The 47949-nt window shown below is 62.5% G+C and carries 47 protein-coding genes and 1 pseudogene; 29 read left to right on the forward strand and 19 right to left on the reverse strand.

Features of this window, described 5'->3' with window-relative positions; all coding sequences use genetic code 11:
- Positions 1-183 (forward strand): annotated as a pseudogene (locus VFU66_RS04985) (DUF4139 domain-containing protein); the annotation flags it as partial.
- Positions 184-262: 79 nt separating this feature from the next.
- On the forward strand, positions 263-859 hold the full coding sequence (ruvA, locus tag VFU66_RS04990; RefSeq protein ID WP_326445136.1) for a Holliday junction branch migration protein RuvA: 597 nt from the start codon (positions 263-265) through the stop codon (positions 857-859).
- Positions 860-871: 12 nt separating this feature from the next.
- Here ruvA and VFU66_RS04995 read toward each other — a convergent pair whose 3' ends face one another.
- Both VFU66_RS04995 and VFU66_RS05000 read right to left on the reverse strand, forming a co-directional pair.
- Entirely contained in the window at positions 872-1417 is a 546-nt protein-coding gene (locus VFU66_RS04995; RefSeq protein WP_326445137.1) for a methyltransferase family protein, read from the reverse strand.
- A 24-nt stretch (positions 1418-1441) separates the two neighbouring features.
- Complete coding sequence (locus tag VFU66_RS05000) at positions 1442-2134, reverse strand: DUF2461 domain-containing protein (protein ID WP_326445138.1); 693 nt, start codon at positions 2132-2134, stop codon at positions 1442-1444.
- Between the two features lie 62 nt (positions 2135-2196).
- Between VFU66_RS05000 and VFU66_RS05005 the strand changes: the two genes are divergently transcribed.
- Together VFU66_RS05005 and mnmE are read left to right on the forward strand one after the other, a co-directional pair.
- A complete protein-coding gene (locus VFU66_RS05005; RefSeq protein WP_326445139.1) occupies positions 2197-3162 on the forward strand; it encodes an SPFH domain-containing protein in 966 nt (321 codons plus the stop codon).
- 111 nt (positions 3163-3273) lie between these two features.
- Positions 3274-4635, forward strand: a complete 1362-nt coding sequence (gene mnmE / locus VFU66_RS05010; RefSeq protein WP_326445140.1) for a tRNA uridine-5-carboxymethylaminomethyl(34) synthesis GTPase MnmE — start codon at positions 3274-3276, stop codon at positions 4633-4635.
- A 9-nt stretch (positions 4636-4644) separates the two neighbouring features.
- Here mnmE and VFU66_RS05015 read toward each other — a convergent pair whose 3' ends face one another.
- Together VFU66_RS05015 and VFU66_RS05020 are read right to left on the reverse strand one after the other, a co-directional pair.
- Positions 4645-6333 carry a metallopeptidase TldD-related protein gene (locus tag VFU66_RS05015; RefSeq protein ID WP_326445141.1) on the reverse strand — a complete coding sequence of 563 codons (1689 nt, stop codon included), beginning with the start codon at positions 6331-6333 and terminating at the stop codon, positions 4645-4647.
- Positions 6330-8090: a TldD/PmbA family protein gene (locus VFU66_RS05020; RefSeq protein WP_326445142.1), complete on the reverse strand. Its 1761-nt coding sequence runs from the start codon at positions 8088-8090 to the stop codon at positions 6330-6332. The genes VFU66_RS05015 and VFU66_RS05020 overlap by 4 nt, the downstream gene beginning before the upstream one ends.
- A gap of 194 nt (positions 8091-8284) precedes the next feature.
- Here VFU66_RS05020 and VFU66_RS05025 point away from each other — a divergent pair, with 194 nt between their 5' ends.
- Together VFU66_RS05025 and VFU66_RS05030 are read left to right on the forward strand one after the other, a co-directional pair.
- Positions 8285-9607 (forward strand): M48 family metallopeptidase, encoded by a 1323-nt coding sequence (locus tag VFU66_RS05025; RefSeq protein ID WP_326445143.1) that lies wholly within the window; start codon positions 8285-8287, stop codon positions 9605-9607.
- 23 nt (positions 9608-9630) lie between these two features.
- A complete protein-coding gene (locus VFU66_RS05030; RefSeq protein ID WP_326445144.1) occupies positions 9631-9975 on the forward strand; it encodes a histidine triad nucleotide-binding protein in 345 nt (114 codons plus the stop codon).
- A 366-nt stretch (positions 9976-10341) separates the two neighbouring features.
- Here the strand turns inward: VFU66_RS05030 and VFU66_RS05035 are convergent, their stop codons facing one another.
- Positions 10342-11373 (reverse strand): response regulator, encoded by a 1032-nt coding sequence (locus VFU66_RS05035; protein WP_326445145.1) that lies wholly within the window; start codon positions 11371-11373, stop codon positions 10342-10344.
- A 1457-nt stretch (positions 11374-12830) separates the two neighbouring features.
- Between VFU66_RS05035 and VFU66_RS05040 the strand changes: the two genes are divergently transcribed.
- Together VFU66_RS05040 and VFU66_RS05045 are read left to right on the forward strand one after the other, a co-directional pair.
- A complete protein-coding gene (locus VFU66_RS05040; protein WP_326445146.1) occupies positions 12831-13514 on the forward strand; it encodes an OmpH/Skp family outer membrane protein in 684 nt (227 codons plus the stop codon).
- A gap of 55 nt (positions 13515-13569) precedes the next feature.
- Positions 13570-14241, forward strand: a complete 672-nt coding sequence (locus tag VFU66_RS05045; RefSeq protein ID WP_326445147.1) for an OmpH/Skp family outer membrane protein — start codon at positions 13570-13572, stop codon at positions 14239-14241.
- 446 nt (positions 14242-14687) lie between these two features.
- Here the strand turns inward: VFU66_RS05045 and lepA are convergent, their stop codons facing one another.
- The gene (gene lepA / locus VFU66_RS05050; protein WP_326445148.1) at positions 14688-16490 is read right to left on the reverse strand and encodes a translation elongation factor 4; all 1803 of its coding nucleotides are present in this window, start codon (positions 16488-16490) and stop codon (positions 14688-14690) included.
- A gap of 353 nt (positions 16491-16843) precedes the next feature.
- Between lepA and VFU66_RS05055 the strand changes: the two genes are divergently transcribed.
- Both VFU66_RS05055 and VFU66_RS05060 read left to right on the forward strand, forming a co-directional pair.
- Positions 16844-18679, forward strand: coding sequence for a lytic transglycosylase domain-containing protein (locus tag VFU66_RS05055; protein ID WP_326445149.1), 1836 nt, complete (start codon positions 16844-16846; stop codon positions 18677-18679).
- Between the two features lie 158 nt (positions 18680-18837).
- Positions 18838-19470: a hypothetical protein gene (locus tag VFU66_RS05060; RefSeq protein WP_326445150.1), complete on the forward strand. Its 633-nt coding sequence runs from the start codon at positions 18838-18840 to the stop codon at positions 19468-19470.
- Between the two features lie 80 nt (positions 19471-19550).
- Here the strand turns inward: VFU66_RS05060 and VFU66_RS05065 are convergent, their stop codons facing one another.
- From VFU66_RS05065 to VFU66_RS05075, 3 genes are all read right to left on the reverse strand, one after another.
- Positions 19551-20102 carry a peroxiredoxin gene (locus VFU66_RS05065; protein WP_326445151.1) on the reverse strand — a complete coding sequence of 184 codons (552 nt, stop codon included), beginning with the start codon at positions 20100-20102 and terminating at the stop codon, positions 19551-19553.
- A gap of 111 nt (positions 20103-20213) precedes the next feature.
- Complete coding sequence (gene lpxI / locus VFU66_RS05070; RefSeq protein ID WP_326445152.1) at positions 20214-21074, reverse strand: LpxI family protein; 861 nt, start codon at positions 21072-21074, stop codon at positions 20214-20216.
- Between the two features lie 164 nt (positions 21075-21238).
- On the reverse strand, positions 21239-21928 hold the full coding sequence (locus VFU66_RS05075; RefSeq protein WP_326445153.1) for a DUF6624 domain-containing protein: 690 nt from the start codon (positions 21926-21928) through the stop codon (positions 21239-21241).
- A gap of 101 nt (positions 21929-22029) precedes the next feature.
- On the opposite strand from VFU66_RS05075, the gene hscB reads away from it, so the two are divergent.
- A complete protein-coding gene (hscB, locus tag VFU66_RS05080) occupies positions 22030-22647 on the forward strand; it encodes a Fe-S protein assembly co-chaperone HscB (protein WP_326445154.1) in 618 nt (205 codons plus the stop codon).
- Positions 22648-22650: 3 nt separating this feature from the next.
- On the opposite strand, the gene VFU66_RS05085 is transcribed toward hscB, so the two are convergent.
- A complete protein-coding gene (locus VFU66_RS05085) occupies positions 22651-23163 on the reverse strand; it encodes a DinB family protein (RefSeq protein WP_326445155.1) in 513 nt (170 codons plus the stop codon).
- A 3-nt stretch (positions 23164-23166) separates the two neighbouring features.
- Entirely contained in the window at positions 23167-23610 is a 444-nt protein-coding gene (locus VFU66_RS05090; protein ID WP_326445156.1) for a VOC family protein, read from the reverse strand.
- 76 nt (positions 23611-23686) lie between these two features.
- Here VFU66_RS05090 and hscA point away from each other — a divergent pair, with 76 nt between their 5' ends.
- The 3 genes from hscA to iscX are packed head-to-tail and all read left to right on the forward strand — an operon-like array spanning position 23687 to position 26339.
- Positions 23687-25612 (forward strand): Fe-S protein assembly chaperone HscA, encoded by a 1926-nt coding sequence (hscA, locus tag VFU66_RS05095; RefSeq protein WP_326445157.1) that lies wholly within the window; start codon positions 23687-23689, stop codon positions 25610-25612.
- Between the two features lie 33 nt (positions 25613-25645).
- Positions 25646-26074 carry a 2Fe-2S iron-sulfur cluster-binding protein gene (locus VFU66_RS05100; protein ID WP_326445158.1) on the forward strand — a complete coding sequence of 143 codons (429 nt, stop codon included), beginning with the start codon at positions 25646-25648 and terminating at the stop codon, positions 26072-26074.
- A 49-nt stretch (positions 26075-26123) separates the two neighbouring features.
- Positions 26124-26339: a Fe-S cluster assembly protein IscX gene (gene iscX / locus VFU66_RS05105; protein ID WP_414649377.1), complete on the forward strand. Its 216-nt coding sequence runs from the start codon at positions 26124-26126 to the stop codon at positions 26337-26339.
- A 52-nt stretch (positions 26340-26391) separates the two neighbouring features.
- Here the strand turns inward: iscX and VFU66_RS05110 are convergent, their stop codons facing one another.
- Positions 26392-27006, reverse strand: coding sequence for a hypothetical protein (locus VFU66_RS05110; protein WP_326445160.1), 615 nt, complete (start codon positions 27004-27006; stop codon positions 26392-26394).
- Positions 27007-27128: 122 nt separating this feature from the next.
- Here VFU66_RS05110 and VFU66_RS05115 point away from each other — a divergent pair, with 122 nt between their 5' ends.
- From VFU66_RS05115 to VFU66_RS05125, 3 genes are all read left to right on the forward strand, one after another.
- Positions 27129-28259 (forward strand): NADH:flavin oxidoreductase/NADH oxidase, encoded by a 1131-nt coding sequence (locus VFU66_RS05115; protein ID WP_326445161.1) that lies wholly within the window; start codon positions 27129-27131, stop codon positions 28257-28259.
- 115 nt (positions 28260-28374) lie between these two features.
- A complete protein-coding gene (locus VFU66_RS05120; protein ID WP_326445162.1) occupies positions 28375-28899 on the forward strand; it encodes a MerR family transcriptional regulator in 525 nt (174 codons plus the stop codon).
- Positions 28900-29005: 106 nt separating this feature from the next.
- Positions 29006-29281 carry a hypothetical protein gene (locus VFU66_RS05125; protein WP_326445163.1) on the forward strand — a complete coding sequence of 92 codons (276 nt, stop codon included), beginning with the start codon at positions 29006-29008 and terminating at the stop codon, positions 29279-29281.
- 80 nt (positions 29282-29361) lie between these two features.
- Here the strand turns inward: VFU66_RS05125 and VFU66_RS05130 are convergent, their stop codons facing one another.
- The gene (locus tag VFU66_RS05130) at positions 29362-29637 is read right to left on the reverse strand and encodes a LysR family transcriptional regulator (RefSeq protein ID WP_326445164.1); all 276 of its coding nucleotides are present in this window, start codon (positions 29635-29637) and stop codon (positions 29362-29364) included.
- Between the two features lie 125 nt (positions 29638-29762).
- Between VFU66_RS05130 and murJ the strand changes: the two genes are divergently transcribed.
- The 6 genes from murJ to VFU66_RS05160 all read left to right on the forward strand — a co-directional run bounded on the left by murJ (position 29763) and on the right by VFU66_RS05160 (position 36527).
- Positions 29763-31430, forward strand: a complete 1668-nt coding sequence (gene murJ, locus VFU66_RS05135) for a murein biosynthesis integral membrane protein MurJ (RefSeq protein WP_326445165.1) — start codon at positions 29763-29765, stop codon at positions 31428-31430.
- A 74-nt stretch (positions 31431-31504) separates the two neighbouring features.
- Positions 31505-32200, forward strand: a complete 696-nt coding sequence (locus VFU66_RS05140; protein ID WP_326445166.1) for a zinc ribbon domain-containing protein — start codon at positions 31505-31507, stop codon at positions 32198-32200.
- Between the two features lie 87 nt (positions 32201-32287).
- Positions 32288-33589, forward strand: coding sequence for a Cif family virulence factor (locus VFU66_RS05145; protein WP_326445167.1), 1302 nt, complete (start codon positions 32288-32290; stop codon positions 33587-33589).
- 63 nt (positions 33590-33652) lie between these two features.
- Positions 33653-34228, forward strand: a complete 576-nt coding sequence (gene pyrR / locus VFU66_RS05150; protein WP_326445168.1) for a bifunctional pyr operon transcriptional regulator/uracil phosphoribosyltransferase PyrR — start codon at positions 33653-33655, stop codon at positions 34226-34228.
- Positions 34229-34236: 8 nt separating this feature from the next.
- Positions 34237-35226, forward strand: a complete 990-nt coding sequence (locus VFU66_RS05155; protein ID WP_326445169.1) for an aspartate carbamoyltransferase catalytic subunit — start codon at positions 34237-34239, stop codon at positions 35224-35226.
- Positions 35223-36527: a dihydroorotase gene (locus tag VFU66_RS05160; RefSeq protein WP_326445170.1), complete on the forward strand. Its 1305-nt coding sequence runs from the start codon at positions 35223-35225 to the stop codon at positions 36525-36527. Before VFU66_RS05155 ends, VFU66_RS05160 begins: the two co-directional genes overlap by 4 nt.
- 67 nt (positions 36528-36594) lie before the next feature.
- Here VFU66_RS05160 and VFU66_RS05165 read toward each other — a convergent pair whose 3' ends face one another.
- Positions 36595-37737, reverse strand: a complete 1143-nt coding sequence (locus VFU66_RS05165) for a serine/threonine protein kinase (protein WP_326445171.1) — start codon at positions 37735-37737, stop codon at positions 36595-36597.
- A gap of 66 nt (positions 37738-37803) precedes the next feature.
- Positions 37804-39933, reverse strand: a complete 2130-nt coding sequence (gene ligA / locus VFU66_RS05170) for an NAD-dependent DNA ligase LigA (RefSeq protein WP_326445172.1) — start codon at positions 39931-39933, stop codon at positions 37804-37806.
- A 51-nt stretch (positions 39934-39984) separates the two neighbouring features.
- On the opposite strand from ligA, the gene VFU66_RS05175 reads away from it, so the two are divergent.
- Both VFU66_RS05175 and VFU66_RS05180 read left to right on the forward strand, forming a co-directional pair.
- Entirely contained in the window at positions 39985-41028 is a 1044-nt protein-coding gene (locus VFU66_RS05175; protein ID WP_326445173.1) for a metal-dependent hydrolase, read from the forward strand.
- Positions 41029-41112: 84 nt separating this feature from the next.
- The gene (locus VFU66_RS05180) at positions 41113-41667 is read left to right on the forward strand and encodes a DUF6580 family putative transport protein (RefSeq protein ID WP_326445174.1); all 555 of its coding nucleotides are present in this window, start codon (positions 41113-41115) and stop codon (positions 41665-41667) included.
- A gap of 52 nt (positions 41668-41719) precedes the next feature.
- On the opposite strand, the gene VFU66_RS05185 is transcribed toward VFU66_RS05180, so the two are convergent.
- Together VFU66_RS05185 and VFU66_RS05190 are read right to left on the reverse strand one after the other, a co-directional pair.
- A complete protein-coding gene (locus tag VFU66_RS05185) occupies positions 41720-42355 on the reverse strand; it encodes a YqaA family protein (protein WP_326445175.1) in 636 nt (211 codons plus the stop codon).
- A 37-nt stretch (positions 42356-42392) separates the two neighbouring features.
- On the reverse strand, positions 42393-43040 hold the full coding sequence (locus tag VFU66_RS05190) for a MogA/MoaB family molybdenum cofactor biosynthesis protein (RefSeq protein ID WP_326445176.1): 648 nt from the start codon (positions 43038-43040) through the stop codon (positions 42393-42395).
- Positions 43041-43083: 43 nt separating this feature from the next.
- Between VFU66_RS05190 and VFU66_RS05195 the strand changes: the two genes are divergently transcribed.
- On the forward strand, positions 43084-44139 hold the full coding sequence (locus VFU66_RS05195) for an energy transducer TonB (RefSeq protein ID WP_326445177.1): 1056 nt from the start codon (positions 43084-43086) through the stop codon (positions 44137-44139).
- On the opposite strand, the gene VFU66_RS05200 is transcribed toward VFU66_RS05195, so the two are convergent.
- Positions 44133-44270, reverse strand: a complete 138-nt coding sequence (locus tag VFU66_RS05200) for a hypothetical protein (protein WP_326445178.1) — start codon at positions 44268-44270, stop codon at positions 44133-44135. The genes VFU66_RS05195 and VFU66_RS05200 overlap by 7 nt on opposite strands.
- A 35-nt stretch (positions 44271-44305) precedes the next feature.
- Between VFU66_RS05200 and miaA the strand changes: the two genes are divergently transcribed.
- Positions 44306-45259, forward strand: a complete 954-nt coding sequence (miaA, locus tag VFU66_RS05205) for a tRNA (adenosine(37)-N6)-dimethylallyltransferase MiaA (RefSeq protein WP_326445179.1) — start codon at positions 44306-44308, stop codon at positions 45257-45259.
- Positions 45260-45296: 37 nt separating this feature from the next.
- A complete protein-coding gene (locus VFU66_RS05210) occupies positions 45297-46046 on the forward strand; it encodes a Bax inhibitor-1/YccA family protein (protein WP_326445180.1) in 750 nt (249 codons plus the stop codon).
- Between the two features lie 202 nt (positions 46047-46248).
- Here the strand turns inward: VFU66_RS05210 and VFU66_RS05215 are convergent, their stop codons facing one another.
- Positions 46249-47145, reverse strand: coding sequence for a hypothetical protein (locus VFU66_RS05215; RefSeq protein ID WP_326445181.1), 897 nt, complete (start codon positions 47143-47145; stop codon positions 46249-46251).
- Between the two features lie 125 nt (positions 47146-47270).
- Between VFU66_RS05215 and VFU66_RS05220 the strand changes: the two genes are divergently transcribed.
- Positions 47271-47949 (forward strand): aminotransferase class I/II-fold pyridoxal phosphate-dependent enzyme (locus VFU66_RS05220; RefSeq protein ID WP_326445182.1); only part of this gene is annotated, 679 nt, incomplete at its 3' end.

Genomic DNA, 47949 nt, shown 5'->3' on the forward strand with positions numbered 1-47949 from the left:
AATCAGAAGTCGCATCCGATCGTCATCCACGACATTGAGCACATGAACCGCGGCCAGAACTGGGAGATCACGGCTAAGTCCGCAGACTTCGTCAGGCAAGACAGTTCCACTGCCGACTTTCCCATCACGGTTCCTGCAAAAGGAGACGCGACGCTGACCTACACCGTTCACTATTCCTGGTAATTTCTCCAGGTAGCTTCGCGGCTGCGTGAAGGCAGTGTCCTCAGGAAATTGAGCCTGTCCCGGCTACAATCATGCCAGCATGATTGCCCACCTGCGCGGACGCCTCTTCTCGAAGACACCCAATCAAGCCATCGTCGAATGCGGCGGCGTCGGCTACGATGTCACGATCAGCGTGGCTACGTTTTCTGCGCTGCCCGCCGAAGGCGCCGAAGCTTCACTGCATATCCATACGCACGTGCGCGAAGATCAGCTTGCGTTGTTCGGCTTTGCGGAGGCGCAGGAGAAGCGGCTGTTTGAGAAGCTGCTGACGATCTCGGGCATCGGACCGAAGCTGGCCATCACAGTGCTGAGCGGCATCAGCGCGGACCGGCTGGTCGCCGCCATCCGCTCGGGCGACCACGGCACGCTGACCCGCATTCCGGGCATCGGAAAAAAGACCGCCGAGCGCGTTGTGCTGGAGCTGAAGGACAAGCTGGACGACTTCGGCGCGGCTGCTCCGGCAACGGCGGGCGCGCACCACAGCCCCGCGGGCGACGATGCGCTTTCGGCGCTGGTCAATCTTGGCTATCCACGGCCAGTGGCGCAGAAGGCCATCGAGACCGCCATTGCGCGCAGCCCGGAGGCTGCCGATGACTTCGAGACGCTCTTCCGCGCGGCGATGGCTGCGATTCGCTGAGGAGCAGCTCTCTTAGCGAATGAGCGGAATGTAGGCAGGCACGCTCTGCCGGTAGGCATCGAACTGGCCGCCGAAGTGCGAGGCGAGGAGATGGTCTTCGGTGCGCACGCGAATTTCTGTGCCAATCAAAAAGAGCACAGTCGCCAGAAGCAGAAGTACGGTGGGCGTCAAGACAACTCCCGTGCCGAGAAAGACAGCGAGCATCGACGCATAGATGGGGTGGCGAATGACCGCGTAGGGGCCGGTGCGGATCAGCTCATGGTCGTCGCCGACAGCCGCGACGAAGCGCAGTTGTTTGCCGAGAGCTTTGGTGGCCGTCCATGAGAGCAGTGCCGCCAGCGCCATCAGGACTGCTGAAAGCGTGACGCGCCACAGCGTCGGATGCATGAGCCAGAAGCGTCCCTGCCAGAGCAGCACATAGGCCACCACCTGCAGCAGCAACCCCCAGCGCGAGCGGCGGTCACGCGTCCGGGTTTCGCTCATGTTCCACTTGCGGAAGAACGGAACAAACCAGAGCAGCCATCCCACAGCGAGGATGACGTAGACATAGACGGGCATGGTTTCTATTGTAGGCCGCGTGTTCTAAAACAGCGGCCGCTTCGGCCTGGGCGCAAGCGGCGTGTTGAGCAGAGCGACCATCGGCGCGGCTGCTTTGAAGCGTTCGACGATCTCCTTGATGAGGGTCGGCTCGAGCGCGGTCTCCGCCGGAAGGTGCGCGGCGACGCCCCATTGGCGGCAGACGAGCAGATCCATCGCAGGGTCGTCGGGAGCGAATCCCTTCGGAGGGCGTGTGAGCTTACGGCCGTCGAACTCCTGCATGAGCGAGCGCAGTTTTTTTCCGGCGAGTATTTTGCGCATCTCGGCGTGGTGCGTGACCAGGTGGCGGCGGATGGCGAGCAACTGCTCGCGCTCGGGCATATAAACTCCCGCGGCGACGACGACCTCGTCGGGGCTGATGTGGAAGTAGTAGCCGCCGCCGGAGGTCTTCTCCAAACCCGCGCGCGCCCACCATGCGGCCACGTTCGTCTTGTAGGGACGCTTGTCTTTGCTGAAGCGAATGTCGCGGTAGATGCGCATCATCGCCTTCTGCGGCGGCTGCACGTTCTCGGGCGCGAACTTCAGCATCGCCTCGTTGATCTCAGTGACCAGCATCTGCATGGGCGCTTTCAATTCGCGTTCGTAGGTTTCCTTGCGCGCCTGGAACCACTCGCGATCGTTGTTGCGCTTGAGCCCGCGCAGAAACTTCAGCGCGGCGGCGGAAAAATAAGTAGCCATACCAAATCCTAACTCCGTGAGGCGCTGGCCTTTGCGCATTTTTCGCATCGACGCGGAAACTCATGTATGCTCGCTGCGAGGTCATCCACTTTATGGATCCGATGAATGCTGTGCTGCTGGTTGTTCTCTTCTGCTTCCTGGTTGCTGCACTCGTTACCATTCTCAAGACCCTCTTTACCGTCCGCACCTACACGGCGGGAGTCGTCGAGCGATGGGGCAAGTTCAACCGCATCGTCCGTCCTGGCCTCCACGTTCTCATCCCTTATGCCGAGCGGGTCTTCTTCGTGGACCTCCAGGTCAAGCAGGCGCAGTTTCAGGTCGAGACCAAGACCCACGACAACGTCTTTGTCCAGATTCCAGTCTCGGTGCAATATCAGGTGCTCGATGACAAGATCTACGATGCCTTCTACAAGCTGAGCGTTCCGCAGAAGCAGATTGAGTCGTTCGTCTTTAATTCCATCCTCGGCCACGTGCCCAAGCTCTCGCTCGACGAGACGTTCGAGCAGCAGTCGGGCATCTCGGTCGCGGTCAAGACCGAACTCGACAGCATCATGTCCGGCTTCGGCTACAACATCCTGACGGCGCTTGTCACCGACATCATTCCTGACGTGAAGGTCAAGACCGCGATGAACGACATCAACGCGGCGCAGCGTGCGCAGGTGGCCGCCCAGGCGCGCGGCGAGGCGGACAAAATTCTAAAGGTCAAGCAGGCCGAGGCTGAAGCGCAGTCCAAGGCGCTGCAAGGGCAGGGCATCGCCGCTGAGCGTCAGGCCATCATCGATGGGCTGCGCGGCTCGATTGAGAACTTCCGCGAGTCTGTCCCAGGCTCCACCGCCGAGGACGTGATGGCGCTCGTGCTGCTGACCCAGTACTTCGACACGCTGCGCGACGTAGGCACACGCGGCGGCTCGAACACCATCTTCCTGCCCAACAACCCGGGCGCGGCCAACGATTTTATGACCCAGATTCTCGCTGGCCTCAGAGGCAGCATGACGCATGCCTCCGCGCCGCCGCCTCCGACTCAGTAGTCATAGATGCTGAAAGAAGTGTGCTGGCTTAAGATGGTTTCCGGGCGGTAAAGCTGGGTGCGTAGTCCGCACCTGAATGGAAGCCACGGCCGTTCCGACGTGCAGAGACCAATGACAATCGAAGACACGATCGTGGCCATCTCGACGCCGCCGGGCCGGGGCGGCATCGGCATTGTGCGGCTCTCCGGGCCTGGGGCGCGCGCGATTGCCGAGCCGATGCTGCGGCTGCGGCATCCGCTTGCTCCTGCGCAGGCGCGCTTTGCTGAGGTTTTGGACACGGCCAGCGGCGATGTGCTCGACGAGGCTGTCGTCACGTGGTTTGAGGCACCGCACTCGTACACCTCCGAGGACATCGTGGAGATCGCAGCGCATGGTTCGCCCGTGTTGCTGGACTATCTGCTACGCGAGGCCGTTGCGCGAGGCGCGAGGCTGGCAGAGCCGGGAGAGTTTACGCAGCGGGCGTTTCTTTCCGGCAGGCTTGATCTGACACAAGCAGAGGCAGTGCGCGACCTCATCGACTCTTCAACGCTGCACCAGGCTCGCGTGGCCGCGCGGCAGCTCGGCGGCTCGCTTGCGCGGACGATTGCCCCCGTCAAAGAAAATCTGATTGCGCTTGTGGCCGTACTCGAAGCCGGAATCGACTTCGCCGAAGACGACATCGACGTAACGCCTGCCAAGGAAATCATTGCGCGGATTGAGTTGCTGGAAGCGCCGCTGCGTGTGCTTGAGAGCACCTTCGGCTACGGTCGCATTGTGCGCGACGGCCTTTCGCTGGCTATCGTTGGGCGGCCTAACGCGGGCAAATCGTCGCTGTTCAATCGGCTGGTGGAGCGCGACCGCGCGATTGTCACAGCAACTCCAGGCACCACGCGCGATCTGGTGACGGAACGTGTCTCGCTGGACGGCATTCCGGTCGAGCTGATCGACACGGCTGGGCTGCGCCATGCCACCGATGAAGCTGAATCCATCGGCATCGCCAAGTCGCGCGAGGCGATGGCCGAGGCGGACATCGTGCTACTGGTGCTCGATGCGACGCAGCCACTCCACGGCGAAGATGAAGCGACGCTTGACGCGCACGCCGAGCGTCCTATGCTGGTGGCCGTCAACAAGCACGACCTTTCTGCGAGCTCACCGCTGGCTGGCCATGCGCGCGCGATGTGTCCCGTGGTTGAGACCTCGGCGCTCACCGGTGAGGGCATCGCTGAGCTGCGCGCGGCGATGCTCTCGTTGATGACGGCAACGGCTCCGGCTGCGGAGAGCACGCTCATCACCAATCTGCGGCAGCAGCAGGCGGTTTCAGCCGCGCTTCAGTCGCTCGCACAGGCGAGGCAGGCTGTTGAGGCAGACACGCCGCATGAAATGGTTCTGCTCGACCTTTACGAGTCGCTGCGCGCGCTCGACTTGCTGACCGGCCAGACGACCACCGACGACATCCTGAACCTGATCTTCAGCACCTTCTGCATCGGAAAGTGATGCGCGAAATTACTGGATGGCAGGCGGAGGATAGTAGGGCAGCTTCTCCTGCTCCACCGTAGCGCGCTTGATGCCGACGTCGTCGAACAGCAGGCTGGGCGCGATGGTGGTGGTGGGAATGGGCCCAAGCGTCTGGTCCACATAGGGGTCGCTGCCCGCCGCGACGATGTCGGAGCGCAGGCTGCGCGTGTCCAGCTCGTCGAAGGCCGCGCCGCGTACAAGCTGGCGCGTGCCATCCTGATGCACCAGATAGAGCAGACGCGGAACGAACGGGCCGCCGAGCGTCTCGACATAATAGACATCGTGCCCCTGGTCTTTGGCCATCGAGAGCAGGCGCTTGTTGAGCGCGTCCTTTGTAAGCGGCTGGCTGGACTTCACGATCATCACACTGCTGCTGGCGTGTGCGGCCTGCGCAAGAGCCGCGCGTCCGTGGCCGTTTGAGATGGGAAAGTCGCGGATAGGCTCGCGTCCGGTGAGAAAGTTTTCGAGCACCCCGTTGACCACGACGTTGACGGACTGCGCCGGAACGCCCTGGTCGTCGATGGTGTATGCGCCCAGCAGCGAGCGGCCTGCGAACTTCGCCTCCAGCGGATCGTCGGTCACGCTCAAAAAGTCAGGCAGCACACGCGATTTGTAGCTGGCGGCATATTCTCCGTTGGTCCTGGCGGAGGTTCCCATGGCGGGCCGGGTGGCCAGAACGTTGGGCATGAACAGATGGCTGAAGAGGCCGGTCGCGGCATCTCCGCTGAACAGGACGGGGCCGTGATAGTCATCGGCTGAGACGAGCGGCGCTTTGCGCAGCTCCTCCAGACTCTTCAGGTCGTCGATGACGCGGGTGCGAAACGCGGGCCAGCTTTCGAGGTCCTTCGCATCGACGCCGACCGTCTCGTTGTCGCGGCTCACGCGCATTCCGTCGGGAGCCTGTCCGCCTACGCTGATGGCCCCGCTGTAGCCGGTGTAGCCCTGGCGCAGCACGGTGCCTTCGGTGTTGACGAGGTAGCGATTGACGGCGACGGCGCGAATGCTCGATGTGGAATACTGCACGTCGGTTGCGAAGCTACGCACGCTGGGTTCGGTCGCATAGAGCCCGCTGGCGGTGATGATGCGCCGCTTCCAGTCGTTGCGGTCGAGATCCAGCGCGACGAGCGGCGCGATGTGGACGACGGGCTTTTCTTCGGCGAAGTCGTGCTCGGGGCGGGTGGATTGATATTGCTTGAGCGCGGCCTCTTTGGCGGCGTAGGCGCGCAGTGCGTTCTTGTAGGCAGTGTCGGTGGCAATCCACAGCGCATAGCGAAGCGCGGTGGGATCGTTGTCCGCCGGGCCGAGCGCAAGCGATCCGTCGCCGCGGCCGCTGCTGTCGTGCGCATAATCGCCCACGCGCACGGTGACGTGCAGAATGCGCTGGTGGCCTGCCTCTTCGCGGGCGAGCGCGCCATAGTTGGCGACGGCCTCGTACGTGGTGAAGTCGTCCATCCTGTATTCGATGAAGTAGGGCGCCTGCATGCCCGGCAGCACCAGCGCGGCTTTTTCGCGCTGAAGCTCGGCCTGCATGGCCTTCATCAGCGGGTCAGTGTTTGGCGGCTTCTGGGCGAAGGCCACGGGCACAACCGCGAGCGTGGCCATCAGCGCCGATGCGGAAAGCGATCTCGGACGGGCCAGCGATGCGAGGGACTTCAGGAGACGAATCAGACAGGTCATTGGCCACCCTTTCCGGTTGCGGCTGCGTCGTTGACTGGAGGCGGAGGCAGGATGGGCGGACGCGCAGTTCCTTGTGCCTGTTTTTGCGTTTCGATCTCGCTGACGAGCATGGCCGGGGCGACGGCGCTGACGGGGATGCTGCCCGACTCCGCGCCGCAGATGCCGTTGAAGACTTCCTCGTGATCGCTGGTCGCCATGATGCGAAGCAGCGCGGCCTGCGGTGTGCCGACAATGCTGACGCCGCGCACCAGCTCGTCCGGGCGGCCATCGACATACACGCGATAGACCACCAGCGGAATCACCTGGAAGGCCTGCGGCGAGCTGCGCGTGGTGACGGCGAAGCCCGAGGAGATGTCCTCGAAGTAGAGTCCGTAGGCCTTGCCCTGCTTCTTCGCTTCGGCTTTGAGCATGTCGCGCAGATCCGCGTCTGAGACCGTCTTGGACGAGGTGACGATCAGGTTGCCCTGGCGACCGGTGGGCATGTGTCCGGTCTCGGCGCGGCCGTGGCCGTTGCTCTGGGAAAAGCTGGCGATGGGCAGGCGCGACATCAGGAAGTTGTCGAGCACGCCGTCCTTGATGAGTTCGACACGCTCGGCGGGACGACCTTCGTCGTCGTAGTCGTAGTGGCCGCTGAGCGAGGTGCCGTCGAAGGTGGCGAGCGTGGGGTCGTCGGCAACGCTGATGAAGGTGGGCAGGATCTGTTTGCCGACCATCTTGGTGAAGGTCTGGCCTTCCTCGTCGCCGCGCTGGCGCTGGCCTTCGAGCCGGTGGCCGAGCACCTCGTGGAAGAAGACGGCGGCGGCGCGCCCGCTGAGGATGGCCGGGCCGTTGAAGGGCTCCGTGACCGGGGCGGCGCGCAGGGCGGCGAGACTTTTGGCCAGCGCCTCAGTCTTCTCGATGAGCGCCTTCTGGTCAGGCAGGTGTGCGGCGTCGGCAGCCTCGAAGGTCTCGTCGCGGAACAGGTCCATGCCATCGGCGGCGCGGGTGCGGGCCACAACGATGAGCCGCGCCACGCGACTGGGCGTGGACACCTTCGAGCCTTCAGACGAGACGTAGTAGTCGGTCTCGGAGCTGGCCTGGAAGGCGACCGTGTTGAAGAAGACATCCGGGTAGTGCTTGAAAATGCCGGAGATCTCACGCAGGCGCGCTTCCCAGGCGGGGCGATCCACGTCGAGCGGCGCGGCCGGCGGCAGCAGACCTGTCACCGGCTTCTCGGTGGAGAAGTCGGGCGAGGTGTCTTCCTCTTTGGCGCGGACCTGCTGGTCCGTTTTGACTTGCAGGTAGCTGTCGAGCGCGCGGCCATAGCCGCGATTGGTGGCAAACCACAGGCTGCTTGCCAACGCCTGCGGGTCGTCGGTGAGCGGCAGCGGGACGGTGGTCAGGGCGCTGTTGCGGCGCGTGCCGTGCGTGTTGTCTTCGGCGGGCGTTCCGATGCGCACCTGTACGTCGGCGAAGCGGCGGTGGCTCTCGTTCGAGCTGGTGATCGCGCCGAACTCGGCCGCGATGCCGATGCTGTCGGCGTCGGAGACATCGTAGCTGAGGAAGTAGGGCCGCGGCTGCGCTGCGCCCGGGGCCGTGCTGCCGAGCGACGTCATGGCGCGGTGTAGCTCCGCTTCCATGGTGTCGATGAGTACGGTGCTCGACGATGCTGCGGGCTTGGGTGGGGCAGCAACGGACTGAACCGGCGCGGCCTCCATCAGAAACACAAGGCTGGCAAGGGTGAGGCTGGAGGCAATGGCGCGTCTATTGATTAGCATGAAGGACCGCTTCGTATACAAGATTCGACTGTTGGAGTGTATCGGAAGTTTCCGGCTTCAGGCGCGGGAGGCGAATCTTTCTTCCAACCTTTCTTCAAACGGTTCTTCAAAGACTGACTTCGAGGTTGCGTGATGGACGCTTCGGGCCGGATGATCGTTGCACGGCAGTTGATTCCTTGCGGGAGTGTTGCTTGATGCGGTTCCGGTCTCTTGTATTGTTGCTTGTTGTGCTGGCGGCGAGCTTTGCTGTGCCCGTCAGCCGCGCCCAGTCGCCGGCCCAGACGAATGCTCAACAGGCATCGCAGGCTCAGACGCCCGAGAAGCCGGCCTACTCGCTGCCGCCCGAGAAACTGAAGCAGGCGATTGCGTACTCGCGCATCCGCGTCGTGCTGGACTTTGCGGAGAGCGGGTGGGGCATCGTGATGCTGGTCCTGCTGCTGGCGCTGGGCATTGCACGGTGGATGCAGGACGTGGCCGTCGGAGCCAGCGGGAACCGGTGGGTGCAGGGCTTTCTGTTTACCTTCCTCTTTTTGTTCATCACAACCCTGCTGATGCTTCCGCTCGACATGTACGGACATCACGAGTCCGTCCGGTTCGGGCAGTCGGTTCAGGGTTGGGGAAGCTGGTTCGGGGACCAGGCAAAGAGCTTCGGGTTGACGTTTGTGCTGGGCGGGCTGTTTGTGATGCTGCTCTTCTGGGTCATCGGCAGGTCGCCGCGGCGGTGGTGGTTCTGGTTCTGGATACCGGCGATGGCGGCAGCGGTCTTTGGCGTATTCATCTCGCCAATGGTCATTGACCCGATGTTCAACAAATTCGAGCCGCTGGAGAAGACGAACCCTGCGCTGGTCGAGCGGCTGGAGCAGGTCGTCCAGCGGGGCGGCATCTCCATTCCTCCTGACCGGATGTTTCTGATGAAGGCCAGCGAGAAGGTGACGGGGCTGAACGCTTACGTGACGGGCTTCGGTCCCTCGAAGCGGGTCGTCGTATGGGACACATCGGTCCAGAAGGCCACGCCGGACGAGATCCTGTTCATCTTCGGGCACGAGATGGGGCACTATGTGCTGGGTCACATCCGCTCGACCGTCGAGTTCATCGGCCTGCTGTTGCTGATTGAGTTCTACCTGGGCTACCGGGGTATCGGGTGGCTCATTCGGCGGTATGGCGGACGGTGGCGCGTGGAATCACAGAACGACTGGGCGATGCTGGTGGCGCTGATGCTGGTCTTCTCGGTGCTCTCGTTCATCAGCGAGCCGATCGTCAACGGCTACAGCCGAGCGCACGAGCACGCTGCCGATGTCTACGGACAGGAGGCGATTCATGGGATTGTGGCTGATCCGCAGACGACCGCGCAGCAGGCCTTTCAGTTGCTCGGCGAAGCTTCGCTGACCGATCCGAATCCGAACAGGTTCGTTGAGTTCTGGACGTTCAGCCACCCTTCGGTCGCCAGCCGGGCTGCTTTTGCGGCGGCGTACAATCCATGGGTGCCGGGCGGACATCCAAAGTACTTCAAACGCTGATGCAGATAAGGTCGAATACTTCTATGTCTCACGATTGTTTGTTCTGCAAAATTGCCGAAGGTACGATTCCTGCCAACCGCGTCTGGGAAGACGAGCTTTCGATTGCCTTCCCGGACATCAACCCGCAGGCCCCGACGCACCTGCTCATCATTCCGAAGCAGCATATTGCGTCGCTGGCTATGGCGGACCCGGAGCACAAACCGCTGGTCGGGCACCTGATGGCGGTGGCGACTGAGATTGCTCGCGCGCAAAAGCTGGATCACGGGTTCAGGGTGGTCATCAATACGGGCGACCATGGGGGGCAGACGGTGCATCATCTGCACCTGCACCTGCTGGGCGGCAGGGCGATGAACTGGCCCCCGGGGTAGGTACCCCCTCCCCTACTTAAGTACTCAAAGTCCTTCGAACAAAGGACTTAGGTTCGGACTACCCTGTCCAGATGGTTGGGCTTTGTCCATTCCAAACGGTCGCAAAAGCGTGACGGATGGGCACCCGGACATTAAGTGGCCGAGTGTGCCCTTACTTCCATTTTAATGGATGGAGAGAAACTGGGCCGCCAATTCAGCTTGGGGAGTTTCTCCTTTATTTTATTGATTGTATGTGATTTTTGTGGCCATTGGGGGCTTGACGAGGACACCAGCCGTCAAGGAATGCGGGGATCTCTCCACTTTGGCGGCAAAAGCGCCGCCTCCGGTCGAGATGACGTGGTGTTCTTCCGGTGAGTCGGTGCCCAGTTACTGGTTGTAGTTGGTCTCGTCTTCTTCCTCGAAACCATAGCGGCGGAGGAGGTTGGGCAGGTTCTGGGAGAAGGCGGCGCGGGGCATGACGGTGTCGCAGCCTGCCTCGACTGCCTTGGCCTTGAGATCTCCCTGAATGTGCTGGAGGAAGCCGATGATAGAGGTGCCGCGCTTGAGCTTGGCCTTGAGCTTGGGGATCAGGGTGAGGGGCTTGGCGCTGACGTTGTTGAGGTCGAAGACGATCAGGCCAGGACGGTCTTCCTCTTCGTGACCGAGCAGCTCGGCAATGGCGTCCTTTTCGTTCTTGATGAAGGCTACCTTGACACCGAGTTTGCGCGCTGTCTCCTGAATCTTGGCGGTGAAGAAGAGGTCTTCGATGAAGAAGAAGATTTTGGTGGGGGCGTTTTCGGGAATGGGAATAGCCTTGCCCTGGGAGTAGTCGATGGGCTGGGAATCGCTGACGTAGGTGCGTCCGGAGCCGTTCGAGCGTGGCTGGTAGTTGCCCGTGTCCATGGTGGAGGGAGGGGCGTCGGCGAAGTTGCCGTTGACGGCGCGGTAGCTGTGGTCCATGGGGCCGACAAAGCTGCGCGGGCCGCGCTGCTGCTTGCCGCCTCCGCCCTTGTTGCGCTTGTAGCCGCCGGCGATGTTGCCGGGCTGGTGCGTGTCGGGGCCGCGGAAGCCACCGTTGCCGCCGCCCTCGCCCGAACGCTGGCGGTCGCGGTCGCGGAACTTCTTCTTCCAGCGTTTGCCGCCGGAGTTCTGCTGGCCCTGTTGCTGCGGCTGGGCGGCGGCCTGTATCTGGACGGGCTGGCCGGAGGACGACTCGGCCGCCTGCTGCGACTGGCCTGGCTGCTGGGCATCGATGGTCTTGTTCTTGCGCTTGCGGCGGCGGCGGCGGCTGCTCTTGGACTGGCCCATGCCGTGTGGGGCGGGCTGTCCGGAAAACTGGATGTTGCCGTCCTGCTGGTCGGCCGAGACGTTCGAATCCTGGCGCGGCTGCACCTCGGATACATTCTGATCTGAAGTCATGCTTCCACTTCCTGTTACTTTGCCCGAAGGCAATTAGCGATTTGCTCCCACGCGTACAGTTCTGCCGCAACCCGGAAAGACTACGGGGCGCGAACCAAACCGGTATTTCAGCGTCGGAGGAAACGGTCTCAAGTTTTACTCGAACAGACGTCTTCTGCTGCTAGTGGCTGTGCCCCGCCGGAACCCGGCTACGCAGCCCGGAACGCCAGACAGCGGCGTATCCTTCACCCTCACCTGCTTACGACAGAGTCCCGATGTATCAGGTCCACTGCAATCCTGTGCGCCGCCCCACATCTACAGCCATAGCCTGTTGATGGAGGCCGCACAGGGATCGGCACCCACAGCCGGTCCACATGGCAAGATTTAGGGTACGCGCAAAGGGTGGGATTGGCAAGGGGACTTTGGAGGGAGGAGTTGAGCAGGTTGGCATCCTGGGGCTATAGGGAAGTGCGGAATCAGGATGAAATGTTGGCTGGCCAAGGGTATTCTTTCTCATCCCTGGCGATGAGACTGCCGGGGATGGAGCACCCGCGCTGCAGGGCGGCATGGAGGAATACGGGGATCTCTCCACTGCGGCGGCAAAAACGCCGCCTTCGGTCGAGATGACGTGTGTTTGGTGGTGACGTTGGACCTCCTTAGGGAAGGTCTGATTAAGTCCGCGAAGATTCCCTCAGGGGCTAAAGAGGGTGCTGAAAAAGTATCTCGCCGGGAAGAAAGCGTACCTCAGCGGCTAAAGCCGCGTTGATTTTGCAGCGTTAGCGGCACGGCTGAAGCCGTGCCCTTAAGCAAAACTGACTTTTCAGCACCCTCTAAAGCCCCTTGCATTGAGGGACGTGATGGCGTGGCTGAAGCCACGCCCCTTCAAAGCGAAGACTTTCAGAGGTTTTTAAACAATAAAGGAAGGCCGCTTCCAGTGAAGCGGCCTTCCTCTTGTAATGGCCATCACTGGCCTCCTGAAAGGCTTCCGGTAAGGGAAGCTAACCTCAAGGCTGGCGGCCGCACCTTCTCATGGGGGTGAAGCTACGCTCAAGCCGAGGAATTACAACTGCGCGATTCCAGATGCTCTCCAGAAGGCAGGGATGCCGAATGAGAGAGCAATTTTGGGGCCAAACACCTCTTCCTTGTCCTGCGTCACTTACACGGAAGTGGCAGGACGGCTTCGCCAGAAAATTGAAAACGGCGGATACACGGGTTCCAGATTTTGGGAGATTGCGGTGTGAAAGTGCGGTTTGACCGTGTTGTAGGCCGGTCCTATAATCTGATGTGTTCCGGCAGCCCTCTGGTTTTTTGCAGCCTGTCCGCTGACACAGGGATTGGGATGGACAGAGGTATATGTGATTCTCTGATCGAGAATCTGTTCATCGAGCGGATGCAGGGAACGGCTCGGAAGGCCATGCGATTGTGCGCCTGAGGCCGAAGTATGTTGGAACGATCGCCGAAGGAGCACCACACTGCACATGAATCGTACCTTTGTTCTTGCCTCCGCCATCGGTGCGGGGTTGATGATTGCCACAGCAACAGCCCAGACGGTTGGCCCGCAGGCACCGGCGGCTGCCGCAGCACCGACGGCGAGCGCGCCGTATGCGGGCCCCTCGAAGGTCGCCATTATTGAATATGAACAGGTCGCCGCAGCGACGAATGAAGGACAGCGCGCGCTGCAGGAGCTGCAGAAGAAGTACGAGCCGAAGAAGGACGCGCTCCAGCAGCTTGCTCAGGAGATCGACACGCTGAAGAAGCAGCTCCAGGCTGCTCCCAGCACGATGTCGGACGACGACCGCGCATCGCGCGCGCGCGACATCGACACCAAGGAGAAGCAGCTTCAGCGCGACTCGGATGATGCCTCTGCCGCCTACAACGCCGACGTGCAGGACGCGCTGGCGAAGGTCGCCAAGAAGCTGGGTCCGACGGTGATGAAGTATGTGCAGGAAAACGGCTACACGATGCTGCTGAACAATACCGGTCAGCAAGGTGGGCTGGACGTGATGTGGACGGTGAATGGAACCGACATCTCACAGGCCGTCGTCGATGCGTATAACGCAGAGTCGAAGGTGGCTCCGCTGCCGCCGTCTGCTCCCACCGCCAACCGCAGCACGCCGCAGCACAGCACGCCGCAGCGCAGCACGGCGCCCGCGAAGCGGTAGCTCATCCGGGCCAGATTGAAGTTCAGTACGAATTTTTAAGGAGTACCACCACACCATGAATCGCCACCTTGTTCTTGTCTCCGCCCTGGGCGCGGGATTGATGACCGCAGCCATGATGGCGCAGACAGCCGCTCCCGCGGTACCGTCCGCGCCCCAACCCGCAGCCGCAGCAGCGGCCGCGCCGCAAGCTATTCCCGCAAAGATTGCCCTGATCGAGTTTGAACAGGCCGTCTTCCTCACTAACGAAGGCCAGCAGGCGGTCAAGAGCGTGCAGACGAAGTACGCTCCGAAGAAGGCGGAGATCGAGTCGCTCTCGAAGGAAGTCGATACGCTGAAGAAAGAGCTGCAGGCCGCGCCGAAGACGATGACCGACGAGGACCGCTCGACCAAGGTCAAGGCCATCGACGCGAAAGAGAAGGACCTGAACCGCGAGGCCGAGGACGCGCAGACCGCGTACAACGCCGACCTGCAGCAGGCCTACGGCAAGGTGGCGCAGAAGGTTTCGGTGGCCGCGAAGAAGTATGCCGCCGATAACGGCTTCACGATGCTGATGGATGTGAGCAGCCAGGCCAGCAACATTATGTGGATTGGCCCAAACATCGATGTGACCAAGGCCGTGGTGGATGCGTACAACGCATCGAACCCGGCGGTGGCCGCAACGCCGGCGGCTCCGGCAGCGCACACCGCTGCACATCCTGCGGCGCACTCCACGACAACCAGGAAGTAGGTTTTCCGGCAGTGAGGGGAGATCCGCGAGGGTCTCCCCTTTTTGCTGTCTCAGAGCGCCTTCCTGTGGAAAAAACTGTGGATCGCGGTGGGTGGTTTTTCGCGGATGCGTGCGGTTGTACTGGGTAAGGGCGGGGCCTGAGATTGGATACGACCTTGCAAATCTCTGCAAACGCTGCGGTTATGCGGAGATCATTTCAGCAGGGTCGCCGGTTCTGCTGCATCCGGGACAAGTGGCGCAATTTCAGCCGTTTCCACAGGACGACGTTACAGGCATGTTACATGCTGGTGCGCCGCTGAGGTGTTTCGGGACGCGCTATGTTGTGCGGCTGCGAGCGAAATGCGGGGATTCTTCGCTTCGCTCAGAATGACAATACATTTGGTTGCGTTCAAAATCTATCTTGGGCGGTCAGCATTGGCGCTCGGGATGACCGTGGTCACGATTGGCTATTCTTCGCCGACCTTGAGGACAGCGAGGAAGGCTTCCTGCGGGATGTCTACTTTGCCGATGCGCTTCATGCGCTTCTTGCCCTCTTTTTGCTTTTCGAGCAACTTGCGTTTGCGGCTGATGTCGCCGCCGTAGCATTTGGCGATGACGTTTTTGCGGAGGGCCGAGACGGTCTCGCGGGCGATGACCTTGGAGCCGATGGCGGCCTGGATGGCGACCTCGAACATCTGGCGCGGGATCAGTTCGCGCATCTTGGAGACGAGGGCTTTGCCTCGCTCGTAGGCGGAGTCGCGGTGGACGATGACGGAGAGGGCATCGACGGGATCGCCGCCGATGAGGATGTCCATCTTGACCATGGGCGAGATCCAGGCGCCGGCGAGATGGTAGTCGAGCGAGGCGTAACCGCGCGAGACGGACTTGAGGCGGTCGTAGAAGTCGAGGACGATTTCGTTGAGCGGCAGCTCGTAGGTGAGCATGACGCGCGTCTCGGAGACGTACTCGAAGTTCTGCTGGCGGCCGCGTTTTTCTTCGACAAGCTTGAGGATGCCGCCGACGTACTCTTCGTTGGTGAGGATCTTGGCGGTGATGACGGGCTCTTCGATCTGCTCGATCTCGGAAGGGTCGGGCCAGCGCGAGGGATTATCGACCTCGACGACGGAGCCGTCGGTGAGGGTGATCTTGTAGCGCACGCCGGGGGCGGTGGTGATGAGGTCGAGCGAGTACTCGCGCTCGAGGCGTTCCTGAATGATTTCGAGATGGAGCAGGCCGAGGAAGCCGCAGCGGAAGCCGAAGCCGAGGGCGACGGAGGACTCGGGCTCGAAGGTGAAGGAGCTGTCGTTGAGGCGGAGCTTTTCGAGTGCGTCGCGCAGGAGGGCGTGCTCGTGCGAATCGACGGTGTAGAGGCCGGCAAAGACCATGCTCTTGATGTCTTCAAAGCCGGGGAGTGGCGAGGCGCATGGGCGCTCGGCATCGGTGATGGTGTCGCCCACGCGGGTGTCGGCTACGTTTTTGATGGTGGCGACGAAGAAGCCAACTTCGCCGGCAGAAAGCTGGGTGAGTTCGAGAGGCTTGGGTGTCATGACGCCCATGCTCTCGATGTCGAAGACCTTGCCGTTGGACATGACCTTGATCTTCATGCCCTTGCGCAACGTGCCGTTGACGATGCGGGCGAGCACGATGACGCCGCGGTAGGGGTCGAACCAGCTATCGAAGATGAGGGCCTGGAGCGGAGCTTCGGGGTCGCCTTTGGGCGGCGGCAGCAGGTGGACGACGGCTTCGAGGATCTCGGCGACGTTCTGGCCGGTCTTGGCGGAGACGGGGATGGCGTCGGAGGCGGGCAGGCCAACGGACTTTTCGATCATCTCCTTGGTGCGCTCGATGTCGGCGCTCGGCAGGTCGATTTTGTTGATGATGGGGATGATCTCGAGGCCGTGCGAGATGGCGAGGTAGGCGTTGGCGAGCGTCTGGGCTTCGACTCCTTGTGACGCATCGACGACGAGCAGCGCGCCTTCGCAGGAGGCAAGTGAACGGGAGACCTCGTAGGAGAAATCGACGTGGCCGGGCGTGTCGATGAGGTTGAGCTGGTAGGTTTCGCCGTCGTGCGCCTGGTACATCATGCGGACGGTGTGGGCTTTGATGGTGATGCCGCGCTCGCGCTCGAGGTCCATCGCGTCGAGCACCTGAGCCTGCATCTCGCGTGAGGTGAGCGAGCCGGTGAGTTCGAGCAGGCGGTCGGAGAGCGTGCTTTTGCCGTGGTCAATGTGCGCGATGATCGCGAAGTTGCGGATGTGACTGGGATCCATGGTGTAGCTGGGAGGCCTCAAACTCCATGTTAACATTTGTCCGCCCGGCAAAACGCAGTTGCGGGCCTGCGCGGTGGAGTAGATTTTGCGAGAAAGCGAACGATGAACGCGCACGTTGACGGGGCGTGATGTACAGGCGCATCGCGACGCGGACGCGATGATGCTGCGTAACGGGAGTCCGCGCGAGCGCGCGGTGGATGTCGCCATTGGCGGACGGACGGCTTCATATTCGATGACGCTGGGCTCACTCAATAGACTGCTGTTGCGCGAAGAGAGACCGATAACACGGAGAATTTGACCGCGGCGTCTTACAATGGCTGGAGAAGATGGAGCGGACTCGTTTAAGGAACTGGATGCGGCGTTTGGGAGTGGTGGTGGCTTGTGCGCCGCTGGTCTTGTTGGCTGGGTGTCCTCAGAATCAGGCGGCTGCGCCGGGTAAGATGCCCGCGCAGGCGATGGCTCCTGCACTTGCTCCGAAGCCGGTGGCGCCTGCGATCGAGGTTGCAAAGGCTGCGCCCGTGGCCGCTCCTTATGCGCAGACAGCAGCGACCGCCCAGAAGACCGCGAAGGACCAGCAGCTTATCAACGAGGCCGAGCAGGCTTATCAGAATGGTGTGAACAGCTACAACGCGGGACGCATGGACGCGGCGCGGATGTACTTCGATGCTGCCGTGGACCTGATGCTATCGAGCGGCATGGACCTGAAGAACGATCCGCAGCTCTCCGATGAGTTTGAAAACCTGCTGGACAAGGTGAACTCGCTGGAGATGGCGGCGCTGAAGCAGGGGAACGGGTTCTCTCCGCAGCTTGAGGCGGCTCCGCTGGACACAGCCGACGAGGTGACGTTTCCGCCGAACGCTGCCTTGACCAAGAAGCTGGAGACGGAACTGAAGACGACGCAGTCGGACTTTCCGCTGGTGGTCAACGATTATGTAGCCGGCTTTATCAACTACTTTTCGAACAACCCGAAGGGTCATGCGCACCTGATGGCTTCGCTGGCGCGCGCGGGCAAATACAAGGAGATGATCTCGCGGGACCTGCGCGAGGCGGGCGTGCCGCAGGACCTGATGTATCTCGCGGTAGCCGAGTCGGGCTTTCAGCCGCAGGCGTTGAACCGGCGATCGGGCGCGGGCGGGATGTGGCAGTTTATGCCGACGGGCGCGTATGGTCTGGTGCGTAATGGGTGGTTCGATGAGCGGTTCGATCCGGAAAAATCGTCGAAGGCGTATGCACGGTATATGAAGTCGCTGTACGACCAGTTCGGCGACTGGTATCTGGCGATGGCGGCGTATGACTGGGGTCCGGGCTACGTGCAGCGCGCGGTGATGAAGACAGGCTACGCCGACTTCTGGGAGCTTTACCGGCGCGGCGTGCTGCCTGCGGAGACGAAGAATTATGTGCCGGGCATTATCGCGGCGATCATTATGGCGAAGAACCCGGCGCAGTATGGACTGGATAAGGTTGTCTCCGATCCTGCCGTTCTTTCGGACACGGTGACGGTGGATAGCGCGATCGATCTTCGCCTGGTGGCGGATGTGACCGGCGCGTCGCTGGAAGAGATTGTCGCGCTGAACCCGAGCCTGCTGCGCATGACCACGCCGAGCGATATGCCGTTTGACTTGCACATTCCGGTGGGCACCACGGCGACGTTTGAGTCGCGCATGAAAGAGATTCCAGAAGACAAGCGCGATACGTGGCGGTTTCACGTGGTGCGCGACGGCGAGACGCTGGCGAGCATTGCAACGGAGTTTCATTCGCGCACGAGCGAGATTGCCGAAGAGAACGATATTGCCTCAGGCGATCCGGTCGATACGGGAGATGAGCTGGTGATTCCGGTGGCGACGGCGAGCCGGACGGTGCGGCCGGAGCATTACAGAACGCGCCGCGGCGATACGCTGATTACGGTGGCGGACCGGTTCGGCGTGTCGGTGGAAGAGCTGCGCCGATGGAACCACATGCGGACGAACACGGTGGCGGCGGGAAGAATGCTGCTGGTCTCGGAGCCGGTACGGCTTGCCCCGCATGGTCGAGTGAGGCGCAGAACGTCGGGGCGGCGGAGTTCGTCGCATACGCGCTCGTCCTCTGTTCATGCGGCTTCCGGGCACACAGCGAAGAAGAAGTCGAGTGCGAAATCGAGCGCGACGAAGAAGAAGAGGACTTCCAAAACGAAATCGAAAGCTGGCCGTTAAGCTACCTTCAGAAAAAGAGTGCTTGCCTTCGCTGGCGCTTGGATGCATCCTGTTGCTAGAATCTCGTGCCGGAGCATTAAGGATTGTTTCACCGCATCGTATTCAGAAAGACGCAATAGAGAAGCAGAAGCTGGACAGGCGAGCGAGGGAAAACAAAGATGACGTTTGACGACACGATCAAAGTTCATGCAGCGGCGGACGACGACTACAACCACTTCGGCGATGAGCACGACGACGACCACGACGATCTGGTACGTCGCTTCGACGACGACGAAGAAGAAGAAGTGACGATGACCTCCGAAGAAGACGAAGGCCCACATGAGATTGAGGTGCGCCGCGAAGAGGCCGTTATCGTACTGCCGCCCGCACCGGTTGCTCCGCCTCCGGCCGCTCCGGTGAAGAAGGCTCCTGCTCCCGTGAAGAAAGCTCCTGCAAAGAAGAAGGCGGCCGCGAAGAAAGCGGCCCCGGCAAAGAAGGCAGCGAAGAAAGCTCCTGCGAAGAAGGCAGCCAAAAAGGCCGCGAAGAAGGCTGCTGCGAAGAAGAAGAGCGCCGCTAAAAAGACATCAGGTTCTGCCGCGAAAAAAGCCAGTACTCGTCGCGGCGGTAAGGTCGCTCGTAAAAAAGCGACTGGGAAAAAGAGTGCTGGCGGTAAAAAATCAACAACGAGAGGTACTACATTGGCAACTAAGAAAGCAGCAAAGAAGGCAGTGAAGAAGGCAGCGAAGAAGGCCCCCAAGAAAGCGGCGAAGAAAGCTCCCGCGAAGAAGAAGGCCGCTGCCAAGAAGAAGTAATCTCCCCACCTAAGGCAAGCAAATAGGCCCGGACTCCTCGATTGAGGGCCGGGCCTTTTTGCGTCTGCTGACTGCTTCGCTTACTTCTTTTCGTCGGTGGTGATCTCGGCGAGCACCTCGGTGCTGTGGACGTTGGGATCGACCTTGGGCCAGACCTTGACCACCTTGCCTTCGGGCGAGATGAGGAAGGTTTCACGGTTGGCGAAGTGCATAGGGCCGTAGGTTTTGATGGGGACGCCGTAGAGATCGACGACCTTGTGATCGGGGTCGGCGAGCATCTTGAAGTTGAAGGTATCTTTAGCACACCAGGCCTTGTGGCTGGCGACGGTGTCGAGGCTGACGCCGAGCACGACGGCGTTCAGCTTGTGGTACTTGTCCAGATCGCGCTGGAAGTTGTGCGCCTCGATGGTGCAGCCGGTGGTCTGGTCTTTGGGATAGAAGTAGAGGACGACCCATTTGCCCTTGAACTCGGAGAGGCTGATGGGCCTGTCTTCCTGCGAGGGCAGGGTGAAGTTGGGCGCGGTCGATCCGACGGCGATCTCGGTCGGGGGCGCTGCATGGGCCTTGACGCCGAATCCACATGCTACGGCAACGGCACCTATGGCGATGGTGGACAGAATTCCTTTGTGCATGATGGTTCCCCTTTTTGCTGAAGCCTTTTTGTGGTGACGGGTGAGTTTGCGGATAAGACGCGCGCTGAGCGGAATTTTACGCCTGTCGTGACAAAAGGATGACAACTGCGGCTATTCGACGGTGATGGTGATGCCTGCCTCGTCGGCTGCGCGAGTGATGGCGGCAGGGTCGAACAGGAGCGTGCGGCCTGCCTCGACGGCGAGGCAGGTGGCCCCGGCGCGCTGCATGGCGTCGATGGTCCCGATGCCGATGACGGGCACGTCGAAGCGCATGTCCTGGTTGGGCTTGGCGACTTTGACGACGGTGAGCGTGCGGCGGAGTGTGGTTGGCTCGCCATTTGCATCTCCTGCTTCAAGCGTGCGGAAGAGTGTGCCTGCGCGCTCGATGGTGGCGTCGGTGCCCTCCATGGCTTCGACTGCGACACAGGCCTGGGCTGCGATGACGACAGTCTGGCCGAGGTCGTAGCCGGCGATGGCGCGGGCTACGGTGCGTCCGTAAGCGATGTCCTTTGCCTCTTCTTCGTCCGGTGCGCGCTGGGTGAGGACGCCGGGTTTGGCGAGCAGCGGTTCGAGGTACTGGGTGGAGCTAATGAGCTCGATGCCTTCGTCGGCGAGCACTTTGGCGATGGCTCCGAGCAGCATGTCCGTGTTGCGCGTGCGCAGGTTGAGCAGGAGTTTAGCTAAACGCCAGTCGGGGCGGATGCTCGAAAAAATCTGCTTGTGTTTGACCTGGCCGGCCATGGTGGCGCGCGTGACGCCTTCGCGCTGAAAGGTCTCGATGAGCTTCGACAGTTCGCCGAGCGAGAGCCAGTGGACGTGGATCTCGGGGTCGGCGGCGGCGCGGGCGTCGATCTCCGGGTCAGTCTCCTCTTTGATGGCGGCGACGACGACAGTGAGCGAGTGAGCGCGAGCGGCTTCGAGCAGCAGAAAAGGGAAGCGTCCGTTGCCGGCGATGAGACCGAGTTTCGGCATTCGCTTTACTTTAGCTGAAGCGGCGTGCGGGGGAAAAATGCGGTCAGCAAGCAGTGCGCTTTCTTTCGCTTCCCCGAAATGATTTGGCCCGCCAGCAAAATGCGGGGATTCTTCCCCTTCGTTTCGCTCAGGGTCAGAATGACCGATGAGAGAAGCGCAGGTGCTCAGTTCTGCGGCGTGGCGGTGACGATCTGCTTTGAGGCGGGGATGTGGTACATCGCGGTGAGCTGCTGTTTGTAGACGTCGATGGGCGGCAGCAGGGCGCGGGCGCGCTGGGCGTCGAGGCCACCGGGGTCTTCAACGCCGTACATCGCCAGGCCGCCGTTGATGTATTTGAACTGCGTGCCGTAGCGTTGGAGCTTGCCCTGGGCGACCAGCTCTTTATCGACGACAAAGGCGAGGCTGGAGGGATCGATCTTTCCGGTGTCGGCGAGCTGCTCGAGCTGGGGAAGCATCTGGCGCTGCCAGGCGTGGTCGGCAGTGTGGGTGAGGATGAGCATGGCGGCGTTGGAGGCGTCGATGCCGACGAGGGCGATGGTGGGCCAGCCCTTCTGCTGGACGATCTGCTTGAGTTCGCCCGTGAGTTCGGCGTCGGTGACGGGCAGCTTCTGCATCATCTCTTTCCTGGTTGCTGACGATGGCGCGAAGCCGCGGGCGGTCTGGTCGGTGGAGCGCATCTGCATGAGCTGGGTGCGGAGTGCTGAGTCGGTGCCATAGCCGTTCTTCTGGATGAGCTGCTGGCGACGAGCTTCGATGGCCGTCTTCCATGCGGGTTCGGCGGTGGGTTTGGTCTGGGCTGTGAGCGGCAGAGCAATGGCTGCGAGTATGGCGACGACGGTAAGGTGCCTGGGCATGATGCCGTATTCTAACGATGTTGCCTGCTCGGCGCGCCGGACTTCGTGGGGAGGTGCCGAGTGTCCAACTAAAGCTGCGCGACCAAACGGCGGAGGGTATTTTGGCGAAGGATTATTTTGCGGTGTTTGCACTGCCGGAGAAGCTGAAGATTGACGTGGCGGCGCTGGAGAAGGCGTTTTATGCGATGAGCAGGAGGCTGCATCCGGACCGGTTTGCTTCGCGGCCGGTGGCGGAGCAGGAGGCGGCTCTGGCGGAGTCGTCGCTCTTGAACGATGCCTATCGCACGCTGAAGGACCCGATTCTGCGAACGCAGTACCTGCTGAAGCTGGAGGGTGTGGAACTGGAGGAACAGTCGAAGGCGGCGACCGATGCGGCGCGCGCGACGGGCGTCGAGAAGAAGCAGGTGGTGCCGCCGGAGTTGCTGGAAGAGGTTTTTGAGCTGAACATGCAGTTGCAGGAGATGCGTGCCGCCAGGCAGATGGGCGAAGACGAGCCGGAGCTGCGGCGCGATCTGATGACCGCCAAGGATTCGTTTGACGCGAAGATGGTGGAGACGCAGGCAGAGTTGGAAGGTCTGTGGGCCGCGTGGGATGCGGGCGTAGATGCAGGCGACGAGGCGGCGAAGGCGCGGGCGAAGGACGCAATGGTGGCGCTGCTGAATAAGCGGAGCTATCTGCGGAATCTGGTGCGGGATGTGAACGACGCGCTGGAGGTCTAGCCGCTACGCGCTGGCCGCAAGGCGTTCGATCTGCTGAAGATGATTGATGTCGTGGCCGGCCATTGTTTCGACAATGGTCCAGAAGGTCATGGTGCCTCGCTCAGGATGGGTGGTGGGGCGCTGGCGATCGGCTTCGGTGGCGCCTGCAATGAGACGCAGGTTCCAGTCGCGCGCGGCCTGGAAGAGGGCCAGAGCTGGGGCGGCATCGTAGGCAGCGTAGCGTTCGGCCCAGTTGTCCTGCTCAAACGGCTGGATGACGGGGTGGTCTTCGGCGAGGGTTTGGCGGAGGCGGAATGAGAAGACCAGCTCGCAGTCGGCGAGGTGGGCGAGGATCTCGCGGAGGCTCCACTTGCCGGGGGCCGGGGCGTGATTGACCTGAGAGCCGGACAGGGTGGCGGTGAGGGCGTGAAGCCTCTCTGATGTGGTGGTCAGGACACGCACGGGATCCTGACCGGCGAGGAACTTCGCGTAAGGGTTCAGCTCCATGAGCATGACGGTATCACGGCCATTGGGCACGGGCTAGGAGTTCGGCTGTTCCCAGGGGTCGTAGGTGCCGATGCTCCAGAGATGGCCTTCGGGGTCGCGGCAGGTGAAGGCGCGGCCGCCGTAGTCCATGTCGCGTATGTCGAGGACCATGGTGGCCCCGGCAGCTTTGGCCGTGGCGTAGACGGCGTCGGCGTCGGTGACGACGAGGTAGACGCCGTGCGTGTTGCGGAGGCCGATCTCGTCGGGCTGGGCCATCAGCTTGCCGAACTCGCCGCCGTTGTCGACCGAGCCGAGCATGATCATGCCGTTGCCGAAGGTGAGTTGCGCGTGGGCCACAGTTTTGTTGTCGGGACCGAGGTAGACGGCGTTCTTCTCGAATCCGAAGGCGCGGATGAGCCAGTCGATGGCGGCGAGCGCGTCGCGGTAACGGAGGCTGGGGATGACGGTGGCAGTGTAGTTTCTCACATGGCCGGACATGAGGGCTATCTCCTGAGTACGCGCTTTCGAGATGCGATTGTAGGACAATAGAACGATAAGGACAAAAAGGACTTCGATGGCTGAGGAACGGGTTGTAGGGATTGATCTGGGAACGACGAACTCCCTTGTGGCGTTTATGCAGGGGGGGACGCCGGTGGTGATTCCCGGCGAGGACGGCGAGCGGCTGGTGCCGTCAGTGGTGGCGTGGACCGACGAGGGCGTTGTGGTGGGCAATCCGGCGCGGACGACGCTGATTGAGGATGCGGCGAGCGCGGTGTACTCGGCCAAGCGACTGATGGGGCGCGACATGCTCGATGTCGAGGAGGAGTTGAAGCTGTTTCCGTTCCGGCTGGCGGACGGGCTGAAGCCGGGTGAGGTGCTGAAGGTAAGCGTGGGCGGGCTGCTGCTGACACCACCCGAAATTTCGGCATACGTGCTGATGCAGTTGAAGAAGAATGCGGAGCGGTTCTTCGGCGCGCCGGTGACAAAGGCCGTCATTACTGTTCCCGCCTATTTCAACGACGCGCAGCGGCAGGCAACGAAAGATGCTGGGCGGATTGCCGGGCTGGAAGTGCTGCGGCTGGTGAACGAGCCGACGGCGGCGGCGCTGGCCTACGGACTGGAGAAGAACAAGGATGGCCTGATTGCCGTGTATGACTTCGGCGGCGGGACGTTCGATGTCTCGATCCTGAAGCTGCATGAGGGGATCTTCGAGGTGATCGCTACGGGCGGCGACACGCATCTGGGCGGCGATGACATTGACAACCTGCTGATTCGGATTGCGCTCGACGACATTGCGGGCGACCTCGCCGAGGACATTCGCGCGAACGGTGAGGCAGTGCAGGCCGTGCGCAAGGCGGTGATCGAGGCGAAGATTGCACTCTCTACTGCGGATGTGGCGCGGCTGGATGTGACGCTGCCGTCTGGCAAAAAGTACTCGCGGGAGATTACGCGGCTACAGTTTGATGAGTTGACCAAGGGTGTGATTGCCCGGACGGCCGGGCCTTGCAAGCAGGCGCTGAAGGACGCGGGGCTGGCGGCGGCGCAGATTGATGAAGTGGTGCTGGTGGGCGGCTCGACGCGGATTCCGGCGGTGCGGGCGCTGGTGGACGATCTCTTCGACCTGAAGGCACGGGGAAAGACGCCGCACACGGAGCTGAATCCGGATGAGGTGGTGGCGCTGGGCGCGGCGGTGCAGGCGCAGATTCTGGCGGGCGGATCAAAGGCAACCGAAGACCTGCTGCTGCTGGATGTGACTCCGCTTTCGCTCGGCATTGAGGCGCTGGGCGGGGTGGTGGCGAAGATCATTCAGCGCAACTCGACCATTCCGGCGAGCGCGACTGAGCACTTTACGACCGGCGTGGACGGACAGACGAACGTTGCCATCCACGTGGTGCAGGGCGAGCGCGAGATGGCGAAGGACTGCCGCTCGCTGGCGCGGTTTGACCTGAAGGGCATTCCGCCGATGGTGGCGGGGCTGCCGCGCATCGAGGTGAAGTTTTTGATTGATGCCAATGGCATTCTGCACGTCTCCGCGCGAGAGCAGAGGAGCGGCAAAGAGGCCGAGGTTGAGGTGAAGCCGACGTATGGGCTCACGGACGAGCAAGTCGAGTCGATGATTCTGTCTTCGTTCGACAACGCCGAAGAAGATTTGCGCGAGCGGCAGGTGGTTGAGGCAAAGAATGAGGCGGAGACGATTCTGACCGCAGTGGACAAGGGCAGGAGCCATGCTGCGTGGGGGTTGCTCTCCGGCGACGAGATTGCCAGGATTGGTGAGGCTGAGGCTGGGCTGCGCGCCTCGATGCAAGGCACGGACTACAAGGCGATTCGTACTGCGATTGAAGCACTGGACCAGGCCACGCGGCGGTTTGCGGAGCTGATGATGGACTCTGCCGTCTCGGGCGCGATGAAAGGCAAGACGATGGAGTCGGCTGGCGAGAGCATCGGCGAAGGACCTTCGGCGCCGCATCCGTTTGCCAAAGCGGAGATCAACAAGAGTTAGGGATTAGAGGCTGGTTTGACGGAAAATAGGGATATGTCTGAGATGAAAAGTGAAGAAGTGGATCTGTCGAAGCCTGCGGGCGAGGGTATGGTGCGAGTGACGTTTTTGCCGCAGGGCAGGACAGTGGAGTTTCCGTTTGGCTCGCTGCCCTACGAGGGGCATGGCGAGCCGATGTCGTTTCTGGATGTCGCGGAAAACTTCGACATCTTTCTCGACCATGCGTGCGGCGGGGTGTGTGCGTGCACGACCTGCCATCTGTGGGTGAAGGAGGGCGCGCAGGGCATCAGCGAGGCTGAGGACAAGGAGCTGGATCGCATGGAGACGGCTGCGGACGTGCAGTTGAACTCGCGGCTGGGCTGCCAGGCCATCATCGAGAAGCCGGGGACCTATGTGGTCGAGATTCCAAAGTGGAATCGAAACTATGTGCAGGAAGGCAAGCCTGCTCACGGGCCGGGAGCGTAAGGCCGACCGCGGATTGCGCGGACAAGAACGGATGAAGACGGAGGATTTTGTGGCGCGTGAGATTGACTGGACCGATGCGGAAGAGATTGGAATTCTGTTGCAGGAGAAGTACCCGGAGATTGAGCCTTACTCTGTGCGCTTTACCGACCTGCACAAGTATGTGACCGGCCTTCCGGGGTTTGTTGGCGATCCGGCGAAGTCGAATGAAGGCATTCTGGAGGCGATCCAGTCGGCCTGGAACGAGGAGTACGAGGACGCGAAGTAGGCGCCTGCCGGCGGGTTGCGCATCGCAGCGTCATGACCATGGGCGCGAGACATCACTGCGAGGATTTGTTTTTGTCGCTGCCAAGGTGGCCGGGCAGATCCAGGGCGACGAGGCCGAACTTGGTGCCGCTGCCTTCTGGGTCTATCTCGACAATGTGCTGGTTCTGCTTTGAACCGGCCTTGAGCTGGGTATGGCCGGTCAGGTCATCGCGCATGGAGACGTGGCCTCCGCTGTGGTCGTCGCAGGTGAGCCCTTGCGCGGTCTGCGTGGGAGTGCCGACGGTTTTGTAGTTGTAGCACTCGATCACATCGCCGTATTTGGAGAGGGCCTTGCGGTAGAAGGCTTTGACCATGTCAGGGCTATCGGTGGTGCGATAGCCGGCGGCATTGACCTTGAGGTGGAAGCTGCCGAAGTTGAGGTTCACGTCGGCCGAGCCCTTGTCGCTGTCGCTCTTGACCGGGATTGCGCCCGGATACTGCGGCAGGCCGATCTGTTCCAGGACGGCGGCGTTGTCGGTTTTGACCTGCACTCCACCAAAAGGCGTCGAGATCTTCACGTTGTCGCTGTCGCCGTGCTTGTTATCGGAGACGTGACAGCCGCTCAGAAGCACCAGCATGGACGCTCCGCCCAGAATTGCCGCAATCGTTCGAGCTTGCTTCACCGACATGCCAACCCCTCCAGGTTCTCCATCAGAGAACGATACGCCACCCGGTGCGGTCCGGTTCAACAGGCGGCTTCGGGAGCAGGAAATAATTCCTCTTTCTGGCTGCACAGAGCATCCAATGTTTCGTGAGCGAACCATCGGACCATCTCTTCTCTCCCTTGAAACTACGCGGCTTAACCTTTCCCAACCGGATCGCGGTCTCACCGATGTGCGAGTATTCGTCTGCCAACGGCCATGCGACTGACTGGCATCTGGTGCATCTGGGTAGCCGGGCCGTCGGCGGCGCGGGACTGGTGCTGACGGAGGCCACCGCCGTGAACCCGGAGGGCCGCATCAGCCCCTTCGATCTGGGAATCTGGGACGATGAGCACATCCCTATGCTTGCGCAGATCACAGCCTTTCTGCACCAGCATGGAGCCTACGCCGGGATGCAGTTGGCGCACGCTGGACGCAAGGCCAGCATGGCGCCTCCCTGGGAGAAGACCCATACGGTTCCGCCCGAGGAGGGCGGCTGGCAGGCCGTTGCTCCTTCGGCGGTTCGGTTTAGCGATGCTTATCCGCTGCCGACGGCGCTGGATCGCACGGGAATGGACAAGATCGTTCGGGACTTCACAGCCGCCGCCGTTCGTGCCCGCTCGGCTGGGTTCGATGTCGTCGAAGTTCACGCGGCGCATGGCTATTTGCTGCACGAGTTTCTTTCGCCGCTCTCGAACCACCGCACCGACGAGTACGGCGGGACGTTTGCGAACCGCGTCCGCTTTCCTCTGGAAGTGGTGCGTGCAGTGCGCACCGCGTGGCCTGCGCATCTGCCGGTGTTTGTCCGTATCTCCGCTACGGACTGGACACCGGAGTCGCTTGGTGAGAGCTGGACGCTTGATCAATCTGTGACCTTCGCGCGGCTGCTGAAGCAGGAGGGCGTTGATCTGATCGACGTCTCGACGGGCGGCAATCATCCGGGGCAGCAGATCCCGCTGGGGCCCGGCTATCAGGTGGTTCACTCGGCGACGGTTCACCGCGAGGCGGAGATACCGACGGGGGCTGTCGGCATGATTACGGCGCCAGCGCAGGCTGACCGCATCATTCAGAGTGACGAGGCGAGTCTTGTGCTGCTGGCGCGCGAGATGCTGCGCGATCCCTACTGGCCGCTCCATGCCGCGCAGCAGCTTGAACAGCCGATGACGTGGCCCATTCAGTATCTCCGCGCTGCGAGCGCGAAGACGCCGCCGCGCCAGCCGGTTGCCACTCCGACCGCCTGAGGTTGCCTGCGCAAAGCGGGAAAAATTGCAAGTCACGAAGCATTTGGTGGCCTATACTTACAAGCAAGCCGGACGGCGGCCCTATTATGGCCGCGCGATCGACGGAGCTTTTGGTATGGCGCAGCATCAACCAGTCCGCAAGTCTTCCCCGCCCTCCGGGTCCGAGATCCCGGATAAGCTCTACTTCCGCATTGGCGAGGTGGCGCGGCTGGTGGATGTGCCTGCCTACGTTCTGCGCTTCTGGGAGAGCGAGTTTCCTAACCTGAAGCCGCACAAGGGCGGCACCGGGCAGAGGCTCTATCGCCGCCGTGATGTCGAGACTGCGCTGCGCATCAAGTCGCTGCTCTACAGCGAGGGCTACACCATTCCGGGCGCGCGCCAGGCGTTCAAGACCGAGACCAAGCACAAGGAGCCGCAGCTTGCGCTGGGCATCAGCGAGGCAGCCCAGGCCATCGAGCCGCGAAAGCTGCGCAGGCTTCAGAAGGACCTCCGCGATCTGCTCGATCTGCTCTCGAAACCGGCCGCGCCGCGCGCTTCCGTGCTCCACCCCATCGTCAGGCCGCGGAAGACAGCGGAGACGCGCCGTACCTCCTCGCCTCTCTTCGATATGACCACGCCGCCGGACAACGCGAGGCATTAGCCCGGACGACTGCATGAACCCCTTCGACACATCTTCGAACAACCCCCGAACCGGATCCAGATCCCGCAGCCGCAAGACTGTCAGTATCGGCTCGACGCGCGGTGCGATGCCGATTCAGTGCCAGTACTGCTCCGGCCAGTCGTTTCGGCGCTCGCGGCTGCGCTCAGAGGACTTCTGGCAGATGGTGCTGATGCGCTATCCGGTGCGCTGCCTGAGGTGCAGTCAGCGCCAGATGGTGAGCTTCACCATCGCCGGGCTTTCGCTCTCGTCATTGACGAAACACACCCGGCCCGTCCGCACAGAAGAGACATGGAAACACTGGACCGAGTCCCCCGATAGCAGTGCTCACGTTGCCATCCAGCCTCCGCGACGCGACGAGTAGGCGCTAGAGCGCGATCCATCCCACATGAATCGCCCAAAGCGACAGCGTGGCGATGACCACCCAGAGCAATACGCCCTGAATCATCGGCCTTGCGCCAGCGCGCGCCGCGCCTCTTCCATCGTTGCCGCGGCCGTCTTCGCGTAGCGCAGCAGGACGCTCCCGGCCTCGGTCAGGGCAATTTGCGTCCCATGTCCTTCGCTCGCGCCCCGGTCGAACAGCCGCGCTCCAGCTTCTTCTTCGAGTGCGCGTATCTGCTGACTTACCGCAGGCTGGCTCAGATGCAGCACCTCCGCCGCCTTGCGAAAGCTCATCTCGTCCGCCACCGCCCGAAAGACTCTCAGCCGAAAGTTTTCCAAACCCCGCTCCTCGCATTGTCCACAGGGCGAACCACCCCCGCTACCTCACGAGCATAAGCCCGCGTGAGGCACACCCGATAGAATCAACCAAAGCAGCACTGCCAGGCGAACGAGACTCCTCATCCTTGCCATCGAGCCCGAACCCCAACGCGACCTCTCCAAACGGCCCGGAGCCTGGGCCTGAACTCACGCCCGAACCTACACCCGAGCCGGCGCTTGAGAGTATTCACTCCCCGAGCCAGGGGCTGTTCTCGTGGCTGCGTCCTTCGGCCCGGCACTCGGCGTACTCGGCCACGCTGCTCATCATGGTTTCGACGCTGTGCTCGGGCGTACTGGGCCTGGTCAAGACCAAGATCATCAACCACATCTTCGGGGCAGGGCCGCAGGCCGATGCATACTACGCCGCCTTCGAGCTGCCCGACATGCTGGCTTACTTTCTGGTGGGCGGAGTGGCGTCCATCTCGCTGATTACGATCCTCGACCGTTACCGCGCGGCGGGCGACGAAGAGGGCGGCGACCGCGCCATCTCCGCCGTCCTCAATGCAATGATCATCGTCTTCGGCCTGGCGATTCTGCTGGCCGAGATCTTCGCGCCGGTCTATGTCCACTGGAAGTTTCACGGCTTCAGCGCGGAGAACGCTGCGCTGGCCACTTCGCTGACGCGGCTGCTTCTGCCCGCGCAGCTCTTCTTCTTCATCGGCGGCGTCATCGGATCGAAGCTGCTGGTGCGCAAGATCTTCATCTATCAGGCCATCACGCCGCTCATCTACAACCTCGGCATCATCTTCGGGGCCGTGTTTCTCGCACAGAGGTTTGGCATCTATTCGCTGGTGATCGGTGTGCTGGCTGGAGTCATTCTTGGCCCGGCGGCGCTGAACGCTTTTGGTGCGCGACGCATCGGACTGCGCTACCACCCGATCTTCAATCTGCGACATCCTGCATTTATTGAGTGGCTCAAGCTGTCGCTGCCGCTGATGATCGGCGTCTCGCTGGTTACGGCGGACAAGTGGATACTGAGCTTCTTCGCTTCTTACGATACGGGTGGCATCACTCACCTGAACGTCGCCAAGACGCTGTTCAACTCGCCGATGGGCATTATCGGACAGGCTGCCGGGGCCGCGTCGCTGCCGTTTTTCTCAACACTGTTCAGCCAGCAGCGCCTCGGCGACTTCGCCGGAGCGGTCAACCGCGCTGTCTCGCGCGTGTTCTGTGCGTCACTGATCGTCGCGGCCTGGATGATTGCGCTCGCCTCTCCGATCCTCGATCTTTTTCGCGGAGGAGCCTTCAACCGCATCGACGCCGCCGACACGGCGAAGTACTTCGCCATCTTCGCCATCACGCTGGCGCTGTGGACCTCGCAGGGCATCTACGCTCGTGCCTTCTACGCGGCACGCAATACGCTGACGCCTGCAGTTGCCGGAAGCATCATCACTCTGCTCTCGATTCCGGTGTATCGCTTCTTCTTCCACTCGGTCGGCATGGCGGGACTGGCCATTGCGTCAGACGTAGGCATCGTGACCCAGACGGCCACGCTCGCCGTGCTGCTCGACCGGAGCAAGCTGGTGCCTATCACCGGACTCGAAGGCAGAGAGCTTGCACGCTCTCTGCTGGCTGCGCTCATCAGCTTTGGCGGAGCCGCCGCTGTGGTTCGCTGCGTTCCTCTCTCGCACGGGTACCGAAGCGATGTACTCATCATCGCAGCGGCGAGCGTTGTGTGGGCCGCGCTCTGCTGGGGCGTCCTCGCGCTGACCGGCTCGAAGCTGCCTCAGCAGCTTCTCTCGCGGCGCGCCTGACGGGAGCGGCCCGCTGGCATGGATGCCGCTTGCGACAACTTGCCGCGCTCCGTTGGCTGGGGTAGCTTCAGAGTATGCAAGAGTATTGTCACCGATGCGGCGGCGAGCTTCCTGCCGGTGACGGCCTTTCGCCCTTTTGTCCGCACTGCGGCTCTCCACAACTCTTTCTACAGGAGTACGAGCAGCAGACCAGCGCCTCGGAGGGCGAGACGACCGGCGCGCTGCCGCCTCCGCGTCCGCGACAGGTGGAGTGGAAGACGGCCATCCGGTGCGCGCTGGCGGTGGCCGGAGTTGCCGCCGCGCTGAGCCTGGTGGCGGCGCGGGTAGGCGTGGTGTCTCCGCTGAGCTGGCTTTGGACGCTGAGCGGCTCGATCATCGCGCTCGGGTTCTACCAGCGCAGAAAGCCGCAGGCGTGGATGGATGCCGGAGTGGGCGCGCGGATTGGGCTGGTGACGGGACTGGCGCTGGTAGTGGGACTGGCCTGCTCGGCAGCCGTTGCCGGGCTGGTGGCACGCTATGGCCTGCACAACATGGCCGGGTTCGACACGCAGTTAACCGCGCAACTGGCGCAGTTGCACGAACAGATCCAGAAGAGCGGCGCGGCCAGTCCGGAGCTGCCGGAGATGTTGCGCTTTATTGCAACCCCTGAGTTTCGCGTGGGCTTTATGCTGACCGGCATCTCGATGGGGGCGGGATTTCTGCTGCTGCTCTCGACGCTGGGCGGAGCGGTGAGCGGCATGTTGCGCACGCGGACCAAGGTTTCGGCGTGAGAATTTCTGCATCGTGAATGATTGCCTGTAGCAGTAGAATCGAAGCACTCGTTTCCATCGATCGTGCAGAGGACCGGGTAAGAGAACGTGAGATTTCAGACGTGCGAGATGGTGGATTCTCCAGACGCGGACCTGGTTTCGCGGACGCTGGAGACGTGTCTGCGCACGCAGTGGAGCGACGTGACGCGCGAAGGCAGCGCCATTGTGCTGCGCGGGCTGGGGCCGACGCACCGGATCAACCGCAATGACCGCGCCGTCTTCGAGGTAAGACCCGCCGACGAGGGCAGGACTGCGATTGAGGCCGATGTAACGTACCTCGCCTCTGCGCTGGTGGGCGACGCGGCACCGCAGAATGAGCTGGTGCAGCGCAAACTGGACGGGGTGCTGGAGCTGGTGCGCATGGACATCGACCTGGCCCGGCGCAGAGCATCTCAAGCGAACGAGTTGAAGCCCAGGCTGGTCAATAAAGGCGCTGCCGCCGCCGTTGCCGAAGTGCCTGAGGCCGCAGTTGCTGCCCCTCTGCCGCTTCCGGCCGAAGAGCGCAGGCAGAGCGCCGACCTCGTCGAGGACGACACTCTGCCCTATTTGTCGCCGGTCGCCGATGTGGCTACGCCTGAGCCGGATGCAGCCTCCGACCACTTCGCAACCTACGCTGTCCTGCCTCCGCCGGACGCCGTGATCGAGCCCCAGTTGGTGCATCGAACTGAAGATGCGGAGGTTCCGGAGACCGAAGGCAAGTCCAGGCGAACGAAGCCGGAACGCGCGAAAGATCGCTCGCTGGTCAAGATCTTTGCAACGCTGCTGGTCGTCTTTGTGCTGGCGGGCGTGGTGGAGGAGGGATGGCTGCATCGTGCCCAACTGAACCAGCAGACGGGCGACTGGCGCTCCCGGTGGAGCGAGAGCGCGTCGGACACCGTTCCCGGCGCTCCTGTGTTGACTCCTGAGCAAAAAGCAGCCGTGCAACTGGCGGCGCGAGAGGCTGCGGCGGCCGACGCCGAAAGCGCCGCTGAAGCCGCGAAGCTGGCCGAACCTGATCCGAAGAAGTGGCTGGCCAACTGGGCCGACGCGCTGAAAGGACAGGACGCCGGAGCGCAGGCTGCCTTCTACGCCGACCAGGTGGAAAAGTACTTTCTGCGCACGGATGTGAGCCGAGCAGACATCATGGCGGCCCAGCAGGAGGCGATTCACCATCGAGGCCAGACGTGGACGCTTACGCTGGATGACGTCGTGGTTGCTCAGCAGACAGATACGACCGCGCGGATACTGCTGGTGAAGCACCTGGTGACGGACAGCGGGACGGGCAAGGTAGAACAGCGGCTTCCGACGCAGATCCGGCTGAAGCGGATTGACGGTGAGTGGCGGATCGTCTCCGAGCAGACTCTGGGCTAAGGCGCGCCGAAGCAGGGGCTTCATAGGCGGGGTTGGCTGCTGGTATCATCAAGCGCGAACAGTATGAGCGAAACTATAGGAACGGCAACTCACAAGATTCGGGAAAAGGGCCGGCTGATGTCCGCCTCCGAGATCGAGCGCACGCTGGTGCGGCTGGCACACGAGATCGTGGAAAAGCACGACGGCAGCAAGAACGTCGGCCTGGTTGGCATCAAGCGACGCGGCGTTCCGCTGGCCCAGCGGCTGGGCGCGATGATCGAGAAGATCGAGAAACACCCGGTGGACACCGGCGTGCTCGACATCAGTTTCTACCGCGACGACCTCTCGACCGATGGGCCGCGTCCGAAGGTGACAACTGGCGCGATTGGCTTTGATGTGACGGGCCGCGACATTGTGCTGATGGACGACGTGCTCTACACGGGCCGCACCATTCGCGCGGCGCTCGATGCGCTCTTCGACCAGGGCCGCCCGAAGAGTGTCCGGCTGCTGGTGCTGATCGACCGCGGGCACCGCGAGTTGCCGATTGAAGCGACGTTTGTTGGTCGTACCGTGCAGACCTCGCAGCGGGAGATTATCGAAGTGATGTTGTCCGAGGTGGATGGGCAGGACCAGGTTCTGCTGGTGGAACGGGTGGATTGATGGCCGGTGTGACGACGCGAAGAGATGCTGGATACGCGCCGGGTTCTCTGTTAACGATTGCGAGCATACCGCTGGAAGAGGTTTCGTCGATTCTGGCCGAGACGGCGCGGATTGAGCGGATGTCCCACGCCGAGCGCGTCGAGATACTTGCCGGGCGACGTGTGGCCTTGCTGTTTTATGAGTCGAGCACGCGGACACGGACCTCGTTCGAGCTGGCGGCGAAGTCACTGGGCGCAACGACCACGCTCGTCAGCGACAAATCTTCGTCTATCGAAAAGGGCGAGAGCCTGAAGGATACCGGCCTGACGCTGCGCGCGCTGGGCGCTGAGTGCATCATCCTCAGACATCCCTGCTCGGGTGCGCCGTTTCTGCTGGCTCGCATGACCGCGCTGCCGGTGCTGAACGCGGGCGATGGAATGCACGAGCATCCTTCGCAGGCGCTGCTGGATCTGCGCACGATGCTGACTCGGCTGCATGGGCCTGATGCCGCGACCACGGCCCGCGCCGATTCGCTCGCGGGCGTGACAGTGGCGATCACGGGTGACATTCTGCACAGCCGCGTGGCGCGCTCGAATGCGCTGCTGCTGCCGAGGCTCGGCGCAAAGGTGTTGCTGTGCGGACCGGAGAAGCTGCTGCCTGAGACTGCACTCGGTTTAGGCAGCGGCGTCGAGATTATGCGCGACTTCGATGCTGCGCTCAGGCGCGCGCAGGTGGTAATGATGCTACGCATCCAGAAGGAGCGGCTGGCCGGACTGGAACTGGATCTCGCCGACTATGTCGCCGGGTATCAGTTGAGCCGCGAGCGAGCGGCAACATACGCGGCGAAGGCGCTGGTGATGCATCCCGGGCCGATGAATCGCGGCGTCGAGATTGAGGGCGAGGTGGCCGACGGGCCGCAGTCCGCAGTCGAGGATCAGGTACACCATGGGCTGGCGGTGAGGTCGGCGCTGCTGGTTCGCGCGCTGGGTGCGGGCCGCTTTGAGAGCATACGAGTATGAGCGAGATTTTGATTCTGGGCGGGCGCGTGGTGGATCCTGCAAGCGGGCTCGATGCTGAGCGCGATGTTCTGTTGCGCGATGGGCGTGTGGCTGCCGTGGAAGCTCCGGGTACGCTGAAGGGCGTAGCGGCGGCGGAGACCGTGGATGCGGCAGGCTGCGTAGTTGCGCCGGGATTTGTGGATGTTCACGTCCACCTGCGTGAGCCGGGGCAGACATACAAGGAATCGATTGCTACGGGGACGGCGGCAGCCGCTGCCGGTGGATTCACCACTGTGGTGGCCATGCCGAACACCGTTCCGGTGAACGATTCGGTGGCGGGACTGGAGTGGATGCTCGATGCGGCGCGCGGGTCGGTGGTGAAGCTGCTTACCATGCCTGCAGCGACGATGGGCAGCATGGGCATGGAGCTGACCGATTTCACCGCGCTGCGTAAAGCCGGGGCCGTGGGCTTTACCGACGATGGTAAGCCTGTGCTCGAAGATGACGCGATGCGCGTTGCGCTGGCGACGGCGGCTCGGCTGGGCGTGCCCGTCTCGCAGCACGCGGAGGATACGCGGCTGACCGGCGGTTGCAGCATGAACGCCGGGCCAGTAGCGTTCCGGCTGGGCCTGCGCGGAATGACGGTCGAGGCCGAGGCGCGGATCGTCGAACGCGACATTCGGCTGCTGCGCGAGATTGAGAAGGCCGAGGGGCTGAAGCCGCATCTGCACGTGCAGCACGTTTCGACGGCGCGGGCGATGGAGGCGATTCGCGCGGCGAAACGCGAGGGGCTGCACGTCACTTGCGAGGTCGCGCCGCACCACTTCACCCTGACGGACGAGGCGGTTGGCGATTACGACACGCACGCGAAGATGAATCCTCCGCTGCGCGCTGAGGTGGACCGCGCGGCGATGGTCGCCGGGTTGATGGACGGGACAGCGGACTGCATCGCCACCGACCACGCTCCCCATGCTGCGCACGAGAAGGAGCAGGAGTTCGAACGCGCTCCGAACGGGATCACGGGTCTGGAAACCGCGCTGGGGTTGGCGCTGCGCGTACTCCATCGCGGACAAGGAATGACATTGGCGCGGGTGGTCGAGCTGATGAGCGTGAATCCGGCAAGGGCGATCTCGCTCGATGGCCGCGGGACGCTACGCGCAGGCAGCTATGCCGATGTGGTGGTCTTCGACCCGGCGGCGGAGTGGAACTTCCACGCGAAGGATTCGCGGTCGAAGTCTCGCAACACGCCGTTCGACCGCGCTGCGATGGTTGGCCGTGTGCGGACTACGATCTGCGAAGGGCGAATTGTGTTTCGCGGATGAGATGCACTCGGTGAACAGCAGATTTCTCCGCTGCGCTGTGGAATGGAAAGACCAATCAACGGACTGACTACAGTAAGCCGCTGGAGCGAAGCTGGCCGCGTACCGAAGCGAGGAACTTCTGGCGGGCATCGTCTGATTCAATCTCTGCGGCAACCTGATCGCACAACTCGCGGAGATTGTTCGAGCTGCTGGACGCGCGTTTGACCAATACGCTTGCGATGGGGCCGACGTAGTTGGCGAGCTTGTGAGAGATCTCGCTGAGCTGTTCAGGCTGATACTTCGAGCCGGTGCCGCTGGCGTGCTGCGCCGGTTGCGCAACGTGCGGTGTGACGGGCGTTCCAGCAGCGACGTGCGGAGTCGCGGTGACGAATGCTCCATGCGGGTGCGTGGATGGGTCCGGGTAGGCGAGGTTGAGCGCGGCGAGAAACTCGCGGGCACTCTGCCAGCGGTTGCGTTTGTCTTTGTCGAGCGCCTTCATCGTGACGAGCGAGATCGGCTCCGGCACGCGCGGGTTGACCTGGTGCGGCGGAACGGGCGGGTGCTGGAGATGGTTGGCGATGACCTGCGGATAGTTTGCGCCCTCGATAGGCAGCTTGCCGGTGATCATCTCGTAGAGCGTGACGCCCATGGCGTAGAGATCGGCACGCTCGTCGGGCTGCTCGCCGTAGATCTGCTCGGGCGGGATGTAGTGCATGGAGCCGACGACCGTTCCGGCTACGGTCAGGCGCGGGTCCGGTGTAGCGAGCGCGATGCCGAAGTCGAGCAGCTTCACCTGGCCGGTGGAGGTGAGCATGATGTTCGACGGCTTGATGTCGCGGTGGATGACGTGCTGCGAGTGCGCGTAGTCGAGCGCGGCGAGTACCTGGCGCGTATAGGCGACGGCCTGGTCGAGCGAGATGCCCTGCGGAAGAATGCGGCGCAGGTCCAGACCATCGACGTACTCCATGATCATGACGAGCTGATTTTCGTGGCGGAAGGCAGTATGGAGCGCGGCGATGTTGGGATGGTTCAACGCGGCGAGCACGCGGATCTCGCGCGTGAAGCGGTCGAGCATCTCCTGATTGCTCGAAGCTGCGGAGAGCAGCACCTTCATGGCCTCGATGCGGTCGGAGATCAGGTGGCGGACACGAAAGACCTCGCCCATGCCGCCGTCGCCAAGCGGGCCAACAATTTCGTAAGAGTCGATGCGGGTTCCGGGGAGCCAGGGCATTGGGCTTCCAGTTTATATGGTTTTCATGTGGTCAAAACAGATTCCTAAACCAGACGGCTCGATAACTCATGCAACTTCAGCGCCATGTTCGAGCAGCCTCAGCAGCGCAGCCTCGTCGAGCACCGGCACGCCGAGCGAGTTGGCTTTGTCGAGCTTCGAACCTGCCTCTTCGCCCGCGACAACGTAGCTGGTCTTCTTGCTGACGGAACCGGAGACCTTGCCTCCGGCGGACTCGATCTTCTCCTTCGCGGCCTCGCGGGTGAGGTTGGGCAGCGTGCCGGTGAGCACGAAGGTCAGGCCTTCGAGTTTCGTGCCCCGCACGCGCTTTTCGGCCGTGAAGGTGAGGCCCTCAGTACGTAACCTCTTGACGAGATCCAGATTGCGCTTGTTGTCGAAATATTCACGGATGGCCTCGGCGACCTTGGGGCCAACGTCGTTGATGCGTGTCAAGTCGTCAGCACTGGCGGCGATGAGCGCGTCCATGCTGCCGAACTCATCGGCCAGGGCCTGCGCGGTGCGCTCGCCAACGTGGCGGATGCCGAGACCGAGAATGACGCGGTTGAGCGGCTGCTGCTTCGACCGCTCAATCTGCTCCAGCAGCGAGTCGGCTGACTTTTCGCCAATGCGTTCGAGCGTGAGCAGATCTTCTTTTTTGAGCGTGTAGATGTCGGCTACGGAGTGGACCAGCGCCTTGCGCGTTGGCGCTCCGGTTGGAGCATCTCCGTTCTCGCCGAGCGCATCGTCCGCCTCATGCTCCGCGATGCTGTGGCCGAGCAGTTGTGCGACCAGCACTTCGCCGAGGCCTTCGATGTTCATCACGCCGCGCGAGGCAAAGTGGCGCAGCTCCTCTTCGAGTCGCGCAGGGCAGCTTGCGTTGACGCAGCGCCAGTCGACCTCACCCTCCTCGCGCACCAGCGGCGTCTTGCAGCGCGGGCACTCGGCGGGGAACGTGATTTTGTGGCGCGGGGTCTTCGAGCCTTTCTCCTCGACCACGTGGGTGATCTTGGGGATCACATCGCCGCCGCGCTCGACTTCGACGAGGTCGCCGATGCGGACGCCAAGCCGTTCGATCTCATCGGCATTGTGCAGCGTGGCACGCGTGACGGTAGTGCCGCCGACAAAGACCGGAGCGAGTGCGGCCACGGGCGTCAGCTTGCCGGTGCGGCCTACCTGAAAGAGCACGTCTTCGAGACGTGTAGTCGCAGCGCGCGCGGGAAACTTGTACGCGATGGCCCAGCGCGGGGCCTTGCCGGTGAAGCCGAGGCGGCGCTGCTGCGCGGTGGAATCGACTTTGATGACGACGCCGTCGATCTCATAGCCAAGCGTCTCGCGCAGAGGTTCAGCTTCCTGGATAAAGCCAATCACATTCTCGATGTTGGCGACGGTGCGGGCGTGCTGGTTCACGCGAAAGCCTGCTGCACGCAGCGCGTCGAGCGTTGCAGACTGCGCGGGCAGTAACATCTCGCCGTTTTCCAGCAGAAAGTAGGCGTAGTAGTCGAGACGCCGCTGGGCGACGATGTTCGGCTCGAGCGTGCGGATGGTGCCTGCGGCTGCGTTGCGCGGGTTGACCGCAGGAGCGAGCCCCTGCGCGACGCGGTCTTCGTTCATCTTGACGAACGCGGCCTGCGGCAGCACAACTTCGCCGCGCACCTCGAAGCTCTGCGGCAGTCCCGCCGCCTTGAGCTTCGCAGCGGAGACACTGAGCGGCACAGAGCGGATGGTGCGGACGTTCGTCGTCACGTCTTCGCCGATGGTGCCATCGCCGCGCGTCAGGCCGCGCACGAGCTGCGCCGAACCATGTGAGCCGGGGCCGTAGTGCAGCGCGACCGAGAGGCCGTCGAGCTTCAACTCGCAGACAAACTGCACGGACTCGCTTGCGGGCAATGCGTCGCGCACGCGCTGGCCCCAGGCGCGCAACTCGTCTTCATTGTAGGCATTGTCGAGCGAGAGCATAGGCCGCGAGTGCGGCGTCTTGACGAAGCCCTCGCGCGGTTTGCCGCCGACACGCTGCGTGGGCGAGTCGGGCGTGATAAGCGCGGGATGCTCGGCCTCCAGCTTTTTGAGGCGGTTCATCAGCTTGTCGTACTCGGCGTCGGTGATCTTCGGCTCGTCGAGAACGTAGTAGAGATGCTCGTGGTGGCGCAGCTCGTCGCGCAGTGCCTCGATCTGCTGGCCTGGAGTGGGGGCGGTCCGCATACCGAGAATTATAGAGACGGTATTTTGTTCCCGGTGCGATATGCTGGCCGCATGGAACCTGTGACGCACCTGATGACAGGGGCCGTGCTTGCGCGCGCCGGCTTTAACCGCAAGGCGGCCTACGCAACGCTGGCCATGACGCTGGCCGCCGAAGCTCCTGATCTGGATACGCTATGGTCGTTCAAGGGGCCGGTTGCGGCGTTCCAGCATCATCGCGGATGGACCCATACGTTGCTCGGGCTGCCGTTGGAGGCCGCAGTTGTCGTTGCTGTTGTCTGGCTGATTCATCGCTGGCGCATGAAGCGAAGCTCAGGCAAGCCACCCGCTGCTCCGGTGTGCTGGTGGCTGCTCTACGGATTCTGCATCATCGCGTTGCTGAGCCACCTGCTGCTCGACTGGACGAACAACTACGGCATCAGGCCGTTCTTTCCGTTCAATCCGCGCTGGTATGAAGGCTCGATTGTCTTCATCTTCGAGCCGGTCATCTTCGGCGTGTTGCTGATCGCGCTGGTCGCTCCGGCGCTCTTCGGGCTGGTCTCAAGCGAAGTCGGCGCGCGCAAGCCGATCTTTCGCGGGCGCGGATGGGCGATTGCGGCCCTCATCGCCATCGTCGCGCTATGGGGCTGGCGTATCGTCGAGCGGCAGGATGCTACGCAGCTTGCTCAGGCAGAAGACTACGGTGCGCCGGTCATGCGCGTCTTCGCCACCCCCTATCCGGTGAATCCGTTCCGCTGGAACGTCATCATCGAGACGCCCGCGTTCTACCAACTGGCCACCGTGGACACGCTGAGCAACACCGTCACGACCAGCAAGGAGTCCGACATCTTCTATAAGCCTGCGACCACGCTGGCGACGCTCGTTGCCAAACGCACCTGGCTGGGTGAGGTCTATCTGGACTGGTCGAGCTTTCCGCTCGTCACCGAGACCGGCACGAGCTACGAGGGCCTGACAACTGTCACCTTCCGCGACCTGCGCTTCATGTACGACACCTTGTTCCTGAAAGGCCGTGAAGACCCTCCACTCTCCGGCAAGGTCGTGCTCAACCCGGACCACCGCGTGGTGCGCATGGAGATGGACGGTCATGTACAGCACTAACGCTGCGAGTTGACCCGCAGGCGGTAAAGTCCGACAATCGAGAGTGCCGCTTCCGCGCACATTTGCACTACACAGAGGTCCCGCATGGCTGCCTATCTCGTTCTTCTCGTTGCCGTTCTCAGCCGTATTCTGCCGTACTCGTTCCACACGGTCAATCTGGGATTCACGGCCGTCGGCGGCGGTCTGTTGTACTTCGGCGCACGCCGCAGCCGGTGGCAGTTGGTCTTCGCCGTTCTGGCCTTGATGGCGACTGACTATTACCTGACGGTGTATGTGTTCGGCTATCCATTCCACGCCAGCGACTATCTGGTGACGTGGGGATGGGAAGCTGCCGCCTGCTTGATGGGCTTCTATATGCTCCGCACGAAGAGCACCGGGTGGCGCGTGGCTGGGGCCGTCGCGGCCTCTTCGACTTCGTTCTTCCTCGTGAGCAACTTCGTCGTGTGGGCGGGCAGCGTGATGTATCCGCACACGGCAGCGGGCCTAGGCGCCTGCTACGTCGCGGGCATTCCGTTCTACGCGAATGACGTGATCTCAACTGCCCTCACGGCTGGCGCGCTCTTCGGACTTCCGGCTCTGGCTCGGAACATCGCCGAGACGCTGCGCGGAGCGGAGAACAACAACCTGCCTCTGGCGTAAATCATCCCATCATCTGAGACAAAAGCCCGCGAGCACTTGACTCGCGGCTTTTTTATTCTTCCTCGACCGGGAACCGCGTCCCTCTGCGGCGATCGAAGAGCTTGCGGACGACGTAGGCGGCGACCAGCACGACGAAAATTCCGCCGCCGCCCAACACATAACCCAGGTGGTCATGGATCATCTGGATGAGGCCGTGCAGGATCTGCGGGCCGTAGAAGATGGTAATCAGCGCCCACACCATGAAGCGCAGAAACTTGCCCGTGAACATGGCGCTGAAGAACCACACCGGCTTCATCTCAAAGACGCCTGCGGCCAGCTCGAACAGCTTCACCGGCATGGGTGGAGGCAGCATGGCCGGAATCATGATGGCCAGAAACTCCTGCTTCTCGAAACGGTCGCGCAACTGTTCGTAGCGTTGCCGGTTGATACGCTTGAGCAGAAACAGCTCGCCGCCTGCGCGGCCCAGATAGTAGGGCACCATGCTGCCGATGGCCGAACCCAGCGCCGCGACGAGACAGTAGACGACGAACCGCGCGTGGTTCTCCGCTACATCTTTGATGAGCAGCGCGTCGAGCGGCATCGGGATCGCCGCTGAATCGACGATGGCCATGCCGCCCAGACCCCAGAGGCCGAGTGCCTGCAAGGCAACGTTCGCTTTATGGATCCAGAGAGAGGCGGGAATCTTCACGGGGGTCTTTTTATTTTACCTGTTTACCTGGGCGCATTTAGCCGCGAGTATCCCCATTGGTGGTGGCGTTGTGCTCAGTGCGGCCAGCCAGCAGGTCGAGCGCGTGGGGCAGCAGAGGGAGAACCGCCGCAAGCGAAGTGCGCGCGCCTCGAACACTTCCCGGCAGGTTGACGACGAGCGTCTTGCCCACGGTCCCGCACACGCCCCGGCTGAGCGCGGCCAGCGGCGTCTGGCTGGCTCCCTCAGCGCGCATCCGCTCGGCAAGTCCGTCGATCAGCCGGTCGCAGACCATCCGCGTCGCCTCGGGAGTGACATCGCGCGCCGCAAGCCCCGTTCCGCCTGTCGTGACAATCAGTTGAGCGGCATCGGCATGGCGGCGCAGGGTCTGAGCAATCAGATCGATCTCGTCCGGGACGATCTCGGCTCCAACGTCCTCGATTCCCACCTCGCGCAGCATCGCACAGACGGCGGGGCCGGAGAGATCCTCCTGCTCGCCGCGCGAGCAGCGGTCGCTGATGGTCAGCACCACGGCACGTATCCCGGATCGAAACGTAGCGGTCACGCCATCCAGTGTACCGGGCGGCGGAAACGGGCGAAACTGCTCTTCCGGGCCGTTTTTCCACCAAAGATGAGAAAATAGAGGAAGACTGTCCCAGGCATTCCGCCCGGCGGCCAATTCGCTCATCTGACGTAACTTTCACCGCTCGAAACCGTCAGAACCAACATCCATGCCCACGCTTGAGACACCGCCAGACTCCGCACCGCCTACTCCGCCCGTGAAGGTGCGCACGGCGCGCTATGGCGATCTGGAGGCCCACGAGGTCATCCACCTGCTCGACGCGCTTGACGACGAGCAGGCACGGGCGCGGTTCCGCGAGTCCGTCTACATCTCCATCATCCTCTGCATGACGCTGGCGTGGTTCGTCATGTACGGGCCGCAGGTCCTCTTTCACCAGCCGCGCGTCATCAACCCGATGGACGTGCTGAAGCAGCGGGAAAAAGAACTGACGTATCTGGACATGCAGAAGTCCGCGCCGAAGCTGCCGCACAAGCCGACCAACGTGCTGAGCGACAAGGACCAGACCCAGCAGACGGCGAAGCCCACGCTCGACAAGAAGACACTCCAAGAGCTGGAGGCGATGCGCAAGGCCGGAGCGCCCACGCCGACGCCCGCCCTGGCACCTGCTCCCGCCGAGCAGCCGCAGCAGGCCGCGCCGCAACAGGCGCATAACCAGCCTCCGCCCGCGCCGCTGCCGCAGCACGCGGCCCAGCAGCAGGCCATCGTAGACGCGCCCCGACCTGCGCCTACACGGCCCAACTTTGGCAACCAGAGCCAATCCGCCGGGGACGCGATCCGTCAGGCGGCCGAGCAGGCAGCGCGCAACCGGGGCAACGGTGGTGACTACGGCGCGAACGCTCCGGCGGTGCACGGCGGCCTGAATACCGGCGTCGAGGTACTCTCCGACACGCAGGGCGTCGATTTCGGACCGTACCTCAGGCGCATCCTCGGCGACATCTACCGCTCGTGGCTGCCGCTGATTCCCGAAGAAGCACGGCCGCCGCTGAACAAGCAGGGCGAGTCGCAGATTCGCTTCACCATCCTGCCCGACGGACGCATCGGCGCCATGAATCTTGACGGCTCAACACACGATCAGGCACTCGACCGCGCGGCGTGGGGCAGCATCACCGGCGTGGGACAGTTTCCGCCGCTGCCAGCCAGCTTCCACGGTCCGAATCTTGTGCTGCGCATCAACTTCCTGGTGAACATGCAGCCCGCTCAGTGACGCCGATGCCCGCTTTGGATCAAGAAAAATTTGTCGAGCGTAGAAGTCTCGAACGCCGCCGCCAGGTGCGCGGGTTGCTGCTGCTTGCGCTGGCCGTGCTGGTCTTCAGCCTGCTTCGTGCAGGTTTGCATCACGTATTCACTCCTGCGGGATGGTGGCGACTCTGGTGAGCGACTACGCGGAAGACAAGCCGCTGATCGTCATTGCCGGACCAACCGCCAGCGGCAAGACCTCGCTCGCCATTCGTCTGGCCGAAGAGTTCTTGGGCGAGATTGTCAGTTGCGACTCAGTCGCCGTCTACCGCGAGATGGAGATTGGCACAGCGAAGCCTTCGCATGAGGAGCGCGCGCTGGTACCGCACCACATGATCGACATCGTGTGGCCCGACGAACCCTGCACCGCAGGCGACTACAGCCGACAGGCACGCGAGGCGCTCGCCGGAATCACGCAGCGCGGCCACGTGCCCATCGTCGCCGGAGGAACGGGGCTGTATCTGCGCGCGCTGATCGATGGCCTCGCACCCGCACCTCCGCGCCAGCCTGCTCTGCGTGAACGCCTGCGAAGCCGAGCCGATGAGCGGGGTGCAGAGCATCTGCATCGCGTTCTCCGGCGGCTCGATCCTGCCGCCGCCCGCGCCATTCACGCCAACGACATTCCCAAGGCCATTCGGGCGATTGAAGTTTCGCTCGCAGCGAGACGACCGCTCACCGAGCAATGGCAGAAGGGCCGCGATGCCCTAACCGGCTACCGCATTCTTCGCCTCGGCCTTGCCCCGCAGCGCGAGCTGCTCTATGAGCGCATCAACCAACGCGCCGCAGCGATGTTCGAGCGTGGCCTGATCGAAGAGACCGAACGCCTGCTCGCGCGCTACGGAGACGACTGCCGCCCGCTCGGCTCGCTCGGCTACGCGGAGGCCGCAGCAGTACTTCGTGGAGACCTGACCCGAGAAGAAGCCGTCGCCAGAGCACAACAGGGACACCGCAACTATGCCAAGCGGCAGGGCACCTGGTTCCGCCGCGAGCATGGGATGCACTGGCTGCACGGCCCAGGTAGTGACGCCGGAGTCGAAGAGCAGGCGCGCGATCTGGTTCAGAAACATCTGAAAGGTAATAGAATTTGACGGTCTGGCCACAAGAAATTGAAAAGAGAGAGGCTACATGGCTCAGTTGATGAAAACATCGAATCCCGCATTGAACTCGCAGGTATTCCGCCGCGAATACTCCGGCGTGGGCGACACGATGACACTCGAAGGAACGGTCAACAAGACCGGCATCCTTCTGCTGTGCACCATGGCAACGGCGGCCTGGGCCTGGCACGCCTTTATGCAGACCCGCTCCGCGGCGACCGTGCTTCCCTACCTTTGGATCGGGCTGATCGGCGGATTCGTAGTTGCGCTGGTCGTAACGTTCAAAAAGACCTGGGCGCCAGTGGGAGCGCCTGTTTACGCGTTGCTGGAAGGGCTTGCGCTGGGCAGCATCTCCTCGGTGCTGGAGCTGCGCTTCCCGGGAATCGCGATCGAGTCCGTCGCCCTGACCTTCGGCACCCTGCTGGTGCTGCTGCTGGTGTATCGCACCGGAATCATTCGCGTAACCGACAAGTTTCGACTGGGAGTGATTGCGGCGACGGGAGGCATTGCGCTCTTCTATCTCGCAGAGATTGCGCTCGGGTTCTTCGGCATTCACTTCAATTCGATCAACGGATCGGGGATCGTCGGCATCGGCTTCAGCGTCTTCGTGGTCATCATCGCGGCCCTGAACCTCGTTCTCGACTTCGACTTTGTTGAGAGCGGCGTGACGGCGGGTGCGCCGAAGTACATGGAATGGTACGGCGCCTTCGGCCTGATGGTGACGCTTGTGTGGCTTTACCTGGAGATCTTCCGCCTGCTCACAAAGACGCGCAGCAACTAGCGTCCTGTCCCCGAGGTTCACAACATCATTCAAGCTGTCATCCTGAGCGGAGTTTGGCCGTTTTTACGCCAAACGGAGTCGAAGGATCTGCGGTTTGCGATTCCAATTGATGCTAAGGACTTTCGAGACACCACACTAGCGTAGAAGGAGTGCGAAGGCCCATCACGAAGGATGGGCCTTCTTGATTTCCGCCGACGATCCGCTACTGCCGAAGGACGAGGTCCTGCGCAAGCCTGAAGCGCAGCAGCGACTCCGAAGGAATCTCGATGTCGCGGTTGCCGGTCAGCGCGCCGGTTGCCGTGCCCGCGCCAGCGCCGGCCAACCCGCCGATCAGCAGGCCAGTGCCGCCGGAGGCGATGCCGCCGATCAACATGCCGAGTCCGGTGCCTCCGCCAATGAAGGCTGCGGTGCGTTTGCCTTTGCCCTTCTTGCTGCGGGCGTAGTCGCTGGTCTCAATGGGATACTGCGTGCCGTTGAGCGTCAGGCTGGTCAGGCGCAGCTCAAGAATGGACGCGCCCTTGAAGTGGCCCCGGCTGTGAGCCGCGACAATCTGCCCGCCGACGGGCGTTCCACGCGGAATGACGGCGTTGCCGTCCGGGCCGCTGACTCCCTCGGCCACCTCGCCGTCGAAGCGGTCGCCGGGACGACTCGATTTGACGCTGATGTGCTGATTAATCCGGATAGACATCGACGTTCCGCGTGGGATCACAATCTCGGCAGGGCGCACAGGCCCGACGGCCGGCGCAGCCTGCTGCGGCTGTTCGGCGCCATACGGACCGTCGCCGGCCACCGCCGGCTGCCCGGGAGCAACGGCGGGTTGACCAGACGCAACGGCGGGCTGGTTCGCCGGAATGGTTGCCTTAGGCACAACGGTCGTGGTGACGACTTGCCCTGTCTGGCCCGGCACTGGCGGCTGCACCGTCGTCGTCACGGTGTTACCGTTCTTATCAACCGAGACGACCTGCTGCGCCTGACCGGTGGCCGCAGCCTGCTTCTTTGCCGCTTCAAGGGCGGCATCCTGTTTGGACTGGCAGCCAGTCATCATCACCAGCCCGAGTACGAGTACTGCGACAGACCTGCCTGCATGACGAATGTTCATGGGATCACTCCAATTTTTCTGGAATTCACAAGGCGGGGGAAAAGATAGAATAGGATTGCAAAGATAAGCATGTGATGCAGATTCCACGTCAGGTGTTGCCTGCCGGGCAAAGGACACGATCATCGATGACCCCAACCAATCCCCCAGCTAATCCGCCAGCCAAACGCGCGCAACTCTCTCATCTTACCGCGCAGCTCGACGATCTGCGCCAGCGCGGCACCTTCTTCCGGCTGCGCGTGCTCGATGACGAGCAGGGTCCGGTCTGCACCTACGACGGCAGGCGCGTCATCAACCTGGCCTCGAACAACTACCTTGGCCTGTGCGACCACCCGAAGCTGCGCGAGGCGGCCATCGCCGCGACGGAGAAGTACGGCGTAGGCTCGGGCGCGGTCCGCACCATTGCAGGCACGATGCGCATCCACATGGAGCTGGAGGAGAAGATCGCGGCGTTCAAGGGTGTCGAGGCCTGCGTCGTCTTCCAGTCCGGCTTCACGGCCAATGCAGGCACGGTGTCGAGCATCCTTGGCAAGGAGGACTTCATCGTCTCCGACGAGCTGAACCACGCGAGCATCATCGATGGAGCGCGGCTCTCCAGGGCAAAGATCAAGGTCTTCCGTCACAAAGATGTTGCCCACGCCGAAGAACTGCTCAAAGAAATTCAGAACGAGCCGGGGCGCAAGCTGCTCATCACCGACGGCGTCTTTTCGATGGACGGCGACATCGGCCCTGTGGACAAGCTGTGCGACCTTGCCGACAAGTACGGCGCGATCATGATGGTCGATGACGCGCACGCATCGGGCGTGC

It is taken from the genome of Edaphobacter sp. (genome assembly GCF_035763405.1).
GTDB lineage: Bacteria > Acidobacteriota > Terriglobia > Terriglobales > Acidobacteriaceae > Edaphobacter.

Coding starts and splice junctions, on each gene's coding strand:
- ruvA (WP_326445136.1), top strand. CDS start 263: ATGATTGCCCACCTGCGCGGACGCCTCTTCTCGAAGACACCCAATCAA.
- VFU66_RS04995 (WP_326445137.1), bottom strand. CDS start 1,417: ATGCCCGTCTATGTCTACGTCATCCTCGCTGTGGGATGGCTGCTCTGG.
- VFU66_RS05000 (WP_326445138.1), bottom strand. CDS start 2,134: ATGGCTACTTATTTTTCCGCCGCCGCGCTGAAGTTTCTGCGCGGGCTC.
- VFU66_RS05005 (WP_326445139.1), top strand. CDS start 2,197: ATGTATGCTCGCTGCGAGGTCATCCACTTTATGGATCCGATGAATGCT.
- mnmE (WP_326445140.1), top strand. CDS start 3,274: ATGACAATCGAAGACACGATCGTGGCCATCTCGACGCCGCCGGGCCGG.
- VFU66_RS05015 (WP_326445141.1), bottom strand. CDS start 6,333: ATGACCTGTCTGATTCGTCTCCTGAAGTCCCTCGCATCGCTGGCCCGT.
- VFU66_RS05020 (WP_326445142.1), bottom strand. CDS start 8,090: ATGCTAATCAATAGACGCGCCATTGCCTCCAGCCTCACCCTTGCCAGC.
- VFU66_RS05025 (WP_326445143.1), top strand. CDS start 8,285: ATGCGGTTCCGGTCTCTTGTATTGTTGCTTGTTGTGCTGGCGGCGAGC.
- VFU66_RS05030 (WP_326445144.1), top strand. CDS start 9,631: ATGTCTCACGATTGTTTGTTCTGCAAAATTGCCGAAGGTACGATTCCT.
- VFU66_RS05035 (WP_326445145.1), bottom strand. CDS start 11,373: ATGACTTCAGATCAGAATGTATCCGAGGTGCAGCCGCGCCAGGATTCG.
- VFU66_RS05040 (WP_326445146.1), top strand. CDS start 12,831: ATGAATCGTACCTTTGTTCTTGCCTCCGCCATCGGTGCGGGGTTGATG.
- VFU66_RS05045 (WP_326445147.1), top strand. CDS start 13,570: ATGAATCGCCACCTTGTTCTTGTCTCCGCCCTGGGCGCGGGATTGATG.
- lepA (WP_326445148.1), bottom strand. CDS start 16,490: ATGGATCCCAGTCACATCCGCAACTTCGCGATCATCGCGCACATTGAC.
- VFU66_RS05055 (WP_326445149.1), top strand. CDS start 16,844: ATGCGGCGTTTGGGAGTGGTGGTGGCTTGTGCGCCGCTGGTCTTGTTG.
- VFU66_RS05060 (WP_326445150.1), top strand. CDS start 18,838: ATGACGTTTGACGACACGATCAAAGTTCATGCAGCGGCGGACGACGAC.
- VFU66_RS05065 (WP_326445151.1), bottom strand. CDS start 20,102: ATGCACAAAGGAATTCTGTCCACCATCGCCATAGGTGCCGTTGCCGTA.
- lpxI (WP_326445152.1), bottom strand. CDS start 21,074: ATGCCGAAACTCGGTCTCATCGCCGGCAACGGACGCTTCCCTTTTCTG.
- VFU66_RS05075 (WP_326445153.1), bottom strand. CDS start 21,928: ATGCCCAGGCACCTTACCGTCGTCGCCATACTCGCAGCCATTGCTCTG.
- VFU66_RS05090 (WP_326445156.1), bottom strand. CDS start 23,610: ATGTCCGGCCATGTGAGAAACTACACTGCCACCGTCATCCCCAGCCTC.
- hscA (WP_326445157.1), top strand. CDS start 23,687: ATGGCTGAGGAACGGGTTGTAGGGATTGATCTGGGAACGACGAACTCC.
- VFU66_RS05100 (WP_326445158.1), top strand. CDS start 25,646: ATGTCTGAGATGAAAAGTGAAGAAGTGGATCTGTCGAAGCCTGCGGGC.
- VFU66_RS05110 (WP_326445160.1), bottom strand. CDS start 27,006: ATGTCGGTGAAGCAAGCTCGAACGATTGCGGCAATTCTGGGCGGAGCG.
- VFU66_RS05120 (WP_326445162.1), top strand. CDS start 28,375: ATGGCGCAGCATCAACCAGTCCGCAAGTCTTCCCCGCCCTCCGGGTCC.
- VFU66_RS05125 (WP_326445163.1), top strand. CDS start 29,006: ATGCCGATTCAGTGCCAGTACTGCTCCGGCCAGTCGTTTCGGCGCTCG.
- VFU66_RS05140 (WP_326445166.1), top strand. CDS start 31,505: ATGCAAGAGTATTGTCACCGATGCGGCGGCGAGCTTCCTGCCGGTGAC.
- pyrR (WP_326445168.1), top strand. CDS start 33,653: ATGAGCGAAACTATAGGAACGGCAACTCACAAGATTCGGGAAAAGGGC.
- VFU66_RS05160 (WP_326445170.1), top strand. CDS start 35,223: ATGAGCGAGATTTTGATTCTGGGCGGGCGCGTGGTGGATCCTGCAAGC.
- VFU66_RS05165 (WP_326445171.1), bottom strand. CDS start 37,737: ATGCCCTGGCTCCCCGGAACCCGCATCGACTCTTACGAAATTGTTGGC.
- ligA (WP_326445172.1), bottom strand. CDS start 39,933: ATGCGGACCGCCCCCACTCCAGGCCAGCAGATCGAGGCACTGCGCGAC.
- VFU66_RS05175 (WP_326445173.1), top strand. CDS start 39,985: ATGGAACCTGTGACGCACCTGATGACAGGGGCCGTGCTTGCGCGCGCC.
- VFU66_RS05180 (WP_326445174.1), top strand. CDS start 41,113: ATGGCTGCCTATCTCGTTCTTCTCGTTGCCGTTCTCAGCCGTATTCTG.
- VFU66_RS05190 (WP_326445176.1), bottom strand. CDS start 43,040: ATGAGCGAATTGGCCGCCGGGCGGAATGCCTGGGACAGTCTTCCTCTA.
- VFU66_RS05195 (WP_326445177.1), top strand. CDS start 43,084: ATGCCCACGCTTGAGACACCGCCAGACTCCGCACCGCCTACTCCGCCC.
- VFU66_RS05200 (WP_326445178.1), bottom strand. CDS start 44,270: ATGCAAACCTGCACGAAGCAGGCTGAAGACCAGCACGGCCAGCGCAAG.
- VFU66_RS05210 (WP_326445180.1), top strand. CDS start 45,297: ATGGCTCAGTTGATGAAAACATCGAATCCCGCATTGAACTCGCAGGTA.
- VFU66_RS05215 (WP_326445181.1), bottom strand. CDS start 47,145: ATGAACATTCGTCATGCAGGCAGGTCTGTCGCAGTACTCGTACTCGGG.